This is a genomic window from Streptomyces sp. NPDC001204, assembly GCF_053598035.1.
Genome location: NZ_JBSFJL010000001.1, coordinates 464,268 through 513,907, shown reverse-complemented (window position 1 = coordinate 513,907; position 49,640 = coordinate 464,268). Strand labels below are relative to the sequence as shown.

General features: G+C 70.6%; 41 protein-coding genes and 2 pseudogenes. 28 read left to right on the top strand and 15 right to left on the bottom strand.

What is annotated here, in order from left to right:
• Window positions 1–513 precede the first annotated feature (513 nt).
• Window positions 514–1,665, top strand: a complete 1,152-nt coding sequence (locus ACWC91_RS02335) for a GGDEF domain-containing protein (protein WP_225078909.1) — start codon at window positions 514–516, stop codon at window positions 1,663–1,665.
• Between the two features lie 106 nt (window positions 1,666–1,771).
• Entirely contained in the window at window positions 1,772–3,310 is a 1,539-nt protein-coding gene (gene hutH, locus ACWC91_RS02330; protein ID WP_225079014.1) for a histidine ammonia-lyase, read from the top strand.
• A 42-nt stretch (window positions 3,311–3,352) separates the two neighbouring features.
• Here the strand turns inward: hutH and ACWC91_RS02325 are convergent, their stop codons facing one another.
• Complete coding sequence (locus ACWC91_RS02325; RefSeq protein WP_225078908.1) at window positions 3,353–3,688, bottom strand: LAETG motif-containing sortase-dependent surface protein; 336 nt, start codon at window positions 3,686–3,688, stop codon at window positions 3,353–3,355.
• 109 nt (window positions 3,689–3,797) lie between these two features.
• Between ACWC91_RS02325 and ACWC91_RS02320 the strand changes: the two genes are divergently transcribed.
• The 7 genes from ACWC91_RS02320 to ACWC91_RS02290 all read left to right on the top strand — a co-directional run bounded on the left by ACWC91_RS02320 (window position 3,798) and on the right by ACWC91_RS02290 (window position 14,372).
• Window positions 3,798–4,217: a hypothetical protein gene (locus tag ACWC91_RS02320; RefSeq protein WP_225078907.1), complete on the top strand. Its 420-nt coding sequence runs from the start codon at window positions 3,798–3,800 to the stop codon at window positions 4,215–4,217.
• A 221-nt stretch (window positions 4,218–4,438) separates the two neighbouring features.
• Window positions 4,439–5,683, top strand: coding sequence for a L,D-transpeptidase (locus ACWC91_RS02315; RefSeq protein ID WP_225078906.1), 1,245 nt, complete (start codon window positions 4,439–4,441; stop codon window positions 5,681–5,683).
• A gap of 112 nt (window positions 5,684–5,795) precedes the next feature.
• Entirely contained in the window at window positions 5,796–7,259 is a 1,464-nt protein-coding gene (locus ACWC91_RS02310; RefSeq protein ID WP_225078905.1) for an ABC transporter permease, read from the top strand.
• 70 nt (window positions 7,260–7,329) lie between these two features.
• Window positions 7,330–8,013: an ABC transporter ATP-binding protein gene (locus ACWC91_RS02305; RefSeq protein WP_225078904.1), complete on the top strand. Its 684-nt coding sequence runs from the start codon at window positions 7,330–7,332 to the stop codon at window positions 8,011–8,013.
• 225 nt (window positions 8,014–8,238) lie between these two features.
• Window positions 8,239–11,472, top strand: a complete 3,234-nt coding sequence (locus ACWC91_RS02300; protein WP_225079013.1) for a S8 family peptidase — start codon at window positions 8,239–8,241, stop codon at window positions 11,470–11,472.
• A 160-nt stretch (window positions 11,473–11,632) separates the two neighbouring features.
• On the top strand, window positions 11,633–12,145 hold the full coding sequence (locus ACWC91_RS02295; RefSeq protein ID WP_225078903.1) for a hypothetical protein: 513 nt from the start codon (window positions 11,633–11,635) through the stop codon (window positions 12,143–12,145).
• 166 nt (window positions 12,146–12,311) lie between these two features.
• Window positions 12,312–14,372: a restriction endonuclease gene (locus ACWC91_RS02290; protein WP_225078902.1), complete on the top strand. Its 2,061-nt coding sequence runs from the start codon at window positions 12,312–12,314 to the stop codon at window positions 14,370–14,372.
• Between the two features lie 238 nt (window positions 14,373–14,610).
• On the opposite strand, the gene ACWC91_RS02285 is transcribed toward ACWC91_RS02290, so the two are convergent.
• From ACWC91_RS02285 to ACWC91_RS02275, 3 genes are all read right to left on the bottom strand, one after another.
• Complete coding sequence (locus ACWC91_RS02285) at window positions 14,611–15,834, bottom strand: FG-GAP-like repeat-containing protein (RefSeq protein ID WP_281156552.1); 1,224 nt, start codon at window positions 15,832–15,834, stop codon at window positions 14,611–14,613.
• A 313-nt stretch (window positions 15,835–16,147) separates the two neighbouring features.
• Complete coding sequence (locus ACWC91_RS02280) at window positions 16,148–16,945, bottom strand: NADP-dependent oxidoreductase (RefSeq protein ID WP_450725771.1); 798 nt, start codon at window positions 16,943–16,945, stop codon at window positions 16,148–16,150.
• A complete protein-coding gene (locus ACWC91_RS02275) occupies window positions 16,942–17,100 on the bottom strand; it encodes a hypothetical protein (protein ID WP_225078899.1) in 159 nt (52 codons plus the stop codon). The genes ACWC91_RS02280 and ACWC91_RS02275 overlap by 4 nt, the downstream gene beginning before the upstream one ends.
• A 616-nt stretch (window positions 17,101–17,716) precedes the next feature.
• Between ACWC91_RS02275 and ACWC91_RS02270 the strand changes: the two genes are divergently transcribed.
• The 6 genes from ACWC91_RS02270 to msrA all read left to right on the top strand — a co-directional run bounded on the left by ACWC91_RS02270 (window position 17,717) and on the right by msrA (window position 24,254).
• Window positions 17,717–19,495: a multicopper oxidase family protein gene (locus tag ACWC91_RS02270; RefSeq protein ID WP_450641165.1), complete on the top strand. Its 1,779-nt coding sequence runs from the start codon at window positions 17,717–17,719 to the stop codon at window positions 19,493–19,495.
• Window positions 19,496–19,919: 424 nt separating this feature from the next.
• Entirely contained in the window at window positions 19,920–20,417 is a 498-nt protein-coding gene (locus ACWC91_RS02265; RefSeq protein ID WP_450641167.1) for a hypothetical protein, read from the top strand.
• Window positions 20,418–20,783: 366 nt separating this feature from the next.
• Window positions 20,784–21,377 (top strand): hypothetical protein, encoded by a 594-nt coding sequence (locus ACWC91_RS02260; RefSeq protein ID WP_450641190.1) that lies wholly within the window; start codon window positions 20,784–20,786, stop codon window positions 21,375–21,377.
• Window positions 21,378–21,761: 384 nt separating this feature from the next.
• Complete coding sequence (locus ACWC91_RS02255; protein WP_225078896.1) at window positions 21,762–22,355, top strand: DUF4291 domain-containing protein; 594 nt, start codon at window positions 21,762–21,764, stop codon at window positions 22,353–22,355.
• 263 nt (window positions 22,356–22,618) lie between these two features.
• Window positions 22,619–23,179 (top strand): hypothetical protein, encoded by a 561-nt coding sequence (locus ACWC91_RS02250; RefSeq protein WP_225078895.1) that lies wholly within the window; start codon window positions 22,619–22,621, stop codon window positions 23,177–23,179.
• 562 nt (window positions 23,180–23,741) lie between these two features.
• Window positions 23,742–24,254 carry a peptide-methionine (S)-S-oxide reductase MsrA gene (msrA, locus tag ACWC91_RS02245; RefSeq protein WP_450641170.1) on the top strand — a complete coding sequence of 171 codons (513 nt, stop codon included), beginning with the start codon at window positions 23,742–23,744 and terminating at the stop codon, window positions 24,252–24,254.
• 362 nt (window positions 24,255–24,616) lie between these two features.
• Here msrA and ACWC91_RS02240 read toward each other — a convergent pair whose 3' ends face one another.
• Window positions 24,617–25,735 carry a hypothetical protein gene (locus tag ACWC91_RS02240; protein WP_225078894.1) on the bottom strand — a complete coding sequence of 373 codons (1,119 nt, stop codon included), beginning with the start codon at window positions 25,733–25,735 and terminating at the stop codon, window positions 24,617–24,619.
• Window positions 25,736–25,866: 131 nt separating this feature from the next.
• Here ACWC91_RS02240 and ACWC91_RS02235 point away from each other — a divergent pair, with 131 nt between their 5' ends.
• Entirely contained in the window at window positions 25,867–27,021 is a 1,155-nt protein-coding gene (locus tag ACWC91_RS02235) for a cystathionine gamma-synthase (protein ID WP_225078893.1), read from the top strand.
• A gap of 3 nt (window positions 27,022–27,024) precedes the next feature.
• Here ACWC91_RS02235 and ACWC91_RS02230 read toward each other — a convergent pair whose 3' ends face one another.
• From ACWC91_RS02230 to ACWC91_RS02220, 3 genes are all read right to left on the bottom strand, one after another.
• Window positions 27,025–27,273, bottom strand: a complete 249-nt coding sequence (locus ACWC91_RS02230; RefSeq protein ID WP_281156547.1) for a hypothetical protein — start codon at window positions 27,271–27,273, stop codon at window positions 27,025–27,027.
• Between the two features lie 64 nt (window positions 27,274–27,337).
• Complete coding sequence (locus ACWC91_RS02225) at window positions 27,338–27,841, bottom strand: sigma factor-like helix-turn-helix DNA-binding protein (protein ID WP_225078891.1); 504 nt, start codon at window positions 27,839–27,841, stop codon at window positions 27,338–27,340.
• Between the two features lie 155 nt (window positions 27,842–27,996).
• On the bottom strand, window positions 27,997–28,494 hold the full coding sequence (locus tag ACWC91_RS02220; RefSeq protein ID WP_141366305.1) for a MarR family transcriptional regulator: 498 nt from the start codon (window positions 28,492–28,494) through the stop codon (window positions 27,997–27,999).
• Between the two features lie 161 nt (window positions 28,495–28,655).
• On the opposite strand from ACWC91_RS02220, the gene ilvA reads away from it, so the two are divergent.
• From ilvA to ACWC91_RS02195, 5 genes and pseudogenes are all read left to right on the top strand, one after another.
• Window positions 28,656–29,885 carry a threonine ammonia-lyase gene (gene ilvA, locus ACWC91_RS02215; RefSeq protein ID WP_225078889.1) on the top strand — a complete coding sequence of 410 codons (1,230 nt, stop codon included), beginning with the start codon at window positions 28,656–28,658 and terminating at the stop codon, window positions 29,883–29,885.
• A gap of 223 nt (window positions 29,886–30,108) precedes the next feature.
• A complete protein-coding gene (locus tag ACWC91_RS02210; protein WP_141358981.1) occupies window positions 30,109–31,128 on the top strand; it encodes an ATP-binding cassette domain-containing protein in 1,020 nt (339 codons plus the stop codon).
• Window positions 31,125–31,325 (top strand): hypothetical protein, encoded by a 201-nt coding sequence (locus ACWC91_RS02205; protein ID WP_225078888.1) that lies wholly within the window; start codon window positions 31,125–31,127, stop codon window positions 31,323–31,325. Before ACWC91_RS02210 ends, ACWC91_RS02205 begins: the two co-directional genes overlap by 4 nt.
• A 5-nt stretch (window positions 31,326–31,330) precedes the next feature.
• Window positions 31,331–32,125: an ABC transporter permease gene (locus ACWC91_RS02200; RefSeq protein ID WP_225079012.1), complete on the top strand. Its 795-nt coding sequence runs from the start codon at window positions 31,331–31,333 to the stop codon at window positions 32,123–32,125.
• 335 nt (window positions 32,126–32,460) lie between these two features.
• Window positions 32,461–33,000: pseudogene (locus tag ACWC91_RS02195) on the top strand (ABC transporter permease); the annotation flags it as partial.
• 103 nt (window positions 33,001–33,103) lie between these two features.
• Here the strand turns inward: ACWC91_RS02195 and greA are convergent.
• Together greA and ACWC91_RS02185 are read right to left on the bottom strand one after the other, a co-directional pair.
• Window positions 33,104–33,601 (bottom strand): transcription elongation factor GreA, encoded by a 498-nt coding sequence (gene greA / locus ACWC91_RS02190; protein WP_376503915.1) that lies wholly within the window; start codon window positions 33,599–33,601, stop codon window positions 33,104–33,106.
• Between the two features lie 176 nt (window positions 33,602–33,777).
• The gene (locus ACWC91_RS02185) at window positions 33,778–34,176 is read right to left on the bottom strand and encodes a DUF4307 domain-containing protein (RefSeq protein WP_450641175.1); all 399 of its coding nucleotides are present in this window, start codon (window positions 34,174–34,176) and stop codon (window positions 33,778–33,780) included.
• 203 nt (window positions 34,177–34,379) lie between these two features.
• Here ACWC91_RS02185 and mca point away from each other — a divergent pair, with 203 nt between their 5' ends.
• Together mca and ACWC91_RS02175 are read left to right on the top strand one after the other, a co-directional pair.
• The gene (gene mca, locus ACWC91_RS02180; protein ID WP_281156665.1) at window positions 34,380–35,258 is read left to right on the top strand and encodes a mycothiol conjugate amidase Mca; all 879 of its coding nucleotides are present in this window, start codon (window positions 34,380–34,382) and stop codon (window positions 35,256–35,258) included.
• Between the two features lie 6 nt (window positions 35,259–35,264).
• Window positions 35,265–35,510 (top strand): hypothetical protein, encoded by a 246-nt coding sequence (locus ACWC91_RS02175; protein ID WP_281156664.1) that lies wholly within the window; start codon window positions 35,265–35,267, stop codon window positions 35,508–35,510.
• A 23-nt stretch (window positions 35,511–35,533) separates the two neighbouring features.
• Here ACWC91_RS02175 and ACWC91_RS02170 read toward each other — a convergent pair whose 3' ends face one another.
• Entirely contained in the window at window positions 35,534–38,737 is a 3,204-nt protein-coding gene (locus ACWC91_RS02170; RefSeq protein WP_225078881.1) for a tetratricopeptide repeat protein, read from the bottom strand.
• Between the two features lie 194 nt (window positions 38,738–38,931).
• Here ACWC91_RS02170 and ACWC91_RS02165 point away from each other — a divergent pair, with 194 nt between their 5' ends.
• The gene (locus ACWC91_RS02165; protein WP_450641178.1) at window positions 38,932–40,965 is read left to right on the top strand and encodes a thioredoxin domain-containing protein; all 2,034 of its coding nucleotides are present in this window, start codon (window positions 38,932–38,934) and stop codon (window positions 40,963–40,965) included.
• Between the two features lie 61 nt (window positions 40,966–41,026).
• Here the strand turns inward: ACWC91_RS02165 and ACWC91_RS02160 are convergent, their stop codons facing one another.
• The 4 genes from ACWC91_RS02160 to trhA form a co-directional block, all read right to left on the bottom strand.
• On the bottom strand, window positions 41,027–41,758 hold the full coding sequence (locus ACWC91_RS02160) for a Mut7-C RNAse domain-containing protein (protein WP_141358965.1): 732 nt from the start codon (window positions 41,756–41,758) through the stop codon (window positions 41,027–41,029).
• Window positions 41,759–41,792: 34 nt separating this feature from the next.
• On the bottom strand, window positions 41,793–42,422 hold the full coding sequence (locus tag ACWC91_RS02155) for a TetR/AcrR family transcriptional regulator (protein ID WP_450641181.1): 630 nt from the start codon (window positions 42,420–42,422) through the stop codon (window positions 41,793–41,795).
• Between the two features lie 23 nt (window positions 42,423–42,445).
• Window positions 42,446–43,999 (bottom strand): MFS transporter, encoded by a 1,554-nt coding sequence (locus tag ACWC91_RS02150; RefSeq protein WP_450641183.1) that lies wholly within the window; start codon window positions 43,997–43,999, stop codon window positions 42,446–42,448.
• Between the two features lie 138 nt (window positions 44,000–44,137).
• Window positions 44,138–44,851 carry a PAQR family membrane homeostasis protein TrhA gene (gene trhA / locus ACWC91_RS02145; protein ID WP_450641184.1) on the bottom strand — a complete coding sequence of 238 codons (714 nt, stop codon included), beginning with the start codon at window positions 44,849–44,851 and terminating at the stop codon, window positions 44,138–44,140.
• A 288-nt stretch (window positions 44,852–45,139) separates the two neighbouring features.
• Here trhA and ACWC91_RS02140 point away from each other — a divergent pair, with 288 nt between their 5' ends.
• From ACWC91_RS02140 to ACWC91_RS02125, 4 genes and pseudogenes are all read left to right on the top strand, one after another.
• The gene (locus ACWC91_RS02140; protein ID WP_450641185.1) at window positions 45,140–46,987 is read left to right on the top strand and encodes a phosphoenolpyruvate carboxykinase (GTP); all 1,848 of its coding nucleotides are present in this window, start codon (window positions 45,140–45,142) and stop codon (window positions 46,985–46,987) included.
• A gap of 259 nt (window positions 46,988–47,246) precedes the next feature.
• On the top strand, window positions 47,247–48,191 hold the full coding sequence (gene rfbA / locus ACWC91_RS02135; protein ID WP_450644672.1) for a glucose-1-phosphate thymidylyltransferase RfbA: 945 nt from the start codon (window positions 47,247–47,249) through the stop codon (window positions 48,189–48,191).
• A 27-nt stretch (window positions 48,192–48,218) separates the two neighbouring features.
• On the top strand, window positions 48,219–48,818 hold the full coding sequence (gene rfbC / locus ACWC91_RS02130) for a dTDP-4-dehydrorhamnose 3,5-epimerase (protein WP_225078874.1): 600 nt from the start codon (window positions 48,219–48,221) through the stop codon (window positions 48,816–48,818).
• 284 nt (window positions 48,819–49,102) lie between these two features.
• Window positions 49,103–49,640: pseudogene (locus ACWC91_RS02125) on the top strand (collagen-like protein); the annotation flags it as partial.

Here is a 49,640-nt window from a genome sequence, read left to right as displayed (position 1 = left end):
GCGGCGGCACGCCTGCCGTTCGCCGTGGCCGCCGGTCCGTGCGACTGCCGTGCCGGCGGGATCGCGGCTGCCCGGCGCCGTGATCGGCGGATGGTGGCTGTGCGGGCCGAGCCGGGGGGCAGCAGCCCCGGCGACTGTCGGCGGCCGTGCCGCGCGCCGGCCGGAAGAGGCGCGCGCCGCCACTGGGTCCGAACGGCCCCGCGGCTCCGCGCCTGCCGTCCGCCGTGACCGCCGGACCACGTGGCCACCGTGCTCGACGGGCCACACCTGGCCGAGGAAGGGGGGCCGTGCCTCGCATGTCCGGAGGCGCGTGAGCCCGTGTCGGGTCCTGTGGCGGAGGTGTATGGGCCTGTGTGAGGCCCCGCTGACCCGGGGCCGCGGGCCCGTGTCGGGCCCCGCTGACTCGGGGGTGTGGGCCCGTCTGGGGTTGCGGTGACCTGCGGGAGCCGTTCGCGGCGCACTGGCGGGTGGGCCAATGTCTCGATTCATCTGAAACATCCCTAGCCTGGGGTGATGGGCGAGAACAGGCGGCTGGCGGACGTCGTGGCGTTGGCGCAGGGGATGGCCGCGGCGCAGACCTCGCGTGAGTCGTGGCGGGCGGCGGCGCTCGGTGCGTGCCGGGCGCTGGAGGGGAGCTTCGCCGCGCTCTCGACGTGGGAGCGCGAGCGCGGCCGGCTGCGGGTCCTGGTGAACGTGGGGGACCGGGCGCCGGAAGAGGAGGAGTTCCCGGAGGACGAGGCCTACCCCGTGCACCAGTTCCCGGAGATCACCGAGTTCCTGCACGAGCGGTGGGCCTCGGGCGGTGAACCCGACGCCTGGGTGGAGACCGCCGACGGCGCGGCCGCGGGCCACCCCGGCTACAGCCACCGGCGTGTCGCCGCGCTGCGCAGGCGAGGGCGCGGCTGCTGCGTGGTCGCGCCGATCGTGCAGCACGGACGCGCCTGGGGAGAGCTCTACGTCGCCCGTCCGGTCGGCACCCCCCTCTTCGACCGCTCCGACGCCGACTTCGCCACCGTGCTGGCCGCCGTGGTCGCCGCCGGGCTCGCCCAGAGCGAGCGGCTGGAGGAGGCCCGCAGGCTGGCGTTCACGGACGCGCTGACCGGGCTCGCCAACCGCCGTGCCGTCGACGTGATGCTCGACGAGGCGATCGAGCGGCACCGCGCGGACGGCGTCGTCGTCAGTCTCGTCGTCTGCGACCTCAACGGGCTCAAGCAGGTCAACGACACCCTCGGCCACGCCGTCGGCGACCGGCTCCTCGAACGGTTCGGCTCCGTGCTGTCGCTGTGCGGCGCGATGGTGCCCGGCGCCCTCGTGGCACGGCTCGGCGGCGACGAGTTCTGCCTGGTCGCGGTGGGCCCCTCGGCCGAGGACGTGATCAAGGCGGCCGACGAGCTGTGCCGGCGCGCGGCCGAGCTGGAACTGGGCGAGGGCGTCGCCTGCGGGGTGGCCTCGACCGAGCACGCGATCCGGCCGGTACCGTCGGCCCGGCGGCTGTTCCGGCTCGCCGACGCCGCCCAGTACCGGGCGAAGGCGTTGCGCGCCGACCGGCCCGTGGTCGCCGGCCGTGAAGGCGCGCAGGACCCGGTCGTCCGTCTCGTCGACGCGCCCCCGCCCGTGCCGGAGGCCCCGGTGGAGCGGCGCCGCTTCCGCGGCCGCAGGCCCTGAGCGGCGCCGGGTATTCGGGCATATTCAGACCGCGAGTTGTAAGAGTCACTCCCGGCATCCACTAGTGACATCTTCGCATTCACTGCGTACGCTCCTGAATATGGATATGCATACTGTGGTGGTGGGGACGTCGGGGGTCACCGCGTCCGACGTTCTCGCCGTGGCGCGCGGCGGCGCCCGTATCGAGCTCTCCGACGAGGCGGTGGCGGCCCTCACGGCGGCCCGGGAGATCGTGGACGCGCTGGCGGCCAAGCCCGAGCCCGTCTACGGCGTCAGCACCGGCTTCGGCGCCCTGGCGACCCGGCACATCAGCCAGGAGCTGCGCACCCAGCTCCAGCGCAACATCGTCCGCTCGCACGCCGCCGGCATGGGCCCGCGGGTCGAGCGCGAGGTCGTGCGGGCGCTGATGTTCCTGCGGCTGAAGACCGTGTGCTCCGGGCACACCGGCGTACGCCCCGAGGTCGCGCAGACCATGGCCGACGTGCTCAACGCCGGCATCACCCCGGTCGTGCACGAGTACGGCTCCCTCGGCTGCTCCGGCGACCTCGCCCCGCTGTCCCACTGCGCCCTCACCCTCATGGGCGAGGGTGACGCGGAGGGTTCCGACGGCGCCGTACGCCCCGCCGCCGAGCTGCTCGCCGAGCACGGCATCCGGCCCGTCGAACTGCGCGAGAAGGAGGGCCTGGCCCTCCTCAACGGCACCGACGGCATGCTCGGCATGCTGATCATGGCCCTCGCCGACCTCGACACGCTGTACAAGTCCGCCGACATCACCGCCGCCCTCAGCCTGGAGGCGCTCCTCGGCACGGACAAGGTCCTCGCCCCCGAGCTGCACGCCATCCGCCCGCACCCGGGACAGGGCGCCTCCGCCGCCAACATGCTGGCCGTGCTCAAGGGTTCCGGCCTCACCGGGCACCACCAGGGCGACGCGCCCCGCGTCCAGGACGCCTACTCCGTGCGGTGCGCCCCGCAGGTCGCCGGCGCCGGCCGGGACACCCTCGCGTACGCCCGGCTGGTCGCCGAGCGGGAACTCGCCTCCGCCGTGGACAACCCCGTCGTCCTGCCCGACGGCCGGGTGGAGTCCAACGGCAACTTCCACGGCGCCCCGGTCGCCTACGTGCTGGACTTCCTCGCCATCGCCGCCGCCGACCTCGGCTCGATCGCCGAGCGCCGTACCGACCGGCTGCTCGACAAGAACCGCAGCCACGGCCTGCCGCCGTTCCTCGCCGACGACGCCGGCGTCGACTCGGGCCTGATGATCGCCCAGTACACGCAGGCCGCGCTGGTCAGCGAGATGAAGCGGCTCGCCGTACCGGCGTCCGCCGACTCCATCCCGTCCTCCGCCATGCAGGAGGACCACGTCTCCATGGGCTGGTCGGCGGCGCGCAAGCTGCGTACGGCCGTCGGCAACCTGAACCGGATCATCGCGATCGAGCTGTACGCCGCCGCGCGCGCCGTACAGCTGCGCGAGGGCCTGACCCCGGCTCCGGCGAGCCGGGCGGTCATCGACGCCGCCCGCGAGGCGGGGGTGGAGGGACCGGGCCCGGACCGCTTCCTCGCGCCCGACCTCGCCGCCGCGGACGCCTTCGTGGGGGACGGCCGGCTCGTCGCGGCGGCCGAGACCGTCACCGGCCCGCTTCAGTAGGACGGCGGGCAGGGGCCCAAGTCGGGGGAGCGCCGGGCGGGTTCAGAAGCCGAGGCGCTCCCGGCGCACGGAGTAGACCACGAAACCGGCGCCCAGTATGAGGAGCGCGGTGCCGCCGACGACGTACGGAGTGGTGTCGATGCTTCCGGTGTCGGCGAGTTCGGTCCCGCTCCCGGTGGAGGCGTCCTCCTGGGCGCCGGACGTCTCCACCGTCGAGGCGGGCCGCCCCTGTTCCGTGACTTGGGCGGTCGGCGCCGCCGGGTCCGCCCCTCTCGCCGGAGTGCCCACCGACGCGTCCGCGGAGGGGACGAACCACAGGGCGCCCAGCAGGGTGCCCGCGGCGGTGGCGGTCAGCAACGTACGGCGAGCGGATGACACGGAATATCGATCCCCTTGTGGCGCTGGTGAATTGGCCGTGTGGGGCGATGTTAGTGAACGTCGCGGGTCACAGGAAAGTCACGGGAGGTTTGAGCCGTACCCTCCGACCATGAGCACTCCAGAGACTTCACGTTTTGTCCGCCTCAGTGTCGAGCTCGTCCTCGAGATCGAGGACGAGGACGCCGTCATCGGGGCGGCCCGCAGCCGGATCGCCGAGCACATCGAGGACGGCGAGTTGGACCCCGCGGAGCGGGTGCACGCCGAGGGCGCTGTGACGGAAGACACCGCCGAGGCCCTGGCGTACCTGGTCGATCCGTTCGACCTGGTGGGCGAGGTGCCGGGGGTGGAACTCCAGCAGGCCTCCTGGTCGAGCGAACCCATCGCGTACGACCCGGATTCGCCCGACTGGGAGTTCGGCGAGGATGATGTCGATGAGGAAGCCGAGGAAGTCGAGGAAAACGGGGAAGACGACGAGGACGAAGAGGGCGGGGACGACGAGAAGGCGGGCGGCACCGGACACTCCGGCTGACGTCGTCCGGATCACATCGGCGACCCCGGCCGCAACCGACGTCCGGGGTTTCGTCGTCTCACGCAACGCGCAGGCCGGGCCGCGTACCGTCCGCTACGGCGGACGTGGCAAGTCCCACACGTCCACGACGTGGGAAATGGGACGAAACGGTCGTAGCGTTGAGGACTCGCGACGGGGGCCTCGAGGGGTTTTGGGACTCGCCAACGATGGAGAAGCGTGTGATGACGAACAGTAAGCGGCGCAAGCGCCTGACGGCCGCGTCCGCACTGCTCGGCGGTGTACTGGTGCTCACGGCCTGTTCCGGCAACAGCGACTCGGCCGGCGGCGGTGGCGACACCTCGCAGGCCAAGGCCGACAAGGCCGCGGCCGAGGAGGCGTCGGAGGCCCAGATCAAGATCACACCAGCGGACGGCTCCGACAACGCCTCGATCAACAACTCCGCTGCCGTGGTCGTGGCCAAGGGCACGCTGACGAAGGTCGTCATGACGACGGCCGACGGTACGGCCGTCGAGGGGCAGATATCGGCCGACAAGCAGAGCTGGAAGCCCGACGCCCAGCTCGAGCGCGCCACCACCTACAAGGTCGCCGCGAGCGCCACCGACGCCAAGGGCCGGGCCGCTCACGAGAACGCGTCCTTCACCACGGTCGCCCCGGCGCACAGCTTCATCGGCTCCTTCAATCCGGACAACGGCACCACGGTCGGCGTCGGCATGCCCGTCTCGATCAACTTCGACAAGGCGATCACCAACAAGGCGGCCGTGCAGAAGGGCATCACCGTCACCTCCTCCAGCGGCCAGGAGGTCGCCTGCCACTGGTTCGGCGTGCAGCGCATGGACTGCCGTCCCGAGCAGTACTGGCAGGAGAACTCCACCGTCACGCTGAAGCTCGACCTCGACGGCGTCGAGGGCGCCCAGGGCGTCTACGGCGTCCAGCAGAAGACGGTCACCTTCAACATCGGCCGCAACCAGGTCTCCTACGTCGACGCGAAGACCAAGCAGATGAAGGTCACGCGGAACGGCAAGGTCGTCAAGACCATCCCGATCTCCGCGGGGTCGCCCGAGAACAAGACGTACGAAGGCCAGATGGTGATCTCCGAGAAGTTCAAGGAGACCCGGATGAACGGCGCGACGGTCGGTTTCACCGACGACGACGGCAAGGGCGAGTACGACATCAAGGACGTGCCGCACGCCATGCGCCTGACCAACTCCGGCACCTTCATCCACGGCAACTACTGGGGCGGGCCGGGCGTCTTCGGCAACGTCAACACCAGCCACGGCTGTGTCGGCCTGCAGGACGCGAAGGGCGCGAACGACCCGAACACTCCGGGCTCGTGGTTCTTCGACAACTCGATGGTCGGTGACGTCGTCATCGTCCAGAACACCGGCGACAAGACCGTCGCTCCGGACAACGGCCTCAACGGCTGGAACTTGAGCTGGGCGCAGTGGAAGGCCGATTCGGCCGTCTGACGACCCCTTGCCCGTGAAGACCGGTGCCGCCCCTCGGGGCCGCACCGGTCTTCTCATGCTCCTCTCATGACGGCCTCAAGACCTCATCAGGCGGCGCCCCTACCTTCGGCCCATGTTCTTCACCTACCTGAGGCGCGAGCTGCGCCGCCGTCGAAAGGCGGCTCTCGTCGTCGCCTCCGGCCTCGCGCTGGGCATCGCGCTGGTCATCGTGGTCAACTCCGTGTCCAACGGCATGGGCGCGGCGCAGGAGAAGGTCCTGCAGTCGCTGTACGGGCTGGGCACCGACATGACCGTCACCAAGGCGGCCACGCCGCCGTCCGGTGACTCCGAGCGCCCGCGTTTCCGGTTCGACGCCAAGGACAACGGGTCCGAGGACACCCAGAGCAGCGACCGGGTCATGGTGCAGGGCTTCACCACCCTGTCCGCCTCCACGGTCACCAAGGTGGCGGACCAGAAGGGCGTCTCCTCCGCGGTCGGCGGGCTGAGCCTCAACGTGGTGAAGGTAAGCGGCCAGTTCACCCGCGGCCAGTTCCAGCAGGGCGAAGGCGGCCGGATGGGCGGTGGCCCCGGCTCCCAGCCGCAGGGCCGGGTCCAGGGCGGCGGCGCCGACTTCGACGTCAACCAGTACACGGTCTACGGCACCGACGTCACCAAGCCGGAACTCGGCCCGCTGACCTCCTCGGAGATCACCAGCGGCCGTACCTTCAAGACCACCGAGACGGACGCGAAGGTCGTCGTCGCCGACTCCGCGTACGCCAAGGAGAAGAAGCTCAAGGTCGGCGGCACCGTCACCATCAAGGGCGTCAAGTACGAGGTGATCGGCATCGCCACCGCCAGCAGCGGGGACGCGGCGGCCAACCTCTACATCCCGCTGAAGCAGGCGCAGACCCTCAGCGACAACAAGGACAAGGTCACCACGATCTACGTCAAGGCGACCGACTCCCAGCAGATCGACGCCGTCAAGAGCGCCGTCCAGAAGAACGTCTCGGGAACCACGGTCACCACCTCCGCCGACCTGGCCAAGACCGTCTCCGGCTCGCTGTCCACCGCCTCCAGCCTGGCCACCAACGTCGGCAAGTGGCTGTCCATCGCGGTGCTCGTGGCCGCGTTCCTGGTCGCGGGCCTGCTCACCTCCTCGGCCGTCTCCCGGCGGGTGCGCGAGTTCGGCACGCTCAAGGCGCTGGGCTGGAAGTCGGGCCGGGTGACCCGGCAGGTGGTCGGCGAGGCCGTCGTCAACGGCCTGGTCGGCGGCATCTTCGGCATCGCGCTCGGCCTGGCGGGCGCGTACGCGGTGACCGCGATCAGCCCGACGCTGCAGGCGGAGCTCGGCGGTTCGGGCGGCGGCGGCGCTGGCGGCGGGGGCGGCTTCGGCGGCGGCTTCGGCGGCGGGGGCCTCGGCGGACCCGGCCGGCAGGCCGCGAAGTCCCTGGAGGTCGCGCTGACCGCGCCGGTCAGCCTCACCACCATCGTCCTCGCGGTCGGCCTCGCCGTGGCCGGCGGCCTGATCGCGGGCGCGTTCGGCGGCTGGCGGGCCTCCCGGCTGCGCCCGGCCGACGCCCTGCGGCGCGTCGAGTAGCGCGCCGCCCGCCGCGACCCAGTGGGCCGTCGGCCCCCCTTCTCCCCGCATCCCAGGAGCTGTTTCCCCCATGTACGAACTCACCGGCGTCACCAAGCACTACACCCGGGGCAAGGAGGTCGTCCGTGCCCTCGACCAGGTCGACCTGACCATCGGCGACGGCGACCGCCTGGTCATCCAGGGCCCCACCGGCGGCGGCAAGTCGACGCTGCTGCAGATGCTGGGCGGCCTGGACCGGCCCACCTCCGGCCAGGTCGTCCTCGACGGCACCGACCTGGCGAAGCTGCCCGAGGCCCGGCTCACCCGGGTGCGCAGCGAGAGCATCGGGTTCGTCTTCCAGTCCTTCAACCTGATCCCGACCCTGACCGCGCAGGAGAACGTCGAGACCGCCCTCGTCCCGCTCGGCATCAAGACCGCCGAACGGCGCGAACGGGCCGCCGAGGCACTGCAGTCGGTCGGGCTCGGCGAGCGGCTCGGGCACCTGCCGTCCGAGATGTCCGGCGGCCAGCAGCAGCGCGTCGCCATCGCCCGCGCCCTGGTCAAGCAGCCGAAGGTGCTGCTCGCCGACGAACCCACCGGCAACCTCGACGAGTCCATGCGCGACGAGATCATGGACGTGCTCGAACGCATGTGGAAGGAGCACGGGCTGACGTTCGTCATGGTCACCCACGACTCCGCCATCGCGAGGAAGGCCCCGCGCCTGGCGACCATCCGCAAGGGCCGCATCACCGTCAAGGAGAACGCGGGCGCCTGAGCGATGGCTCTAACCGCACCCTGGTATTGAGCAGTTGATCACCCCCCGGCATACTTCGTTTTCCGGGGGGTGGGGGTATAGCGCACTTGTGCGAGCCTTCCCCCGGCCGAGTGGACAGGGAATCCGCTCGGCACTCTGTTTCCAGGGGGAGTCTTGCGCAGACAAGTGAAAAGAGCGTGCGTGGCCACGGTCGCCGCGGCGGCGGCCGTCGCCCTCGCCGCGGGTATGACCAGCCCCGCCTCGGCGGGGCCCGAGCAGCGCTCGGCCCATGCCGCCGGGCCCGCGGCCCACCGCACCGTCACTCTCATCACCGGCGACCGGGTCACCGTGGACGCCAAGGGGCGCGTGGTCGGCCTGCACCGGGCCGAGGGCCGCGAGCAGATACCCGTGCAGGTCCGCCGGACGGGCGGACACACCCTCGTCGTACCGGCCGACGCATCCCGTCTCATCGCCTCCGGCAAGCTGGACCAACGCCTGTTCGACATCACCGAGTTGAACAAGGCCGCCACCCGCAGGTCGCTCAAGAACGGCCTGAAGGTCATCGTCGGCTACCAGGGCACCGCCACCACCGCCCGGGCCGACGTCCGCGAGGCCGGCACCCTGCGCCGCGCCTTGAAGGCGCTGAACGCCGACGCGGTGCAGACGCCCCTCAAGGACACGCCCGAGCTGTGGAAGGCGCTCACCAAGGGGGACCGGACCAGCGCCGGCATCGCGCACATCTGGCTCGACGGCGTCCGCAAGGTCAGCCTCGACAAGTCCGTGCCGCAGATCGGCGCGCCGACGGCCTGGCAGACCGGCTACACCGGCAAGGGCGTGAAGATCGCCGTCCTGGACACCGGCGTCGACGCCACCCACGCCGATCTGAAGTCCCAGGTGGTGGCGGCCAAGAACTTCTCCACCGCCCGCAGCACGACCGACCGCTTCGGCCACGGCACCCATGTCGCCTCCATCGCGGCGGGCACCGGCGCCCAGTCGGGCGGCAAGTACAAGGGTGTGGCGCCCGGCGCCAAGATCCTCAACGGCAAGGTCCTCGACGACGACGGCTACGGCGACGACTCCGGCATCCTCGCCGGTATGGAGTGGGCGGCCCAGCAGGGCGCCGACATCGTCAACCTCAGCCTCGGCGGCCCGGACACCCCCGGAGTCGACCCGCTGGAGGCGGAGGTCGACAAGCTCTCCGCCGAGAAGGGCATCCTCTTCGCGATCGCCGCCGGCAACGAGGGCCCCGAGTCGCTCGGTTCGCCCGGCAGCGCCGACTCCGCCCTCACCGTCGGCGCCGTCGACAAGAAGGACCGGTTCGCCGACTTCTCCTCCACCGGCCCGCGCCTGGGCGACGGCGCCATCAAGCCCGACGTCACCGCGCCGGGCGTGGCCATCACCGCCGCCGCGGCCAAGAACAGCCTGATCGGCCAGGAGGTCGGCGAGAACCCGGCCGGCTACCTGACCATCGACGGCACCTCGATGGCGACCCCGCACGTCGCCGGTGCCGCCGCGCTCCTCAAGCAGCAGCACCCCGACTGGGGTTACGCCGAGCTGAAGGGCGCGCTGGCCGGCTCCGCCAAGGGCGGCCCGTACACCCCCTTCCAGCAGGGCGCCGGCCGTATCGCCGTCGACAAGGCGATCCAGCAGACCGTGATCGCCGACCCGGTGTCGGTGAGCTTCGGCGTCCAGGCCTGGCCGCACACCGACGACGAGCCGGTCACCAAGCAGCTGACCTACCGCAACCTCGGTACCGAGGACGTCACGCTCAGCCTCGCCATGACGGCCACCGGCCCCAAGGGCCAGCCCGCCCCGGACGGATTCTTCACCCTCGGCGCGACCGAGGTGACGGTCCCGGCCGGCGACAAGGCCTCCGTCGACGTGACCGTGAACACCCGGCTGGGCGGCACCCTGGACGGCGCGTACTCGGCGTACGTGACGGCGACCGGCGGCGGGCAGACCGTCCGTACGGCCGCGGCCGTGCAGCGCGAGGTCGAGTCGTACGACGTCACCGTCAAGCACATCGGCCGGGACGGGAAGCCCGCCGCCGGCAATGACACGGTCCTGTTCGGCTACACCGGCCGCGGCGCGGACCGCGCCTACCAGGTGCCCGCGGGATCCGGCACGTCGACCGTGCGCGTGCCCAAGGGCACCTACCTGCTGGACGCCTGGATCGCGAAGGACTTCACCACCTTCAAGGGCGGCCTGGACTGGCTGGTCCAGCCGAAGCTGACCGTCACCGGGAACGTCACGGTCACGGTCGACGCCCGCAACGCCAAGAAGGCCGACATCACCGTGCCGGACAAGACCGCACGGCAGCACATCGGGACGATCGGCTACGTCTACGACCCGGCGATGGTCGGTCTCTCCATGACCGTCGGCTCCTGGTCCGAGCTGCGCACCGGCTCCATCGGCGGCGACGTCACCGGGCTCAGCCAGACCTGGAGCGGCCAGTGGACCAAGGGCGCGAAGGCCGAATACGACGTGGCGACCGCCGCGACGGTCAAGCGGTTCCAGGGCGGCAAGGTCCGCCACTACGCCGCGCGTGAGCTCGCCACGGTGAAGAACAACGTGGGCGCGGGCGCCTCCGGCAAGACCGGCGCCGTCACGCCACAGGGAGTGCTCTACGACGGCGTCACCGTCACGGACAGCATCGAGCAGAAGCTGCCGGGTACGCGGACGCTGTACCTGTCGACCGGCAACGGCATCATGTGGTCCCTTTTCATGGAGCAGTTCAGCGGCCACGACGAGAAGCGTGTGCCGATCACCGAGGCGCTGTACGTGCCCGACGGCATGAGGACCTACAAGGGCGGCAAGACCTACACCAACACCTTCAACAGGGCGGTGTTCGGTCCCCACCTGAGCCGGAACTACGGCCTCTTCCGCTACGGGAACGAGCTCTACGGCGCCCTGCCGCTGTTCTCCGACTCCCAGGCGCACTGGGGCCTCTCGACGTTCACCTCGGCGAACACGACCCTGTACCGCAACGGCAAGAAGGTCGCCTCCAACAAGGACCCGCTGTTCGGGGACCAGCCCTTCACCGTGACCGCCGGTGACGCCCAGTACCGGCTGACCACCTCGGTCAAGCGCAGCGCCAAGGTCGCGAACGCCTCCACCCGCGTCGACGCGAGCTGGACGTTCCGTTCCAAGAAGCCGTCCGGCCGGACGGAGGTCCAGCTGCCGGCCTCCACGCTCCGCTTCAAGGCCGGCACCGGCCTGGACAACCGTGTCCCGGCGGGCAGGAAGGCCACCTTCCCGGTCACCGTGGAGGGCGCCGCCGCGGGCAAGAACCTCAAGTCGCTGACCGTCTGGGTGTCGTACAACAGCGGCAAGACCTGGAAGAAGGTCACCGTCAAGAAGGGCAAGATCACCGTCAAGAACCCGGCGAAGGGGAAGGCCATCTCCTACAAGGCCAAGATCACGGACAAGAAGGGCAACGTGTCCACGGTCGCGATCTACGGTGCGTACTACGGCAAGTGAGCCGGTGACCGACGACGCCTGACGGCCTGAGGGCCTGACGGCTCATGGCGAACGAACGGCCCGCCGGAAGCATGGCTTCCGGCGGGCCGTTCCCGTGCTCGGGACCGGTACCGGGTTCATCACGTCCTCGCCGGGCCGGGGTTGACCTAGGGTCGTGGCCATGACAGCCGAAGTGAGCGCGATGATCACCGCCGTCGTCGGCGTCCTCGGCACCCTCTTCGCGCCCGTGCTCAGCCAGCGGCTGAGCGCACGCGGGCGCGCGGAGGAGGCCGAGGCGGCCGAACGCGGACGGCGGTTCGAGGAGCGCCGCGACGCGTACACGGCGATGAACCGGGCCTCGCGCCAGTTCCACACGCTCCTCAAGGACGCGCTGCACCGCATCCGCGACGGCGTGTACACGGAGCAGGACCGCGAGCAGCTGGAGGAGGTGCGGCGCGACCACCGCGACCGCTATGCCGAGGCCCAGATGGTGGTGCCCGAGCGGATCCTGAGCGCCTCGCGGGCGGTGAACGAGGTCCTGGCGGGCGTCGACGCCGCGGCCAAGCGTCTCGACCGGGGCCTGGCCGGGGAGGGCGAGAGCGCGGAGCAGTCCCTGATCGACCTGAAGGAGGCCGAACCGCGCCTTTCGGTGATGCGCCGGATGATGCGGGAGGACCTGGGCGTGCGGGACTGAGGCGTGCGGCACTGGGCGGTCCCTGTGCGGGACCTCCGGAAAGGGCGACGACCGAGCGGGTCGCTCCTGCCGGGCGGATGTGCGAGACGGCCATCGCTGGATAGAGTCGTCCCGTTACAACTGGTTGTGGGGACAACCGGAGTGCCTTGGGGAGGGCCCGCAACACATGAGTCGTCGCTCTAATGGCTTGGTCGGTGTCTGGGCTGAGATGCAGAGGCAGCAGCAGCGCCAGATGGAGGCCGAAGCCCGACGGCGGCGGCAAGAGGCGCAGCAGGCACGTGCCCATCAGCGCCGAGCCGCACAGAGTCACCGCGAGTACAGGCAGGCAGAGGCCCGACGCCGTACCGAGGAACTGGACGCACAGGTGGCGTCCCTGCAAGGCCTTCTCGCCTCGGGTTGTCAGGCTCCGGCATTCAGGGCCTCCTCTCTCACGCGCCGTGAGGAGATCGAGCCCTTCGCTCCGGGTCCACTGGCACAGCCCGTGCCCATGCCGAATTTCGATCATTACCAGGCGCAGGGCGGGTGGACTGCCAGTCGCCGGGCACAGGCGCAGGCCGAAGCCCGGGCGCGCTTCGAGCGGGACTGGCACGCGGCGCAGGCGGCGGAGGAGCAGCGGCGGCAGCAGCTGGCGTCGTACCGGCGGGAGTACCAGCGGTGGGCCGACGCCCAACTGGCCGATGTGCGGCGGCACAACGCCGGCATCGCCGAGCTGACCGAGGGAGTGAGGCGGCGCGATCCGGACGCTGTGGTCGAGTACTTCTCCGCCGCCCTCTACGCGTCGACTGCGTGGCCGGAGGGTTTCCCGCGCCAGGTGGCGGCGGCGTACGACGCGGCGGCCGGACAGTTGGTGCTGGACTGGGAGCTGCCCGCCTACGGTGTCGTCCCCGAGGTCAAGTCCGTGCGGTACGTGTCCGCGACGGACCAGGACAAGGAGACCGCCCGGCCGGTGACTCAGCGCAGGGCCCTGTACCGGGAGGTTCTGGCGCAGTGCGCGCTGCTCGTCCTGCACGAACTCTTCGCCGCGGATGAGCTGGGCGCGCTCGAATCGGTCACCTTGAACGGCTTCGTGGACGGACACGACCCCACGACGGGACGGCCGGGCCACATCTACCTGGCGACCGTCATGGCCCCGCGCCCGACGTTCCGCGATCTGCACTTGGCGCAGGTGGACGCCTGCAGCTGCCTGGCCGATGCGCTGCGCGGGCAACTGTCGGCCCGCCCCGACCAACTCACCCCGGTGCGGCCGAGCCGACGGCCGCAGGAGGTGGGGAACCGTGTCGTCACGCATGGCAGCGATGAGGAACCGGACCTGTACGAGATGGATCCGATCGCCTTCGAGGGTCTCGTCGCAGATCTCTTCCGGTCCATGGGGATGCAGGCGGTCACCACCCAGCGCTCGAACGACGGCGGGGTGGACGTCGACGCGCTGGATCCGACACCGATCCGCGGCGGCAAGATCGTCGTCCAGGTCAAGCGCTACCGCAACACGGTGCCGCCCACCGCTGTGCGCGACTTGTACGGGACCGTGCAGGACACCGGCGCCAACAAGGGCGTGCTCGTGACGACGTCGAGGTTCGGCCCCGGCTCACACACCTTCGCCAACGGCAAGCCGCTGGAACTGATCCCGGGAACCGAACTCGTCGACCTGCTGCACCGCCATGGGCTGCGTGGACGCCTGGGCGATGGCGCCCGTCCCTCAGCGGCGCAGCCGACGCCGACGGTCGTGGACACACGGCTGCCCGACGACCACAACGTCCTGGGCATGTCGTGGACGGGAAGTGTCGCCCTGGACGTGTGCGCTCTCGTCTGCCGTGGCAACCGCGTCCTCAGCGACGATCACTTCGTCTTCTTCAACAACCCGCGGACACCGGACGGTTCGGTGCGCGCCCTCCCCGCCCAAGCGCCCGACAAGGCCGCGATCTGCGTCTCCTTCGACGCGCTGCCGGCTGAGGCCGACCGATTCGTACTCGTGGCCGCCGTCGATCCGGAGGCCAACCCGGACGCCGACCTCTCGGGCTTCACGGACGCGTCCATCCGCCTGCTCGACCCGAGGCTGGCCGAGCTGGGACGCCTGGAGGTCTCCGACGGCCGCCCCCGCGAGACCGCCCTGGTACTCGGCTCCTTCCGCCGCAGGCCCAACGGGGACTGGGACTTCGTCCTGGGCGGCAAGGGCTACACGGGCGGCCTGGAAGAGCTCGTCCAGGATTTCGGCATCGAGGTGGAGTAGAACCGGGGCTGTCTCAGGCCTGTCCCACCAGGGCCGGCCGTCCTGGTCCCGAGCCGGAGAGGTTCACCGGCTCGCGGCGCCCGGCACGGCACCTCGCCGCGTCGTCGCATCACCCGAGTACATCCAGTACGCGGGCGATGCTCCGCCTTGCGATGCTCCCCGACAGCCTGAACGGCGTGGGAGGTACCCCCAGCACGGGACGCCGCGAGCTTCCCGGCGAACCTTTCCGGTCACACCACTAGCAGAAGCCGTTGAGGCCCCACCACTCGCCGTCGGTCCGCTCGCCGGCCATCAGGGAGCCGGTGTCCCGTCCCCGGTAGGTGACCAGCCAGCCCAGGTGGCCGGGGTAGCCGTCGATCACGTACTTGGCGTTGGTCACGGTGGCGAGGTCGGGACGCCCGTCGCCGGAGAAGTCGCCGACCGAGATCAGGTTCGCCCTGGCGTTCCAGCCGCTGGAGCCGATGAGCTTGCGTGTGCCGAACTTGCCGGCGGAGGTGCCCGGGTAGAGCCACAGCTTGCCCGTGGACGCCTCGCGTGCGTAGAGGTCGGGACGGCCGTCGCCGTTCACGTCGCCCATGGCGACGAGCGCGTTCATTTTGTTCCAGCCGCTGGAGCCGATGAGCTTGCGCGCGCCGAGCTTGCCGGTGGAGGTGCCCGGGTAGAGCCACAGCTTGCCCGTGGCCTTCTCGACCGCGATCAGGTCGGAGCGGCGGTCACCGGTCAGGTCACCGACGGCGGTGATGTGGGTCATGGACTTCCAGCCGCTGGAGCCGATGAGCCTGCGGGTGCCGAGGGAGCCGGTACCGGTGCCGGGGTAGAGCCACAGCTTGCCGGTGGACGCCTCGCGGGCGATGAGGTCCTCACGGCCGTCACCGGTGAAGTCGCCGTGCCGGGTGAGGACGTTCATGCTGTTCCAGCCACTGGAGCCGATGAGCCGGCCGGTGCCGTTGCCCGGAGCGAACCAGAGCCGTCCGGCCTTGTCGCGGATGATCATGTCGGCTCTGCGGTCGCCGTTCATGTCCCCGAAGCCCAGGGCCTTCGGAGAGGTCTGGGAGAACCAGCGCGGGTAGGCGGGCTGGCTGCACTCGCGCTCGGTACGGACGAACTTGATCGAGCTGGTGGTCGCGACCGGGGACCCGCTCCACTCGCCGGGCGTGTTCGGCTTCTGGGCCCAGTAGCCGCCGATGGCCGCGTAGTTCTTGTCCTCGTAGAGGCAGGCGATCGACTTCGTGCGGTTGACGTACGAGCGGATCTTGTTGTCCCAGCTGCCCAGGTCCGCGACGCTCTTGTTCGTCTTCCACATCGAGCCGTCGGCGCTCTTGCCGGTCCACCCGCAGAAGTAGCCCGACGGGCAGTCGTACGAACTCGCGGCCGCCGGAGCGGCGTTCGCGGCGGCCAGGCCGGTGCCGGCGAGTGCCAGGCCCACGAGTGTCGCGATGCCTCGGTTGAATCGGTTCTGCATGTGCTGTGTTCCCCTCCCTTTGACGCGCGCCGGTACCTTTTCCCGCCAACCCACCTGGGTATCAGGGTGGTTGCTGCGGGCCCCTGGCGGCTGTCCGACGCAAGCCAGGTGATCGTAAAGTACGTCGGGTCCCCCCTGCATCGCCGTTCCCGCACGCCTGACGGTGTCGGCAGGGGGGCGGTGATCCGTGGAGTTCTCACTTCTTTCCTGTCCAGCCTCACCTGCTCGTAGCCGCGGCAGTGAGGAGTTGGCCGCGGTATCCGCGTCCCGGGCTCGCAGGGGAACGGGTCCGGCTGTCGTGGGCGGCGGCTGACTATCCGTCCGCGACATGGATGACGACCTTGCCACGCCGGTGCTCCCTGTCGAGTGCCTCGTACGCGGCGCGCGTCTGTGCGAGGGGCACGACCCGGTCGATCCGCGGGCTCAGCCGTCCACTCGTGATCAACTCGCTGATGGAGTCGAGCCCTTCACGGTCCGGCTCGACGACGAAGAACACTCCGCGCGCAGCGTGGTCCTGGGCCGCCCCGGGAGCGGGCGGCGCGACGACGGTGACCAGGACCCCGCCCGGGCGCAGAACGTTCCAGGACCGGGTCTGGGTGTCGCCGCCCACCGTGTCGAACACGACGTCCACATCGGCCACGTGGTCGTCGAACCGGTCGTCCGCGTAGTCGATGACGTCCCGGGCACCGAGGTCCGCGACGAATCCGGTGTCGCGGGCCGAGGCGGTCGCGGTGACCCGTGCGCCCAGCGCGGCGGCGATCTGTGCGGCGAACGAGCCGACGCCACCGGCGCCGCCGTGGACGAGGACATGCTGGCCGGACTCCAGGCGGGCTCGGCCGACCAGTCCCTGCCAGGCCGTGAGCGCCGGCAGCGGTACGGCTGCCGCGCTGCGGTGGCCCAGTCCGGCCGGCTTGGCGGCGAGGACCTCGACCGGTACGGCTACGTACTCGGCGGCGGCCCCGTCACGCAGGAAGGGGACGAGTCCGTACACCTCGGCACCCAGGGCCGGAGCTGTGACACCGGCCCCGTGCTCGACCACGACACCGGACACCTCGTGCGCGGGAACGACAGGTGTCCGCTCCCGGCCGGATCCGTCGAAGCTGTCGGTCAGGTGGCGTCCCAGGCGAGCTCTCCCGCGGTGATGGAGGCGGCCCGTACCGCGACGACGACGTCGCCGGGCCCGGGTCGGGGACGCGGGGCGGTCTCGTAGACCAGTTGTTCGGGGCCCCCGCGCCGGTGAGCGCGTACCGCGCGCATCGTGTCCATGAGGCCATCACCTCCTGATGATGGGCGGTGCCGTGCCGAAGGCCACGCCGTCACGACCAGCCTCACAGGTACGACCGCGACCAGGCATCGCCCATTCAAGGGATCTCCGCCGCCGCGCCGTGCCGATCGATCACCACGCAGGCGGCCCGGTCGCCGGAAGCGCCCCTGGTCCATCGCGGCATCACCCGCATGGACCAGAGCAGGGCGTCCCATCGCCACCCCGACGGGCTTCCCTCGCCCGCGGGCGCGCTCGGCCAGTCGGCCGACAACGCCGTGACCGCGGGGCGTCGGTGCGTCCCGTGGCGGCCGGTGGCCGTCATGCGCATGCACGGGGGCGATGCGACGATCCTCGGTAACCGGCGGCTGACCGCGAACGGGCCCGCGCCCGCCGAGCGCCCGGCCCGCAGGCCACTGGTGCCGTACTCCGATGACCTGAGTCGAGGTGAGAAGCCCAGTGATCAGCAGGAGGCTCGTGCTTCGGGCCACTCTGGCAGGCGGAACGTCCCTCTTCTCCGTTCCCGGTACGGCGTTGCCGCGGGCTTCGCCGACGGAAGCAGACGTCCTTGATCCGGCGGCGATACGCAAGTACGTGGCCGAACTTGTGATACCGCCCGTCATGCCGCTGGACAGCCGGGCCGGCCCGGACAGCTACACGATCGGCATCCGGCAGTTCCGGCAGCAGATGCTCCCCCCGGGTCTGCCGGCCACCACGGTGTTCGGATACGGCTCGGCCGGCCATCCCGAAACGTTCCACTCTCCCGCGTTCACCATCGAAGCCCGGTACGGACGAGCGGTCCGGGTCAGATGGGTCAATCAACTGGTCGACAAGAACGGCGGACATCTGCCGCATCTGCTGCCGGTCGATCCCGCACTCCACTGGGCGAACCCTCCGGGCGGGGCCGAGCGGCGGGACTCCCGCCCCACGTTCACCTCGACACCCGGGCCGTACGCCGGGCCGGTTCCCGTCGTCACCCACCTGCACGGCGGGGCGAACACGGAGGAGAGCGACGGATACGCCGAGGCCTGGTACCTGCCCGACGCGCAGGACATTCCCCCCGGTTACGCCCGAGTCGGCTCCTTCTACGAGGAGTTCGCGAAGAAGTCCGAGGCGAAGTCCGGTGCGCGCTGGGGCCCGGGCGAGGCCGTCTTCCACTACGCCAACGGCAGCCGGGCCGCCACGCTGTGGTTCCACGACCACACCCTGGGCATCACCCGGCTGAACGTGTACGCCGGGATGTCGGGCTTCTACCTGCTGCGCGGCGGACCGTCGGACCTGGGGGAAGGTGTCCTGCCCGGGCCCGCGCCGAGGCTCGGTGACCCGCCCGGCACGCGCTACTACGAGATCCCGGTCGTCGTCCAGGACCGCTCCTTCCGTACCGACGGTTCCCTGTTCTATCCAGCGAGCCGGGCGCTCTTCGACGGGTTCAAGGGTCCTTATGTGCCCGGCAGCGACATTCCGCCGATCTGGAACCCGGAGTACTTCGGCAACGCGATGGTCACCAACGGCAGGACCTGGCCGGTGCTGCCCGTGGAGCCGCGCCGCTACCGGTTCCGGTTCCTCAACGGCTGCAACGCGCGCACCCTGATCCTGAAGATCGTCACTGACCGACTGGCCCGCAGGCCGGTACCGGCGAAGCTCTCCCTGTGGCAGGTCGGAAGCGACGGAGGTTTCCTGCCCGCACCCGTTCGGCGCGACCAGCTGCTGCTCGCCCCGGCCGAACGCGCCGACGTCGTCGTCGATTTCTCCTCGGCCCCGGTCGGCACGGAGCTGCACCTGATCAACGAGGGACCGGACGCCGTGTTCACGGGAGGCACGGTCGGGACCGGCTTCCCCGCGGCGAACCCGAAGACCACCGGGCAGGTCATGAAGTTCGTGATCAAACCGCTCGTCACGGCGGACACGTCGACGCCTCCCGCCCAGCTCACGCTGCCACCCTTCGAGCCCCTCGGCGCGGCAGACCGCACCCGGCAGGTCAGTCTCGGCGAGGTGGCCTCGGCCCGCGTGCCGGGCGTGAGCCCCCGCGAAGCTCTGCTCGGCGTCATCGGCCCGAACGGCAAACCGAGACTGCTGGGATGGGCCGATCCCATCACGGAGAACCCCACCGTGGGATCGACGGAGATCTGGGAGATCCACAACCTGACGAAGGACGCCCATCCCATTCACATCCACGAAGTGCAGTTCCAGGTCCTCGACCGGCAAAAGCTCCCGGCCGGCGGCCGTCGTCCCCCGGAGGCGTGGGAGCGCGGTTTCAAGGACACGGTGCTCGCCTATCCGCAGGAGACGACCCGGGTCAAGGTGCGCTTCGGTCAGACCGGCCGGTACATGTGGCACTGCCACCTCCTGGAACACGAGGACAACGAGATGATGCGTCCCCTGCGCGTCGATCCGGCCTGACACCCAAGCGGCGCGGCCGCAGGCGCAGGTCCCGCTCCGGGTCCCACTGCACAGGGGCGGGCGCGCGCCTCGACCGACGCCGCCGGGTGGCGCGGTCTGCGTGAACCCCGCGGGCGTAGCTCGACAGACAGGTTCCCGCGCATGTACGTGGCTCCGGCGGGCCCGTCGGACGCCCGCAGACCTCGTAGGAAACGCAGACGTTGTCGCGCTGTGGGCGAGGTGCTCGCAGGTGAACCTCACGTCTTCCTCAGGAAATGCGAGGAAGCTGGTAGCCCACCTCAAGCGCTGGCATGATCGCGTCAGCATCGGCATGTCCCGAGGAGTCGCAGGGCGGCAACCGCGTCCTCACCATATCCACACCGCCTTTGGGAGGACTGATATGTCTCAACGGCCCCGTGCAGGACTGAGCCTCCTGTGCGCTGCGATGATCTTTCCCGTCGCCGCGTGCACGACAGATCATCCGGACGCCGGGCAGGCCACGCAGCCCCTGCTTTCCTCCTCGTCCAGCCCGGCAACAGCAATCGCCGCGCCGATCACCACGCAGCCCTCCGTGCAGAAGCCGCCGGAGCTGGACAACGGCGAGGCTCTCGCCGGCCGTCAGGAAATGACCAGCGGGAATGCCGGCATCGCCTACAGCAAGGGCAAGGCGGGCGACGCCCTCATTGTTTCGGTGCGCTGCCAGGGCGAAGGGAAGATCAAGGTTGTCGTACGGTCTGTACGCGTCTCCTTCCCGCTGGAATGCGTCGCCGACGAGGTCAGCACCTTCTCCAACCAGATGGCCGTGACGGGGGCGGACCGGGACGGCGTCGTCTCGGTGGAGGCGCCCTCAGCCGTGCGTTGGTCCATGACCATCGGCCATGGCGCACCAGCACAAGAAGAGCCACCCGGGGATGGCCAGGAGGTTGTCAACGCGGCTTGGTGATCCACGTCAAGCCGTGCTCACAGACCATTTCACCCGACTTCGTTGCCTCCATCCACGGCCCCTCCAAGCCGGAGCGATGTCGATCGGGCTAGAGACGCCGGTCCCGCCGATGGGTTCGTGGTGCGTTGCAGGCAGTCAATGAGCCGCGAGACTGCCTGGGACCGGCATGGTCGGGCCCCGTGCCGTGGCCTATGGTGCCCACCGGGAGCTGGCCGCGTGGTCTCGTACCCGTTCAGCAACAGCGTTTGTTCTGGCCGTACTGGCAGTTGGCGACCGACAGGCTCATGGATCTTCATGAGAGATGACGGCACTGGCGGCGACTGTCAGGGCCGTGGAAGCGAGGGGGCACCGGTGAGTGAGCGGCACGTGCTGAAGATGCTGCGGCAGATGGCGAGCGGGCAGCCCGTTGAGGTCGCCCCCGGCATGGCGTCAACGAAGGAGTTTGCCCGACTCGCCGCTATCGCCCAGCAGTTCGGGTACGAGTACGCAGGCATGCGGCAGAGATGGGGGTACGTGATGTTGTTCGTGCCCGACATCAGCCCGCAGGCCCGCGCGCGAGCCGCACAGAACTGGGCGCAGTACCCGAATGCGAGTGACGGGGGCGCGCTGCCTCCCCTCGTGCCCCGGGGGGTTGAGCTCCTCAAGGCCCGCATCACGTTCGACATGGCCGCCCTGTACGGCAATCAGGTGATCAGGAGCATCGGGCTGTGCGTCATTCCTCTCGGCCTCGGGCTCCAAAGGGGCACCACTTCCGTTCTCCTGGCCTGCGCCTTCTGCGCCGTGCTGATGGTCGCCGTACCTCTCGGACTCGCCATCAATCGACGTCGTAAAGCCAAGTGCACCGCCCTCCTGCAGGCCGCCGGGTTCATACCGGTGACCGACCAGAACGGACGGCTGCGGTATGTGCCGCCGAGCGGGCAGTTTCCTGGCCAAGGAAATCCGTTCGCCGGCAGGGCGTAGTGCCCAGGGCGCCGGGCCGCGGACACGGTCCGCCTCGGTTGCTGACCAGCCAATAGGACATCCATGACGGTATCGAGTCTCTCCGGGCGATTCCGAGATACCGCGCGATCCCCTTGATCGACATGTCCTGCGCGCGGTGGAGCCGCCGGATCTCAGCCCAGTCCTCCACACCGATCACCACTTCCACCTGACTCCCATGGCGCCAGACTGATCACTTGACCACGGGAGAGGTCACTTTTCATCGACAGGGGGTCACGGCTCAAGGAACGGCGACAGCCGTGAGACCGGCAACTCGCACGGCGCTGCGGCCGGCGTGCTCCGTCGCAGCGAGCAGTGGTCGAAAATCGGTGGCCACCTGAGCCGGCCGCTCCCACGCTGTACGCCATGGAAGAACCGCACCGCGGGATCCGCGCGCTCCACACGGCATCCACGATCACCGTCTACCAGGCCTACGCCCCTGAAATCGGAGTGGCCGCCGTCCGCGACGGCCGCTTTCCCTCCACGTGGCTGCGGGATCGCATGACGTGGATCAAACCCAGCTTCCTGTGGATGATGTACCGCTCCAACTGGGGCACCAGTGCGGGGCAGGAGACCGTTCTTGCCGTCGAGATCGCTCGCGTCGGCTTCGACTGGGCGCTGCGCCACGCCTGCCTGTCGAGCTACGTTCGCGGTCTACATCCCGATCGCGGCACCTGGCAGCGGGAACTCAAGCGCGCACCGGCCCGTGTCCAGTGGGACCCCGAACGCGACCTGAACTTGCGTCCCCTGCCGTACCGCTCGCTGCAACTCGGACTCTCGGGCGAGGCATCGTCGCGCTACGCGGACGAGTGGACCGTGTCCATCAGCGACGTGACTCCACTTGCCCGAGAAATCCGCACACTCGTCAATCGCGGCGATCTGGACTCCGCGACACGACTGCTTCCCCAGGAACAGCGATACCCCGCCGGTGACGAACTGCTCGCCCACCTGCGGCCCTGACCAGCAATCCGAACAGGGAGACCGGCAACGCTCAGGGGGCACATGGCAGCATGGGCTCGCCGGACGGAGGTCAAGCCAGATGCCCCCACCGCAGGGCCGCTGTCCGTCCCACCCGCGAGGCGAGCAACACGCCGGCAGCCGTTCACGGTCATGCCAGCAGCATGGATGAGGCGAGCAGGAACCGCTCGCGGTCTAGGGTGACCGAATGGACGTGGGGGCGGTACTGATTGCGATCACTGGTGTAGCGGGAACTCGGGGGTGCGTTGCTCACCCAGCGGGGTGCCGACCGGGCCAAGAAACGCGAGTTGGAGATGGGGCAAGCCATCCAGGAAGCTCGCGAGAATCGTGAGCTCCGCCGGAACTGCTACACACAACTGCATCGGGATGCCAGGCAGTTCGCGACGGCGCTCAGCCGGCGCTTGTACGCCATGCGGGATCACACACCCGGGCAGGAGGACGTATCGGCGTTGGAAGGAGCCAAGGACGCCTACCGTGACCGGTGGTCCGAGGCTCTGATGATCGCCCCCGACGCTGTGATTGTTCCGGCTCACGAACTGAACGAAGCGCTGACCCGGGTCTATGGACAGATCAAGCGCCTGGAACAAGGAGACCCCCGGCCGGGCGAAACCCTGCAGTCAGCCGCCGAAGCGCAGCATGCGCTCTGGTCTCTCACAGGCGTCACGAGAGAGGCGATGCGTCGTGATCTGGGCGTCACCGCAGGCGCCGGCGAGGAAGCCGCCCGCCAAACCACGTTGGCGCCCTCCAGCAACCCCACGGCCTTGACCAGGGACTTCACTGAGTCGCTCGACGGTCCCGACTCCTAGACTGCTCCCTTCATGAGGAGTGCGCTCATGGAGATCATCCCGGGCTTCGGCGTCGAACTGGTCAAGATCGGCGATCAGCGCTCTCAGGTCGAAGAACGCACCGGGCCACCGTTCCAAGGCCCCGGTGGGCAACGCGCCGTCTGCACCACCACGCCCATGCTGGTGATCTGCGGGGAAGCGGCCGTCGCGGACGGTGGGCGGGGCGATTTCCGGGCAGTACGCCTGGTAGACGGTGATCGTGTATTCCGAGTGGGCCGCACGGATCCCGCGCCGCGGTTCTTGCATGGCGTACAGCCTGGAGTCGGCCGGTTCAGGCGGCCACTGATTTTCGGCTGCCGTTCGCCGCGACGGACAGCGCCGGTCGCATCGTGCGGACAGCCGGTGCCACGGCTCTTCAGTACCTCGGTGCGCTCCTCGTGGTGGTCGGCGGCCGCGGGGCGGGTTGGGCGGGCGCGGAATCGCTTCGAAGCCTCGCGCGTTGAGGGCAGTGGGCATGGGATGCCGGTGGTGTGCGAGCCGACCAGCCCGAACGACCGAGCTGACAGATATTGGAGGGGCCGTAATGGCTGCGCAGACGCAGACGGCAGTGCTGGCCGGCGGATGCTTCTGGGGTATGGAGGAGCTGATCCGCCGGCTCCCCGGCGTGACGGCCACCCGGGTCGGATACACGGGCGGTGACGTGCCGAACGCGACGTACCGTAACCACGGCACGCACGCGGAGGCCATTGAGATCCTTTTCGACCCCGCGAAGACCGACTTCCGAGCGATCCTGGAGTTCTTCTTCCAGATCCACGACCCGAGCACCAGGAACCGCCAGGGCAACGACATCGGCCTCAGCTACCGCTCGGCGATCTACTACGTGGACGACGAGCAGAAGCGGATCGCCGAGGACACGATCGCGGATGTGGACGCCTCCGGACTGTGGCCCGGCAAGGTCGTCACCGAGGTGGAGCCGGTCGGCCCCTTCTGGGAGGCCGAGCCCGAGCACCAGGACTACCTGCAGCGTTACCCGGACGGCTACACCTGCCACTTCCCGCGCCCGGGATGGCGGCTGCCCGCCCGCGCGGAGGGCTGACCGCGAGGCGGCTCGGCGGAAGGCGGAGGCCGGCCCTCCGGCCGAGTCTCCGCAGCCGGTTCGCGCCTGCCTGGTAGCTCCATCAGGGTCGTCCACACGCCCGTCGGGAGCTGCCAGAACATGCGCTCGGCTCCCCAGAAGCACAGCCGAAGAGCATGGGGTCTCCCCGCCGGCCCGGGGCGGGCCCGTCCGTCACAACGGGCCCGTCGGTTTCACCGCTCCCGCGTGCGCGGGCTACGGCATGGGGGAGAACGATCCTGCCGCCGCCGTCATTCCCGGCGGGGGGCACAAGCTTCCGCCGCTGCGGGGTCAGGGTGGCCGACCCGCTGGACGAGCCTGTCCGGCCGCGCGGCCGGGACCGCTCAGTGGCGCAGTGTCGCCGGGCTGCCGCCGTTGGCCTCGTAGCCCGCCACGGCCAGGGCCCGGTAGACGGCGAACTCCGCCGCCGGGTCCTCGGACAGGGTCCACGGCATCGCACCCACATGGCCGTCGACGTGTATCAGCTGGCTCATCGCCTCCGCCCAGCGCTCGGAGCGGACCAGGAAGAAGAGCAGCAGATGGCGGACGTGGGCGAGCATCGGGTCGTCGGGACGGGCCGCGTGCACCGCGAAGAGCGCGCCGTGGACCGCCTTGGTCACGACCTCGCTCTGGTAGAAGCCCCTGACCAGGTTGACCTCGGGAAGGTGCTCGAAGACCGCGAACAGCGGCATGGCCGCCAGCAGCGAGCCCCGGGGCGCACGGGCCGCGGCGGCCTCCGCGAAGGAGTACGCCAGCTCACGCGAGCCGTGCCACTTCTCGCACCAGTAGTGCAGGGCCGCCAGATGCGCTCCCGTGTGGGCCGGCGCCCGGTCGAGGATCTTCAGCCACAGCTTCTCGAACTCCGGCTGCGGGTACGCCAGGCCCCGCGCCACGGACAGCTCGACGATGTACGGGACCGGGTCGCCCGGGGCCAGCAGCGCCGCCTGCCCGCACGCCTCCCGGGCCTCCTCCATGATGATCCGGAAGTCGTCCGTGCCCGGCGTCGCCGTACGCCATGCCTGCTGCACCAGGAACTCGGCGTGCACCGCCGCGCCGCCGGGGTCCTTGGGTGCCTCGGCCCGCCACACCCGCAGCCACTGCCCGCCGGGCGCCTCGCTGACCCCGCCCGGCCGCTGCTGGAGCTCCAGGCAGGCCGCCCCGGCGAAGGCCTGGATCCGCTGCCAGCGCAGCTCGCCCTCCTTCTCCGTGCCCGCCAGGAGCTGGGAGGCGGCGCGGTAGTCCTGCGTGCGCTGCACCAGTTCCAGGACGTCCACCAGGTCCTGGTCCGGTCCGGGCATGCGGACGTCGAGCTCCTCCTGCCGGACGAATCCGTAGTTCGCAGGGTCCGCGGCGTCCGGGTGTCCGGGCGCCACCTGCTCGATGCCGGCACGCCTGCGCCTGAGGAACGGGACCAGCACGAAGCCCAGCATGGCCAGCGCCATCAGGACCCAGAAAATCTCCATGCGACAAGCGAACCAGACGGCGCCGACACTTGGCCAACCTGTGCCGCGAGCCTGTGGACAACCCGGGCCTCCCGGGCGGCCCGGGCCCCGCCGTCCGCCACCACCCCCACAAGCGCATTACCCTCGGGCTCATGAGCGACAGGCACATCAGTGAGCACTTCGAGACGCTCGCGATTCACGCGGGCAACACCGCCGACCCCCGGACCGGGGCGGTCGTCCCGCCGATCTACCAGGTCTCGACCTACAAGCAGGACGGCGTGGGCGGTCTGCGCGACGGCTACGAGTACAGCCGCAGCGCCAACCCGACCAGGACCGCCCTGGAAGAGAACCTCGCCGCCCTGGAGGGCGGCCGCCGCGGACTCGCGTTCGCGTCCGGACTGGCGGCCGAGGACTGCCTGTTGCGTACGCTGCTCAGCCCCGGCGACCACGTCGTCATCCCCAACGACGCCTACGGCGGTACCTTCCGCCTGTTCGCCAAGGTCGTCTCCCGGTGGGGCGTGGAGTGGTCGGTCGCGGACACCTCCGACCCGGCCGCTGTACGAGCCGCCATCACCCCGAAGACCAAGGCCGTGTGGGTGGAGACCCCCTCCAACCCGCTGCTCGGCATCACCGACATCGCCGCCATCGCTCAGGTCGCACGGGACGCGGGCGCGAGGCTCGTCGTCGACAACACCTTCGCCACGCCGTACCTCCAGCAGCCGCTCGCGCTCGGCGCGGACGTGGTCGTGCACTCGCTGACCAAGTACATGGGCGGCCACTCGGACGTCGTCGGCGGCGCGCTGATCGTCGGCGACACCGGGCTGGGCGAGGAACTGGCGTTCCACCAGAACGCGATGGGCGCCGTCGCCGGCCCCTTCGACTCCTGGCTGGTGCTGCGCGGCACCAAGACGCTCGCGGTGCGCATGGACCGGCACAGCGAGAACGCGACGAAGGTCGCCGACATGCTGTCCCGGCACGCGCGCGTGACGCAGGTCCTCTACCCGGGCCTGCCGGAGCACCCCGGTCACGAGGTGGCCGCCAAGCAGATGAAGGCGTTCGGCGGCATGGTCTCCTTCCGGGTCGAGGGCGGCGAGGAGGCGGCCGTCGAGGTCTGCAACCGCGCCAAGGTGTTCACGCTCGGCGAGTCCCTGGGCGGCGTCGAGTCCCTGATCGAGCACCCCGGGCGCATGACGCACGCGTCCGTGGTGGGCTCCGCGCTGGAGGTCCCCGGGGACCTGGTGCGCCTGTCCGTGGGCATCGAGAACGTCGACGACCTGCTCGAGGACCTGAGGCAGGCCCTCGGCTAGGGGTTACCAGCCGGTCACGGGTGGAGTCGTCTGCGACGGCGGCTCCACCCAGGGGCGGACCGTGAGCGCCCACACCGTGAAGGCGACGGCCGCCGCGGCCAGCACCAGCCACATCAACCGGCGGGCGGCCGTACGGCGGCGCAGCATCCGTCCTCCGCGGCGCACGGCCTCCTCGTACAGCTCGGTGGGCACCTGCGGCGGACGCTGTTCCAGGATCCGCCGTACGGTCGCCTCCCGCTCGGCCCTGTTCACGGCCGCCTCCACTCGTCCGGTCGTTCGCCCGGGCCACTCGGGCCGCACACGCCGCTCGTTCCACTCATGACGTTGCCGCCCCGGCGTCGCCGACCGGCGGTGCCGGGCTCGCCGGAGTGCGGGTGAGCGTGGTGATCGCGCGGTCGCAGATCACGTGGACGCGGTCCGTGGGCAGGCCCAGCAGGGCCGCCGCCTGTTCCTCGGCCACCCCCTCGTACAGCCTGAGGACGATGATCAGGCGCTCCTGGGGAGTGAGCGCGGCCAGGGCGCCGGGTGGCCTCCGGCGGGCGCGGCCCGGAGCGCCGCGCTGATGCCACGCCTCGCGGGCGAAGCGGGCGGCCAGATGCCGGCGGGCGTGGTTGTACGGGTCCTCGCCACGCAGCCGGTCCCAGCACGCGTACGTGTGCGCCAGGGCGAGGGTCAGCAGACGTCGCGCACGCGGGTTGTCGCCGGGGCCCTCGGCGGTGAGCAGCGTGGCGGCATGCAGCAGCCGCCCGGCCGCGCCCGCGACGAACGCCTCGAACTCCCGGGCCCGGCGAGCCCCTTGGGCCGCCTGCCGTTCTCGCACCGCGCCTCCCCCCAAGGGCGACCGTGACCGCGGGACCCTTTCTCGCACGGCCTCCTGAACCGGGTACGACGAGGGCCCGGTCTCATATGAGGGGAGGGACCGACCGTCGGTCAAGGGCCGCGTTCACACCCGTCGGCCCGTGCCCGTTCGCCGCTCTACGACGCCGAGGGCGAGTCCGTCTGCGGTATGCCCTGGCGGGCGGAGAGGGCGTGGTTGAAGCGGGTCAGCAGTGAGCAGAAGGCCTCGCGCTCCGCCGGCTCCCAGTCCTGGGTCAGCTCGGCCATCAGCTGCCGCCTGGACGAGCGGACCTCCTCCAGCCGCGACAGCCCGCGCGGGGAGAGCTGGAGCACCACGGCCCGCCCGTCCTCGGGGTGCGAGGTGCGCTTGACGAGGCCGGTGTCGACGAGCGGCGCCACCTGACGGGTGACGGTGGAGGAGTCGATGCCCATGCTCGCGGCGAGCGCCTTGACGCCCATCGGACCCTCTTTGTCGAGGCGGTTGAGCAGCAGGTACGCGGCGCGGTCCATGGAGTTGCGCACCTGTCCGACGCCGCCGAGGCGAGTCTGCTCGGCCCGGCGGGCGAAGACCGCCACCTCGTGCTGGAGGGTGTCGAGGAGACCGGTGTCACCGCCGGTCGTCATGTCCGTCGACATGTCGGGTGTTGTGGGCATGGCCGGGGGCTCACTTCTGGAGAGCTGCTGGGTTGGGGGACAGGTTACGCGGCCGGGGGGCAAGTCGTACCGGCGCTGCGCCATCCGGTCTCGGAGGATGGTCACAACAGTGTCCGCGGCCCGTGAACTGCGAGACTTGAGGCATGAGCTACAGCACGGCCGGCTCCCCCTGGCCCGTCACCCTGGACGATGTGCGCGGCGCGCAGAAGATGCTCTCCGGGGTGGCGCGGGTGACCGCGATGGAGGGCAGCAGGTACCTGTCCGACCTGGTGGGCGCGCCGGTACACCTGAAGTGCGAGAACCTCCAGCGGACGGGTTCGTTCAAGCTGCGCGGCGCCTACGTCCGGATCGCGGGGCTGCTGCCCGAGGAGCGTGCCGCCGGGGTGGTGGCCGCGAGCGCCGGCAACCACGCGCAGGGCGTCGCGCTGGCGTCGTCGCTGCTCGGGGTGCACTCCACGGTGTTCATGCCCAAGGGCGCCCCGCTGCCGAAGATCAGCGCCACACAGGACTACGGCGCCGAGGTGCGCCTGCACGGCCAGGTGGTCGACGAGACGCTGGCCGCCGCCCAGGAGTACGCGGCCCGGACGGGCGCGGTGTTCATCCACCCGTTCGACCACCCCGACATCATCGCGGGGCAGGGCACGGTGGGCCTGGAGATCCTGGAGCAGTGCCCGCAGGTGCGCACGATCGTCGTCGGCATCGGCGGGGGCGGGCTCGCGGCCGGTATCGCGGTGGCGGTGAAGTCGCTGCGGCCGGACGTGCGGATCGTCGGGGTGCAGGCGGAGGGCTCGGCGGCGTACCCGCCCTCGCTGGCGGCGGGCCGCCCGGTGACGGTCGGCACTCCGGCGACGATGGCCGACGGCATCAGAGTCGGCCGGCCGGGCGATGTGCCGTTCGGGATCCTGCGCGAACTGCTGGACGAGGTACGCACGGTCACCGAGGACGAGTTGTCCGCCGCGCTGCTGCTGTGCCTGGAGCGGGCCAAGCTGGTGGTCGAGCCGGCCGGGGTGAGCCCGGTCGCCGCGCTGCTGGGCTGTTCGGGCCCCGTGGCCGGTCCGGTGGTGGCGGTGCTGTCCGGCGGGAACGTCGATCCGGTGCTGCTCCAGCGGGTGCTGCGGTACGGCATGGCCGCGCAGGGCCGCTACCTGGCAGTCAGCCTGCGGCTGACCGACCGGCCGGGCGCGCTCGCCACGCTGCTGGGGGTGCTGTCGGCGGTCGACGCCAACGTCCTCGACGTCAGCCACGTCCGGACCGACCCTCGGCTCGGGCTCGCGGAGGCGGAGGTGGAGCTGCATCTGGAGACGAAGGGTCCGGCGCACTGTGCCGAGGTCGGCCAGGCGCTGCGCGAGGCCGGCTACACCGTCATCGACTGATCCCGTCCTCCGCCGGGCGGGCGGCGGGCGGGCGGAACACGGAGGTCATCGGTTCCTCGTCACTCGTTCGGGCAAATCCGTTGAGCAGACGCGATACATCGCGTTATGGTGTGTCGTGTTCGCGAGGCGGCCTGAGCGGACGTGGTGCGGGCGAAAATTCCCTGCGGAACAACACCTGCCTCTCTAGGCTTTTCCGACCATCCCCGACGACGTGGAGACTGATATGCCGGGCGCCATCTATGCCGAAGGTCTGGTGAAGACCTTCGGCGACGTAAGGGCTCTGGACGGCGTCGACCTCGATGTCCCCGAGGGCACGGTGCTGGGACTGCTCGGGCCCAACGGCGCGGGCAAGACCACCACCGTCCGCTGTCTGACCACGCTGCTGCGACCCGACAGCGGCAAGGCCGTCGTCGCGGGTCTCGACGTTCTCAAGCAGCCCAACGAGGTGCGGCGTTCGATCGGCCTGTCCGGCCAGTTCGCCGCCGTCGACGAGTATCTGACCGGCCGCGAGAACCTCGAGATGGTCGGCCGGCTGTACCAGATGAGGGCCGCGGCGGCGAAGACCAGGGCGGGGGAGCTGCTGGAGCAGTTCAACCTCGCCGACGCCGCGGACCGGCCGGCGAAGACCTACTCCGGAGGCATGCGCCGCCGGCTCGACCTGGCGGCGGCGCTCGTCGTCTCCCCGCCGGTGATGTTCATGGACGAGCCGACGACCGGCCTCGACCCGCGCAACCGCCAGCAGCTGTGGGAGGTCATCAAACAGCTGGTCTCCGGCGGTACCACCCTGCTGCTCACCACGCAGTACCTGGAAGAGGCCGACCACCTGGCGCACGAGATAGCAGTGGTCGACCACGGCCGGGTCATCGCGCGCGGCACCTCCGACCAGCTCAAGGCCCGCACCGGCGGCGAGCGCGTGGAGGTCGTGGTCCACCAGCGCGAGCACATCCCCACCGCGATGGAGGTGCTGCGCGGCTTCGGCAAGGGCGACACCACCGTCGAGGAGCACACCCGCAAGATCACCACGCCCGTCACCGGCGGCGCGAAGCTCCTCGCCGAGATCATCCGGGAGCTGGACACCCGCGGCATCGAGATCGACGACATCGGTCTGCGCCGCCCGACCCTGGACGACGTGTTCCTGTCCCTGACCGGCCATGTGGCCGAGGCCGGGGACGAGAACGGCACGAGCGGCGCCCGGGGCGCCGACGCCAAGGACCGCCGGCACAAGAAGGAGACCGTCAAGTGAGTGCTGCCACCGACAGCGCGCGGATCGCCCCGCCCGGCAACGTCCTGACCCAGGATCCTGTTCGCTCGTATCAGTCAGGATTCATCTCGCCGCGCATCCGAGACTTGGATGTGAGTGGGCTGGAGGTCGGCGGCAGGGGGCTCCGTCACCCCGCGCTCGGTGCCCGGCTCAATGCCTGGAAGGAGCAGACGAAGTGAGCGGCATGAGCGATTCCCTGGTCATCGCCCGGCGGAATATGATCCGCATGACCCGGATTCCAGAGATGCTCATTTTTGGGCTGATCCAGCCGATTATGTTCGTGGTGCTGTTCAGCTATGTGTTCGGCGGCTCGATCAACGTTCCGGGTGCGGGCCTTAGCCCCGCCGGATACCGCGAGTTCCTGATGGCGGGCATCTTCGCGCAGACCGTCACGTTCGCCACCGCCGGAGCCGGCGCGGGGATCGCCGACGACATGCACAAGGGCCTCATCGACCGGTTCCGCTCGCTGCCCATGGCCCGCGGCGCGGTCCTCACCGGCCGCACCCTCGCCGACCTGGTGCAGACGGCCCTGACCCTGGTGGTCCTCGCGGTCGTCGCCGTCCTGGTCGGCTGGCGCACGCACGAGAACTTCGGCAAGGTACTGGTCGGATTCGGCCTGCTGCTCCTGCTCGGCTACGCGTTCTCGTGGATCGGCGCGCTGATCGGCCTGTCCGTACGCACCCCCGAGGCGGCTACCTCCGGCGGCCTGATCTGGCTGTTCCCGCTGACATTCATCTCGAATGCGTTCGTGCCGTCGGAGAACATGCCCTCGTTCTTGCAGACCATCGCGAACTGGAACCCGTTCAGCGCCACTGTGCAGGCATGCCGCCACCTCTTCGGCAACCTCCCGGCGGGATATCCGGTGCCGGACGCGTGGCCCATGCAGCACCCGATGTGGGCATCGTTGCTGTGGTCCGTGCTGATTGTCGTGGTGTTCCGAACGCTGGCGGTACGCAAGTACCGCCGGGCAGCCGGTTGAGCACGCTTCTTCGCCGCGCTCCATGCGTGGCCGTCGACGAGGTGCAACACCACGAAAGTATGAAGGCTCGCCGTATGGCGACGAGCCCGAATCGTGTTCGTCGGTACCCACGCTGGGTTTCACCCAGCCTAAACAGGCCGCTGAGCAGCCAAAACACGACTCATTTCCACACGGCCTTATGATGCACGATGGCCGGTTATTCGTTTTGTCCAGCACGCGAGTAAGGGGCTCACCGGAGGGATTCCGGCGAGCCCCTTATCGTGCAGGCGCTAGCAGAAGACCCTGTCCGCCCGCTGCTGCTGTGCTGCGCGGCGACCACGGTGGTGCCCTGCACCGTCATCGACCGGTTCCGCTCGCTGCCCATGGCCCGCGGCGCGGTGCTCACCGGGCGCACCTTCGCCGACCTGGTGCAGACGGCGCTGACCCTGTTCGTCCTCGCCGCCGTCGCCCTGCTCGTCGGCTAGCGGGTCGGATCGTACGGCGACACCAACGCCGGCCGGGTGCTGGCCGCCTTCGGCCTGCTGCTCCTGCTCGGTTACGCGTTCACCTGGATCGGCGCCCTGATCGGCCTGTCGGTCCGCACGCCCGAGGCGGCCACCTCCGGCGGCCTCATCTGGCTCTTCCCGGTGACGTTCGTCTCCAACGCGTTCGTGGACTCCGGCAAGATGACGCCGTGGCTGCGCCATGTCGCGGAGTGGAACCCGTTCAGCGCCACCGTCCAGGCCTGCCGTGTGCTCTTCGCCAACCCCGGCCAGTCCACGTCAAGCGCCTGGCCGATGCAGCACCCGGTCTGGGCCTCGCTGATCTACTCGGCGCTGATCATCCTCGTCTTCCGCACCCTGGCGGTGCGCAAGTACCGCTCGGCCACGGCCTGAGCGCGGGCGACGGCGGAGCCAGCCCGCCGGTGGTCCGGACATGACGAAGCCCCCGGTGCTCACGCGGAGCGCCGGGGGCTTCGGCGGAAGGCGGTGCGGGGACTCAGCCGCTGTACGGCTCAGCCTTGAGGATCTTCACCGAGGCGATCTTGCCGTTCGGCAGCTCGTACTCCGCGTCCTCGCCGACCTTGTGGCCCATCACGCCGGAGCCCAGCGGGGACTGCGGCGAGTAGGTCTCGATCTCGGCGCTCGCGTACTCCCGCGAGGCCAGCAGGAAGGACAGGGTGTCGTCCTCGTCGCCGTCGAAGGCGATCGTGACGACCATGCCCGGCGCGACCGCGCCGTCCGCGGCCGGCGGCTCGCCGACCTGGGCGGTCTCCAGGAGCTGGGTCAGCTGGCGCACGCGGAGCTCCTGCTTGCCCTGCTCCTCCTTGGCCGCGTGGTACCCGCCGTTCTCGCGCAGGTCGCCCTCCTCGCGCGCGGCCGCGATCTTGGCGGCGATCTCCGTGCGCGCAGGACCAGTAAGGTGCGCAAGCTCGTCCTTGAGCTTGTTGTACGCCTCCTGGGTCAGCCAGGTGACGTTCTCGCTGGTCTGGGTCACAGGTGCTCCTCGTCGGTGCTGGGAATACAAAGCATCGCCCTACCCAGAAGAATGTTCCCTCATGGGTGGGCGAAACCACGAGCCTAACAATTCAGGGCTCAAAGGGGGAGGACATAAGCCGTGAGACCTATGTCAACGCAGGTCAGCGGCCGTGTATTCCGGTCGGCGCCGACGCGTCACTCGGTGCTGCAGCCCAGCAGCTCGGCCGTCGTGCCCCGGGCCGTCGTCCGCAGGGTGAGCACCTTGTCGACCTGCGAGGCGCGCTCGTCGAAGCGGAAGTCGGCCCGCCCGACCTCGGAGCCGTCGGCCGCCTGCGAGCGCAGCGTGCAGTAGCCGCGGACGTCGGCGTCCTTGTGGACCTCCAGATGGATCTGCACCGAGTCCTTCGACGTCTGGAAGGTGACGACCTGCGCGCTGATCTTGTTCTGGCCGACGTAGTGGTAGGCGAAGTAGCCGATCAGGGCCAGCAGGGCCGCGCTCAGGACGGCACCGGCGATTTTGAGCTTGTGGTCGGCGCGCTCGTCCGGGGAGCGGCCGTAGCGGCCCTCGGGCAGCCGGGTGCTCGCCGTGCTCATGATCGTCCTCTCGGCCGGTGCGGGACGGGCGTCCCGCAGGGGGCTCCCGGAGCCGGACCCCGGAATTATTCGCCCCCCGATTCGGTCACTATAGAAGCCCCCGCCCGACCGACCGACCGCCACCCCGGACCGATCTCATCGCGGGACGGCACCCCGTTGACTGCCCGCCGAACCGGGCACCGACTTCACCTGAGGACTGAGCCTTGACTGACCAGCTGCGACTGATGGCCGTGCACGCGCACCCCGACGACGAGTCGAGCAAGGGCGCGGCCACCATGGCCAAGTACGTTTCCGAGGGGGTGGACGTGCTGGTGGTGACCTGCACGGGCGGAGAGCGCGGCTCCATCCTCAACCCCAAGCTCCAGGGCGACAAGTACATCGAGGAGAACATCCACGAGGTGCGCCGCAAGGAGATGGAGGAGGCCCGCGAGATCCTCGGGGTGAGCCAGGACTGGCTCGGCTTCGTCGACTCCGGCCTCCCCGAGGGCGACCCGCTGCCCCCGCTGCCCGAGGGCTGTTTCGCCCTGGAGGACCTCGACAAGGCGGCCGGCGAGCTGGTCCGCAGGATCCGCTCCTTCCGCCCCCAGGTGATCACCACCTACGACGAGAACGGCGGCTACCCGCACCCCGACCACATCATGACCCACAAGATCTCGATGGTGGCCTTCGAGGGCGCCGCGGACGCCGAGAAGTACCCGGAGGAGGAGTACGGCCCGGCCTACCAGCCGCTGAAGCTGTACTACAACCAGGGCTTCAACCGCCTGCGCACCGAGGCGCTGCACCAGGCCCTGCTGGACCGCGGCCTGGAGTCCCCCTACGGCGAGTGGCTCAAGCGCTGGGAGGACTCGGGCCACAAGGAGCGCACGCTCACCACGCACATCCCCTGCGCCGATTTCTTCGAGATCCGCGACAAGGCGCTGATCGCCCACGCCACGCAGATCGACCCCGACGGCGGCTGGTTCCGGGTGCCGATGGAGGTCCAGAAGGAGGTCTGGCCGACGGAGGAGTACGAGCTCGCGAAGTCGCTCGTCGACACCTCGCTCCCGGAGGACGACCTCTTTGCGGGCGTCCGGCAGCCGTGAGGGACAATGCCTGACATGAGTGCAAGCGTGAGCCTGGCAATGACGCACCTGGTAACCCTCGCCGAGTTCGACAAGAACAAGGTCACTCCCGGCGTCCTCGGCTTCGTCGTCTTCGCGGTGATGGCCCTCGCGGTGTGGGGCCTGATGAAGTCCATGAACCGCCACATGGGCAGGATCGACTTCAAGGAGGCCCCGGACCCCGCCGCGCGGCCCGGTGCCGCCGCCGGCGAGGTCAAGGCCGAGCGGGGCTGACACCCGGGCAGGCGGTGCCGCTCTCAGCTCTCGCCGTCCGGCACCGCCACCCCCATCACCTCCCGCGCGTGCCGCTCGGGCACCATGCCCAGGCGCCAGGCCTGCCAGCCCGCCTCCAGGCTCACGCCGCGCTCCAGGAGGAGCCGGTAGGCCTCGACGTAGTCGTTCAGCTTCCCGTCGCGCAGCGGATGGCCGCCGCGGACGAGCTGGGCCAGTTCCTCCTGGGCCACCGCCGTGCCGACCTCCGTACCGCCGGGGGCCGCGTACGGCAGCAGGGTGCAGCGCAGGAACCGGGCCCAGTCCTCACCGCGGCGGTCGCCGTAGGAGGCGAACAGGGCCAGCGCCTCGTCGCACAGGGACAGCGCCTGCTGGGTGCGCGCGTTCCCGGCGTCCACGACGGCCAGCTCCAGACACGTCCACGCCTCGCCGTGCGCGACGCCGATGCGCTGGAAGTCGGCGCGGGCGTCGACCAGGAGCTGACGGGCGAAACCGGAGTTGCGCAGTGACCCGGTCTGCGCCGCCCGCTGGTCCCGGGTGACCCGGGCCGAATGATGGCGGGCGCAGGCCAGCCCGTACACGTCCCGCATCCGGGAGAACATGGTGCGGGCGCGCTCCAGCTCGCGCACCGCCTGGTCGAGCCCGCCGGTCTCCTCCAGCGCCTGACCGAGGTAGTACAGCGTCCACGCCTCGCCGCGCGCGTCCTCGTTGTCCCGGTGCCGTGCCGCCGCCTGCCGCAGCTCCTCCACCGCCTCGGCCGTGTCGCCGGCCACCAGCCGGGCCCGGGCCAGCTGGGTGAGCGCCCAGGCTTCGCCGCGGGCGTCCTGGGTGCGGCGGTAGCGTTCCAGCGCCCGGCGCAGATCCGCCTCGGCGCGCTCCACGTCACCCCTGCGCAGCGCGAGCTGGCCCAGCTGGAAGTGGGCCCACGCCTCGCCGTGCACCGACCCGCCCTCCCGGTGCAGCACCAGCGATTGGGTCAGCAGCTCCAGCGCCTCGGCCAGGTGCGCCCGGTCCCGCTCCACCGCCGCCAGCGCGTGCATCGTCCAGGCGCGGTCGGTCGCCAGCTCGGGCGCCGCCTGAAGGGCGAGGGCCTCCCGCAGCCGGGCCGCCGCCTCCGTCAGGCTGCCCTGGTGGTGCAGCGTGATGCCGAGCGAGTTCAGCGCGCGGGCCGCGCCCGCGTCGTGGTGGGCCTCCCGGTAGAGGTCGACGACCGAGGCCAGCGTGGTACGCGCCTTGTCCAGCTCGCCGAGCTGGCGGGCCGCGATACCGGTACGCCACTGCACCGACCGGACCAGCAGCCCCTGGTCGACGGCCTGGGTCAGCTCGCTGATCTCCCCCAGCCGGTACAGGTCGCCGCGCAGCAGGCAGTAGTCGCACAGGGCGCCGAGCAGGTTCAGCACGGCCCCCTGGTTCACGCCCTCCGCGTGCCGGAGGGCCGCCGTGATGAAGCTCGACTCGTCGTCCAGCCAGCGCAGCGCCTCGTCCAGGGAGGTGAAGCCGTGCGGGCTGAAGCGGTCCGAGCGGGTCGACATGTTCCCGTCGACCAGACGCAGCACCGAGTCGGCCAGCTCGGCGTAGTTCTCGATCAGCCGCTCCTGCGCCGCCGTCCGCTCGGCGGGGTCCTCCTCGTCCAGCAGACGTGCGTGCGCGAAGGCCCGCACCAGGTCGTGCAGCCGGTAGCGGTTGCCCCGCACATGGTCGATCAGGCCCGCCCGGGCGAGGGCCGCCAGGTGCTGGTTCGCCTCCGTCTCGTCCGTGGCCAGCAGCGCGGCCGCCGCCGCGCCGCCCATCGAGGCGCGTCCGGCCAGGGCGAGCCGCCTCAGCAGCCGGCGGGCCTGATCCGACTGGTCGGTGTAGCGCAGCCACAGCGCCCGTTCCACCGGTTCCACCGGGCCGTACGCGCCCAGATCCGTGGCCAGTTGACGCGGTGAGCGCGGGCCGAGACAGGAGCCCGCGATACGCAGCGCCAGCGGCAGCCCGCCGCACAACCGCCCGATCCGGTCGGTGGATTCCGCGTCGTAGGGCCCCGAACTGTCCTGTGCGGCGGCGGTCAGCAGTTCCTCCGCGCCGACCGCGTCCAGGGCCTGCACGGGGAGCTGGTGGACCCAGGCCGGCAGGTCGGCGGGCAGCCGGAGCGGCTCGCGGGCGGTCACCAGGACCAGGCTGTCGGACCGCTCGGGCACCAGGGCGCGGACCTGCTCGGCGTCCGAGGCGTCGTCCAGCACGATCGTGACCGGCAGCCCCGTCAGATGCTGGTGGTACAGCTCGCCGAGCCGTTTGAGCTGCTGCTCGGGGGAGGAGCGTTCGCGGAACAGCAGTTGCTCGCGGGGCGCGCCGAGCCGGTTCAGCAGGTGCAGCAGGGCGTCGCGGGTGGGCAGCGGCGGCTCCTCCTGGCTGCCGCCGCGCAGATCGACCACGACCGCGCCCCGGAACTGGTCTCTCAGATCGTGTGCCGCGCGCACCGCCAGCGTGCTGCGGCCGGAGCCCGGCGCTCCGTGCAGGACCACGACGGTCGGCCGGGTCTGGGTGGACGCGCGGGCCGCCTGCACCCACTGCCGGATCCGTGCCACCTCCTCCCGCCGCCCCGCGAACACGTCCTCCGAATCGGGGAGTTGGCCGAACGACTGCTCCAGGACAGTGCGTCTGCGGGCCGCCGCGCTCTTGTCCGTGCCGCGCAGCCTTGGCGCCGCCTTCTTCGGTGTGGTGGACGCGCTCAGCACGCGCTGCTGGTCGAGGAACGGGCGGATGCCGCGCACCTCCAGCGCGGTCAGCCACTGCAACCGCAGCTGTTCCGGACCGCCGGGCTGGCCGGCCGCCCCGGCCCGGCGGTGGGCGGCGGGCAGATGGGTGGCGGTCACCTTCACGACGGTGGCGGCGGCGCCCACCACTCCGACGGTGACGCCCGCGCCGACGGCGGTGCCGCCGTCGGTGCCCAGCGCCAGGTCGGCCACGATGGCGGCGAGCCCCGCGACTCCCGCGACGAGCAGGGGAGTTCGGCCGCCCTCGCGCGCGTAGCGCTGGGCGAACGTGAGCTGCCCGGCCGCCGACTCGTCCAGCGCCCGCGTGTAGGCCTCGTACTCCTCCGCCGCGGTCCCGGCCATGGTGTCCAGCGCGCCGCGCGCCCGGGACAGCAGCAGACCTCCGTCCACCCGGCCGCCCGAGCGGCGAACCTCCTCCTCCACGGCCCGAGTCAGCAGCCGCTCGGCGTCCGCCCGATGGCCATCCCGCATGTCCCGTCCCCCTCCGGCGCCAACTCCGTTTCCTACGAGTGTCCTTCGGGTCGGCCGGGAGCGCGAGGGGGCGGCGATCACCGATGGCCCCGGCGGGGTGCCGACCGCCCGGAGAAAGGGGCGGGACCACACGGGGAGTCGCAGGACGATCACCTTCCGCGTCCGGCGGGGCCGGGTGAGGCAGGATGGAGGGTATGCCGAACCGACTGGCCCACGAGACGTCCCCGTACCTGCTCCAGCACGCCGACAACCCGGTCGACTGGTGGCCGTGGTCGGCGGAGGCCTTCGAGGAGGCCCGGCGGCGCGATGTCCCCGTGCTGCTGAGCGTCGGGTACAGCAGCTGCCACTGGTGCCACGTCATGGCGCACGAGTCCTTCGAGGACCCGGCCACCGCCGCCTTCCTCGGCGAGCACTTCGTCAGCGTCAAGGTGGACCGCGAGGAGCGCCCCGACGTCGACGCCGTGTACATGGAGGCCGTGCAGGCGGCCACCGGGCAGGGCGGCTGGCCGATGACCGTCTTCCTCACGCCCGACGCCGAGCCGTTCTACTTCGGCACCTACTTCCCGCCCGAGCCCCGGCACGGCATGCCCTCCTTCGGGCAGGTCCTCGAAGGGGTGCGGCAGGCCTGGCGGACCCGGCGGGAGGAAGTCGCCGACGTCGCCGCGAAGATCGTGCGGGACCTCGCGCAGCGGGAGATCGACTACGGCTCCGCGCGGCCGCCCGGCGAGGAGGAACTCGCGCAGGCGCTGCTCGCGCTGACCCGGGAGTACGACGCGAGTCGCGGCGGGTTCGGCGGGGCGCCGAAGTTCCCGCCGTCGATGGTGATCGAGTTCCTGCTGCGCCACCACGCCCGCACTGGCTCCGAGGGCGCCCTCCAGATGGCGGCGGACACCTGCGAGCGGATGGCCCGCGGCGGCATCCACGACCAGCTCGGCGGCGGCTTCGCCCGGTACTCCGTCGACCGCGACTGGGTGGTGCCGCACTTCGAGAAGATGCTGTACGACAACGCCCTGCTGTGCCGGGGCTACGCCCACCTGTGGCGGGCCACCGGCTCCGATTTCGCCCGCCGGGTCGCCCTCGCGACCGCCGACTTCATGGTGCGCGAACTGCGCACCGCCGAAGGCGGGTTCGCCTCGGCCCTGGACGCCGACAGCGACGACGGCAGGGGCCGGCACGTGGAGGGCGCCTACTACGTCTGGACTCCCGCCCAACTGCACGAGGCCCTGGGCGCCGAGGACGCCGAACTCGCCGCCCGCTGTTTCGGCGTGACCGAGGAGGGGACCTTCGAACACGGCTCCTCCGTTCTGCAACTCCCCGTGCAGGAAGGCGTTTTCGACGCCGACCGGGTCGAGTCCGTCCGTCGCCGGCTGCTGGCGAAGCGGGCCGAGCGTCCGGCGCCCGGCCGGGACGACAAGGTCGTCGCCGCCTGGAACGGGCTGGCGATCGCCGCCCTCGCCGAGACCGGCGCCTACTTCGACCGCCCGGACCTGGTCGAGGCCGCGGTCGGCGCCGCCGACCTCCTGGTCCGGCTGCACATGGACGAGCACGCGGGGCTGCGCCGTACCAGCAAGGACGGCCGGGCCGGAGCCAACGCCGGGGTGCTGGAGGACTACGCCGACGTCGCCGAGGGCTTCCTCGCCCTCGCCTCCGTGACCGGCGAGGGTGTCTGGCTGGAGTTCGCCGGGCTGCTCCTCGGGCATGTGCTGACCCGGTTCACCGACCCGGAGTCGGGTGCCCTGTACGACACGGCCGCCGACGCCGAGGAGTTGATCCGCCGGCCGCAGGACCCCACCGACAACGCCACCCCCTCAGGCTGGTCGGCGGCCGCCGGCGCCCTGCTCGGCTACGCCGCCCACACGGGTTCCGAGGTCCACCGCACCGCCGCCGAGCGGGCGTTGGGCGTGGTGAGCGCGCTCGGCCCGCGCGTTCCGCGCTTCATCGGCTGGGGCCTCGCCGTCGCCGAGGCCCTGCTGGACGGTCCGCGCGAGGTCGCGGTCGTCGGCCCGTCCCTCGACGACAAGGCGGCAAAGGCCCTGCACCGTACGGCACTTCTGGGCACCGCCCCCGGCGCGGTCGTCGCGTACGGCACCCCGGAGAGCGAGGAGTTCCCGCTGCTCGCCGACCGCCCCCTCGCCCACGGCGAGCCGACCGCCTACGTCTGCCGCAACTTCACCTGCGACGCCCCCACGACCGACCCGGACCGCCTGCGCACCGCACTGGGCGGCTGAGCCGGGCCCGGACACCGGCCCCGGGACGGGCCCCGGACGTCAGCCGGAAGCCGGCCGGACGTCAGCTCCGTTCGGCGTACCCGGCCAGGGCGCGTTCCACGATGGCCTCCAACTGGTCGTGGTGGGCGCCCTTCCAGTAGGCGCGGCCGCAGTCGCCGCAGCGGGCGAAGACGTCGTACGTGCGATGAGTGCCGTGCTCGATCTGGTCGGCCACCTCGTCCTTCGTGGCGTCCCGCAGCAGGCCGTTGCAGGCGGTGCAGCGGGTCCAGGGGCGCAGCTCGGGGCGGAAGCGGTCCAGGACGTCGTGGAGCTGGTCGTCGGGGCGGGTGCTGTAGACGTAGGCGCCCGCCCACAGTTCACGGCGGCGCAGCAGGCCACGGTCGCGGCTGAGCATGACCCGCTTCTCCGCGGCCGAGCGGGCGGCGAGCGCGGGGTCGCCGATGTCGGTGGACTCGTAGGCGGTGTCGACGCCCAGCAGGCGCAGCCGGCGGGCGAGGGTGCCCAGGTGCACGTCCAGGAGGAAGCGCAGGGGAGCGCCGGGGACCTGCTGGGGCCGGGCGACGGCGCGCACCTGGACGGTCTCGTCCGCCCGCGGTACATGCGACACCGGCACCTCACGGCCGTCCACCACCAGCGCGCCGACCTCGGTGAGCGGCACGCCCAGGGACTCCACGACGTGGCCGAGCGTCGAGACGCCGTCCGTGACGACCGCGGTGGCGCCGCGGCGCCGGGCGTGCGGGACGAACAGGTGCAGGCCGGGGGCGAACCCGACGTGGATCTCGGGACCGTTCACCCGGTCAGGATGGCACGGACGAGGGGCCGCGGGCTCACGGATTTTTGGTGGGGAGGCCGTGTTCCAGGACGTCGATGGCCTGGTCCATGAGGTCGCTCAGTTCCCCCTTGCATCCGTTCTCGGCCCAGTACAGGGAGACCTCCATCAGGCCGCCCATGAGGGACATGGCGAAGACACGCACCTCCAGGCTGTCCTGGTCCAGGCCGGTGCGGGCCGCGATGGCCTGGCGGATGAGCAGGCCGGCTTCCGACATGCTCTCCATCATCCGGGCGCGGACCGCGGGAACCTCGACGCCCAGCCGGGCGCGCAGCCGGGACACTTCGGGCTCTTCGGTCATTCCCAGCGCAAGGGCCTTGTGCATCACGTGCCGGAGGGAGTCCATCCACGGCTCGTCGACGGGCCGGGCCCGCAGCTCCTCCAGCATGATCTCGTCGTACTCGTCCGTGAGGACGATGTCCTCCTTGGTCGGGAAGTAACGGAAGACGGTCGACGGCGACACCTCGGCGCGGTCGGCGATCTGCTCGATCGTCGTGGCGTCGTACCCCTGCTCCTCGATCAGCGCGTACGTCGCCGTACGGATCGCCTGCCGGGTCTTGAGCTTCTTGCGCTCCCTCAGTCCCATCGGGGGGCGGTCGGCGGGGGTCGTGGTACGTGCGGCCGTCATGAAGGTCATTGTCCGGCATCAGGTCAGGGGTGGGCCATGGCCGGGTCCTCCTCCGGATCGGCCCGTACGGCGCCCTGGGCGCCGCCCGGCAGGAACGCGGCCGCCAGCAGCGCCGCCACCACCGAGGCGATCCCGCCCACCAGCAGCACCAGGCCCATGCCGTGCACGTACGCCGCGTTCGCGGAGGCCGCCAGGTGCGCCGAGCCCGTCCTCTCGGCGACGAGGTGGGCCGCGACCACCGACTGCCCGGCCGTGTGCGCGGTCTCGGCCGGCAGCCCGGTGACGTCGAGCCGGTGCCGGAAGGCGCTCGCCAGGAGGCTGCCGAGCAGGGCGATGCCGACCGCGCCGCCGACCTGGCGCAGCGTCATCAGGAGTCCGGATCCGCTGCCCGCCCGGTCGGCGGGCAGGGCGGCCAGCGCCCCGTCCATGGCCGGGACGACGGAGAAACCGAAGCCGACACCGGCGATCGACAGCCACAGCGCGGTGAAGCCGTAGCCGGACTCCACGGTCGTACGGCTGCCCAGCAGCGCGGCGAAGGCGAGCACCACCAGTCCCGCGGCGACCACGGCTCGCGGTCCGAACCGGGCGACGACCGGCTGCGCGCCCTTCGCGGCGACCAGCAGCCCGCCCATCATGGGCAGCAGCCGCACCCCGGTGCCGAGCGCGTCGTGGCCGAGCACGGCCTGGAGGTAGGGCGGCAGCACGAACATCAGGCCGCTCAGCACGAACATCACCAGGGTCGCGGCGATCACGTTGAACAGGAAGCCGCGCCGGGCGAGCAGCGTCATGTCGAGCATGGGCCGCGCCTCGCGGCGCTCGCGCAGCACGAGCCCGGCCAGGAGGGCGGCGGCCGCCGTGAACGCGGCGAGCACCAGCGGGTCGCCCCAGCCGCGGTCGGGCGCCTCGATGATCGCGTAGACGAGCGCGCCGAGACCGGTGGCGGTGCACGCCGTGGACAGCGCGCCGATCTTCGGGGAGGCCGGATCGCGGGTCTCGGGGAGGAGCAGGAGGCAGGCCGCGACGCCGAGGCTGGCCATGGGCACGTTGATGAGGAAGACCGAGCCCCACCAGAAGTGGTTCAGCAGCCAGCCGCCGATGATCGGGCCGAGCGGCAGGCCGAGCGCCGAGGCGGCCGAGATGACGCCGACGGCCTTCGCGCGTTCCTCGGGCCCGAACAGCGAGGGCAGCACGGACAGGGCCAGCGGCATGACGAGTGCCGCGCCGACGCCCATGACCGCGCGGGCGGCGATCACCCCGCCGACGTCGCCGGTCAGGGCGCCCACCACGGAACCGGCGAGGAAGACCGCGAGCCCGGCGATCAGCATCAGCCGCCGTCCGAACCGGTCGCCGAGGAGTCCGGCGGGGAGCATCAGCGCGGCGAAGACGACGACGTACGCGTCCGCCATCCACTGCTGTTGCCCGGTCGAGGCGCCGAGTTCCCTGGCCATGGTCGGCAGGGCGACGTTCAGGATCGTCATGTCGAAGCCGAGCACCAGCATGCTCGCGACCAGGGCCGCGAGGGCCCACCAGCGGCGGGGATCACGCCGCACGTCTTCGGCGTGGGTGAGAGTAGCCATGAAATGACAGTAGCTCTCAAAAACTAGGCTCTGTCAATCGGTGTCGACTGTCGAACTTGTTCTTTTCCGGACCTCCGGGCGCACGGAAAAGGCCACGGCTCGTGTGAGCCGTGGCCGGGTGGGGGAGGGGGTTGCGCGTTACGCGTGCTGGTAGGCCACCAGCGAGATGCCCACGTAGTGCACCACGAAGGCGGCCAGCGTGAAGGAGTGGAAGACCTCGTGGAAGCCGAACCAGCGCGGTGACGGGTTCGGCCGCTTGATGCCGTAGACGACGCCGCCCGCGCTGTAGAGGAGCCCGCCGACGACGACCAGGACCAGGACGGCGATGCCGCCGGTGCGCAGGAAGTCCGGCAGGAAGAAGACGGCCGCCCAGCCCATCGCGATGTAGCAGGGGGTGTAGAGCCAGCGCGGGGCGCCGACCCAGAAGACGCGGAAGGCGATGCCGGCGGCGGCCGCGCCCCATATGCCCCACAGCAGCCACTGCCCCTTGGTGCCGGGCAGGAGCAGCAGGGTGAGCGGTGTGTACGTGCCCGCGATGATCAGGAAGATGTTCGCGTGGTCGAGCCTGCGCAGCACGCCGCCCATGCGCGGTCCCCAGTTGCCCCGGTGGTACAGCGCGCTGACGCCGAAGAGGAGGCAGGCGGTGAGGACGTAGATCCCGCAGGCGATGCGTCCGCGGGTGGAGCCTGCCAGCGCGGTGAGTGCGAGCCCCGCGACCAGTACGGCCGGGAACATGCCGAGATGCAGCCAGCCGCGCAGCTTCGGCTTGACCTGGTGCGGCAGGGAGGGCGCGACGGGATCACGGCCGGCGACCGGCGTGTCCAGGGGCGCGTCGGAGGCGGACGCAGTCATGCGCGCATCGTACCTACGGCACGGTAAGTCGCGTATCAGTGCCGGACGGTGAGCACCGGCGAACGGGTCGAACGCAAAAAGACCTTCAGTCGAATCCAACGTGGACGCAAAGAATCGCGGGAATCGTGGCATTACTCACGTCGCTCACCTGTGACGCCCCCTGGACAGATGGGCGCTCTCGTCGGATGATCAAATGAGTGCGGTCGGCACCGGATGAGCGGCTACGAAGCATCCGGGTCGCAGCCCCCACGGGGCGACAAGACAAAAACCCCTCATTTAGGAGCGATCGTGGCGCGCGACATCGCGGCTCCCCCCGTCATCCCCACCCACCACAAGGAACTGATCTCGTGGGTCAATGAGATCGCCGAACTGACGCAGCCGGACAGCGTGGTCTGGTGTGACGGATCCGAGGCCGAGTACGAGCGACTGTGCGAGGAGCTCGTCCAGAAGGGCACCTTCCGGAAACTCGACCCGATCAAGCGCCCCAACTCCTACTACGCGGCATCGGACCCGTCCGACGTGGCCCGCGTGGAGGACCGGACGTTCATCTGTTCCGAGAAGGAGGAGGACGCGGGTCCGACCAACCACTGGAAGGCGCCCGCCGAGATGCGGGAGATCTTCCAGGGGGCGGAAGGCGAGGGAGGGGTCTTCCGCGGCTCGATGAAGGGCCGGACGATGTACGTCGTCCCGTTCTGCATGGGCCCGCTGGGCTCGCCGCTGTCCGCGATCGGCGTCGAGATCACCGACTCCGCCTATGTCGCGGTGTCCATGCGCACCATGACCCGCATGGGGCAGCCGGTGCTGGACGAGCTCGGCGACGACGGCTTCTTCGTCAAGGCCGTCCACACCCTGGGCGCCCCGCTGGAGCCGGGCCAGGAGGACGTTCCGTGGCCGTGCAACTCCACCAAGTACATCTCGCACTTCCCGGAGACCCGCGAGATCTGGTCCTACGGCTCCGGCTACGGTGGCAACGCGCTGCTCGGCAAGAAGTGCTACGCCCTGCGCATCGCCTCCGTCATGGCGCGCGACGAGGGCTGGCTGGCCGAGCACATGCTGATCCTCAAGCTCACGCCGCCCACCGGTGAGGCCAAGTACGTCGCCGCCGCCTTCCCGAGCGCCTGCGGCAAGACCAACCTCGCCATGCTGGAGCCGACGATCTCCGGCTGGACCGTCGAGACCATCGGTGACGACATCGCGTGGATGCGGTTCGGCGAGGACGGCCGGCTGTACGCGATCAACCCCGAGGCCGGCTTCTTCGGCGTCGCGCCCGGCACCGGCGAGCACACCAACGCCAACGCCATGAAGACGCTGTGGGGCAACTCGGTCTTCACCAACGTCGCCCTCACCGACGACGGCGACGTGTGGTGGGAGGGCATGACGGAGGAGACCCCGGCGCACCTCACCGACTGGAAGGGCAACTCCTGGACCCCCGCGTCCGAGACGCCCGCCGCCCACCCCAACGCCCGCTTCACCACGCCCGCCGCGCAGTGCCCGATCATCGCCCCGGAGTGGGAGGACCCCAAGGGCGTGCCGATCTCGGCGATCCTCTTCGGCGGCCGCCGCGCCTCCGCGGTGCCGCTGGTGACGGAGTCCTTCGACTGGAACCACGGCGTCTTCCTCGGCGCCAACGTCGCCTCCGAGAAGACGGCCGCCGCCGAGGGCAAGGTCGGCGAGCTGCGCCGCGACCCGTTCGCCATGCTGCCGTTCTGCGGCTACAACATGGGCGACTACATGGGCCACTGGATAAAGGTCGGCAAGGCCGCCGAGCAGCGTGACGGCGACCAGTCCAAGCTGCCGAAGATCTACTACGTCAACTGGTTCCGCAAGAACGACGAGGGCAAGTTCGTCTGGCCCGGCTTCGGCGAGAACAGCCGTGTCCTGAAGTGGATCGTGGAGCGCCTGGACGGCAGGGCCGAGGGCGTCGAGACCCCGATCGGCGTCCTGCCGACCAAGGCGGCCCTGGACACGGACGGCCTCGAACTGTCCGAGTCCGACCTGGAATTCCTGCTCACGGTCGACAAGGACGTGTGGCGGGAGGAGGCCGGACTGGTCCCCGAGCACCTGAACACCTTCGGCGACCACACGCCCAAGGAGCTGTGGGACCAGTACCACTCGCTCGTCGAGCGCCTGGGCTGACGCGGTTCTCGCCCCTCCTGAGCTTCGCGGCCGGCTGACCGACCTGCCCTGACCCGCAACGTCGCCCGGCCGGCCGCGGCGACACCCCCGAGAGGCCGGGTGCGCACAACGGCGTGCGCACCCGGCCTCTTCGGCGTGCGCGCGTGTACCCGCGGCGATCGGGCCTGTTCGCGCGGCGGTGCGCGGGCATGCCCGGCGCGGGCACGGCAAGCCGCACCCAAAAAGCCGCATTCAGGGGCAATTCACCTATGGTGATGCCATGCGCGGAATCCTGTTGGCCGGGGGCACCGGCTCGCGACTGTGGCCGTTGACCCGCACGGTGTCGAAGCAGCTGCTGCCGGTCTTCGACAAACCCATGGTCTATTACCCGCTTTCCACACTGGTGATGGCCGGAATCCGGGAGATTCTGATCATCACCACCCCGGAAGACCGGCAGCAGTTCCACCGGTTGCTCGGCGACGGAAGTCAACTCGGCCTGCGATTCAATTACATGGCGCAGGAACGCCCGGAGGGAATCGCCCAGGCCTTCCTGCTGGGGGCCGACTTCATCGGCGACGAGCCGGTTTCCCTGATCCTGGGCGACAACATCTTCCACGGCAGCGGCCTCGGCACCCGGCTGGCCCGCAACGCGGACGTGAAGGGCGGCAGGGTCTTCGCCTACCTGGTGGCCAACCCCTCGGCCTACGGCGTCGTGGAGTTCGACGAACTGGGCCGGGCGCTGTCCATCGAGGAGAAACCGGCCCGGCCCAGGTCCCGGTACGCCGTGCCCGGACTGTACTTCTACGACAATCAGGTCGTCGATATCGCCCGGAGTCTGCGGCCCAGCGCCCGGGGCGAGTTGGAGATCACCGACCTCAACCGCGCCTATCTGGAGTTCGGGAGTCTGCACGTCGTCCGGCTGGACCGGGGCACCGCGTGGCTGGACACGGGGACCTTCGCCTCCATGGTCCAGGCCTCGGAGTACGTCCGAGTGGTCGAGGAACGCCAGGGCTTCAAGATCGGCTGTGTTGAGGAGGCGGCCTGGCGGGCCGGCCTGATCGACGACGCCCGGCTCCGCGAACTGGCCCAGCCGCTGCTCAAGAGCGGATACGGCCACTATCTGCTGGGTCTGTTGGAGGACCCCCGTTCCGTCGTCATGCCCCAGCCGGGCAGCGGATCGCGCCGGCAAGAACCGCTGCGCACCGGGCCGGGCGTGCCCGCGTGACGGCCGCGTAGGAAAGGAGTTGTGCGCGTGAGACCGCTTCGCATCGAAGGGGCCTGGGTGGACACGCCCCAGGTTTTCACGGACGGCAGAGGGCGATTCCACGAGTGGTTCAAGGACGAGAGGTTCCAGGATTCCACCGGCCAGGGACTCCGGCTCGCCCAGGCCAACTGTTCGCGTTCCGTTCGCGGAACTCTCCGCGGCATCCATTTCGCCTCGGTCCCGCCCGGGCAGGCCAAGTACGTCACCTGTGTCGGAGGCGCGATTCTCGACGTGGTGGTCGACATCCGTACCGGTTCCCCGACTTTCGGCGAATGGGAGGCGATTCGGCTCGACGACGCCACGCACCACTGCGTGTACCTCTCGGAAGGCCTCGGTCACGCCTTCATGGCGCTGGAGGACAACTCCACGGTCGTATATCTGTGTTCGGAGGGATACGCGCCACAACGCGAACACGGGATCAACCCACTCGACCCACGGCTTGCCATTTCCTGGCCCGGCGACCTCGCGCCACTCCTCTCCGAAAAGGATGCCGCGGCGCCCACGCTGGAGGAGGCCGAGCGGCAGGGGCTGCTGCCTTCCTTCGAGGAGTGCGCCGTCTATCGCGGAGATCTTCCGAGCGGTGTCTGAGGCGGACGCGTCCGACGGAATTCAGGCTCGCGTGAAAGTTGCGTCCGGGAATCGATACGGAGGAATCCGGATTGCATTGAGGCTGCTCGGGTGATCCTTGACCACGCTCTGTGTTTGCTCCGCAAATTATCCATCACCGCGAGTAAAGAATGTCTTCGTCCGTGGCCAAGGGCACGTGACACGCATGCGAACGAAGCGCACCCGAGTGCGCGCGCTTGCGGCTTGATCCCTCCCAGTTCCTGAGGAAGGTTCTCTTGAACCGTAGAACGATCCGAAGTTCACGCTTGAGGTCGGCCACGCTGGTATCGGCGAGCGCGCTCGCCGTGGCGCTCAACGTTGCCCCGAGCACGGCTGCCATCGCCAACGCGATCGAGAGGTCCGGTGATCGCAGTGCGGCGGTGACCTCCGGTTCCAGCGACCCATGGGCCGACCGGGGCCACCACCACGACCGCGGTCCGCAGGGCCCGCGAGGCAAGCGAGGTCCGCAGGGCCCGCAGGGCAAGGAAGGCAAGCAGGGCCCGAAGGGCGACAAGGGCGACAGGGGCGACAAGGGCGACCACGGTCCACGGGGTCCGCAGGGTCCTGTCGGTAACGGCCGGGGCCCCCAGGGTCCGCAGGGCTACCAGGGCGTCACGGGTGCTACGGGTCCGCAGGGCGTCACGGGTGCTACGGGTCCGCAGGGCGTCACGGGTGCTACGGGTCCGCAGGGCGTCACGGGTGCCACCGGTCCGCAGGGTGACATCGGTGCGACCGGTGCGACGGGTCCGCAGGGTGACATCGGTGCGACCGGTGCGACCGGTGCGACGGGTCCGCAGGGTGACA

Bases quoted from the DNA above. Each gene is read 5' to 3' on its own strand.
- ACWC91_RS02155 (WP_450641181.1), bottom strand. From the start codon at position 42,422: ATGACGGCCGCACGTACCACGACCCCCGCCGACCGCCCCCCGATGGGA.
- ACWC91_RS02305 (WP_225078904.1), top strand. From the start codon at position 7,330: ATGTACGAACTCACCGGCGTCACCAAGCACTACACCCGGGGCAAGGAG.
- ACWC91_RS02310 (WP_225078905.1), top strand. From the start codon at position 5,796: ATGTTCTTCACCTACCTGAGGCGCGAGCTGCGCCGCCGTCGAAAGGCG.
- ACWC91_RS02300 (WP_225079013.1), top strand. From the start codon at position 8,239: ATGACCAGCCCCGCCTCGGCGGGGCCCGAGCAGCGCTCGGCCCATGCC.
- ACWC91_RS02175 (WP_281156664.1), top strand. From the start codon at position 35,265: ATGCCTGACATGAGTGCAAGCGTGAGCCTGGCAATGACGCACCTGGTA.
- ilvA (WP_225078889.1), top strand. From the start codon at position 28,656: ATGAGCTACAGCACGGCCGGCTCCCCCTGGCCCGTCACCCTGGACGAT.
- ACWC91_RS02200 (WP_225079012.1), top strand. From the start codon at position 31,331: ATGAGCGATTCCCTGGTCATCGCCCGGCGGAATATGATCCGCATGACC.
- ACWC91_RS02295 (WP_225078903.1), top strand. From the start codon at position 11,633: ATGACAGCCGAAGTGAGCGCGATGATCACCGCCGTCGTCGGCGTCCTC.
- rfbA (WP_450644672.1), top strand. From the start codon at position 47,247: ATGCGCGGAATCCTGTTGGCCGGGGGCACCGGCTCGCGACTGTGGCCG.
- ACWC91_RS02170 (WP_225078881.1), bottom strand. From the start codon at position 38,737: ATGCGGGATGGCCATCGGGCGGACGCCGAGCGGCTGCTGACTCGGGCC.
- ACWC91_RS02240 (WP_225078894.1), bottom strand. From the start codon at position 25,735: ATGGAGATTTTCTGGGTCCTGATGGCGCTGGCCATGCTGGGCTTCGTG.
- msrA (WP_450641170.1), top strand. From the start codon at position 23,742: ATGGCTGCGCAGACGCAGACGGCAGTGCTGGCCGGCGGATGCTTCTGG.
- ACWC91_RS02335 (WP_225078909.1), top strand. From the start codon at position 514: ATGGGCGAGAACAGGCGGCTGGCGGACGTCGTGGCGTTGGCGCAGGGG.
- hutH (WP_225079014.1), top strand. From the start codon at position 1,772: ATGCATACTGTGGTGGTGGGGACGTCGGGGGTCACCGCGTCCGACGTT.
- ACWC91_RS02165 (WP_450641178.1), top strand. From the start codon at position 38,932: ATGCCGAACCGACTGGCCCACGAGACGTCCCCGTACCTGCTCCAGCAC.
- ACWC91_RS02270 (WP_450641165.1), top strand. From the start codon at position 17,717: ATGCCGCTGGACAGCCGGGCCGGCCCGGACAGCTACACGATCGGCATC.
- trhA (WP_450641184.1), bottom strand. From the start codon at position 44,851: ATGACTGCGTCCGCCTCCGACGCGCCCCTGGACACGCCGGTCGCCGGC.
- ACWC91_RS02285 (WP_281156552.1), bottom strand. From the start codon at position 15,834: ATGCAGAACCGATTCAACCGAGGCATCGCGACACTCGTGGGCCTGGCA.
- ACWC91_RS02210 (WP_141358981.1), top strand. From the start codon at position 30,109: ATGCCGGGCGCCATCTATGCCGAAGGTCTGGTGAAGACCTTCGGCGAC.
- ACWC91_RS02235 (WP_225078893.1), top strand. From the start codon at position 25,867: ATGAGCGACAGGCACATCAGTGAGCACTTCGAGACGCTCGCGATTCAC.
- ACWC91_RS02220 (WP_141366305.1), bottom strand. From the start codon at position 28,494: ATGTCGACGGACATGACGACCGGCGGTGACACCGGTCTCCTCGACACC.
- ACWC91_RS02275 (WP_225078899.1), bottom strand. From the start codon at position 17,100: ATGGACACGATGCGCGCGGTACGCGCTCACCGGCGCGGGGGCCCCGAA.
- ACWC91_RS02185 (WP_450641175.1), bottom strand. From the start codon at position 34,176: ATGAGCACGGCGAGCACCCGGCTGCCCGAGGGCCGCTACGGCCGCTCC.
- ACWC91_RS02255 (WP_225078896.1), top strand. From the start codon at position 21,762: ATGGAAGAACCGCACCGCGGGATCCGCGCGCTCCACACGGCATCCACG.
- ACWC91_RS02315 (WP_225078906.1), top strand. From the start codon at position 4,439: ATGACGAACAGTAAGCGGCGCAAGCGCCTGACGGCCGCGTCCGCACTG.
- ACWC91_RS02265 (WP_450641167.1), top strand. From the start codon at position 19,920: ATGATCTTTCCCGTCGCCGCGTGCACGACAGATCATCCGGACGCCGGG.
- ACWC91_RS02290 (WP_225078902.1), top strand. From the start codon at position 12,312: ATGAGTCGTCGCTCTAATGGCTTGGTCGGTGTCTGGGCTGAGATGCAG.
- ACWC91_RS02150 (WP_450641183.1), bottom strand. From the start codon at position 43,999: ATGGCTACTCTCACCCACGCCGAAGACGTGCGGCGTGATCCCCGCCGC.
- ACWC91_RS02320 (WP_225078907.1), top strand. From the start codon at position 3,798: ATGAGCACTCCAGAGACTTCACGTTTTGTCCGCCTCAGTGTCGAGCTC.